Genomic DNA, 57,671 nt, shown 5'->3' on the forward strand with positions numbered 1-57,671 from the left:
CACGTATTACCTTGCTCTGCTCAATAATTATCTCCACCAGTTCTTGTTTCGATAACTGGTTCAAGCTTTCTCGGTCTATATCTTGAGGCAGGTTTCGGTTCATATTTGTGATACTCCCCCTCAAGTGTCCCCCTTGTCAATACTCTGCCACCTGAATCCTTACTAAATGACCTTGATATATGGCTATCTACAGCTAATTTAAATATCATCAATGTATTGACACAGTGCTTACAAAATCGTCAAGACTTTACAGTTAACTTAATCTCATTACCTTCGGGATTACGAAGCATGACGATCGCAGATCAATATCTACCCTGGCAACAGAGTATTGATCAGTGTCAGTTGAAAGTCAATGAATTAATTCCAAATTATCGCCAATGGGATAGAGTACGCAGTCGGGTTACTGAAATCAGAGATTTACTCGTGCGGGGACGAAATATACTAGGTAATCGCTCAATCGATGAAGCTGCCATTTTCCAGGTGAGCGTTAGTAACCCGCTAGACCCTGTGGAATCTCTCATAAAGCTGAAGCAACTAGCACAAAATAGTATCGATGACATTGAGAAACCACTAGGGATCTGGGGTCGGATTATCGAATGGATACTTGCGGTTGCTGTCAACCAGCAAAGCTTGGATTCCATAGCTCAAAAGTTACGTCCATATAGCCGCCGTTATGGTGCGGCGGTAACTCTTGAGGCTATTAGGAGACAAGCCCAGATTATACGTCAAAGAGTTCAACCTGTTGAAAGTGAATCCGCTATCTCCCAAATTACAGATGAGGTGGTTAATGGTATAGTTACGAGTGCGCGTATATGGCTGAAGCAACTACAGACTAAAACAGAAAAAGAGCAAATCCAGCTTGAAGTTCAATTAAATGAACAGATGAGGTTGGCGGCTAATAAACAGCAAAAAATATCTGTTAATCAAGAGCAGCTAGAAACTTATCGTAGTGAATCTGACTTCAAATTTCAAAGAGCGATCGCACTCTTGCAAGAACTTTCATCCTTTCCCCACTTACCGAATGAATTAAGACTTTTAGTGCAACAATACCTCAATAATTCCTCAAATATTCTGACTGAATCCCCACAATTTACAGCAAAAATACGGAACGGGTAAAATCGGCTAGAACAACTTGATAGTTTGATTTCCTTAATCGATCCTTTTGCTACACTTTCGACTATCAAAGACCTGCTGGTAATTCGTATTTATAGCTTGCAGACAACAACTGAAACTTACAAAAGCAAATTTATAGAAATTCAAAGCAAAATCCAGAATATTCTTGAGCATTTACAGCAGCAATTAGAATATATCTCAAATGAGCGAACTTGGTGGCAGTCAATTTGGGAAGCTATTCCTGGTAAATTCAAGCCTGAAATTGATTCTACAGACTTATTTAATCTGGAATCGTTACGCAATATCAAGACTCAGTTTGAATCTTGGCAGCAGCAACTTCAAAATGAAGAAATTTATCTCAATCGATATCAGCACTTTGTCCAAGATTGGATAGAAAAATTAAGACAGCCAACGGAAGGCGATGCCTGCGGCGGGCTACGCCTACGCAATGATTTAAGGCGCATTTATCTAGATAATGCCAATGTCGTTGGTATCACTTGCGTTCAAGCTGCAAATTTCAACTTTTCACAAGAATTCAAATACTTTGATGTCGTCATTATTGATGAAGTTAGTAAATGTACTCCTCCAGAGTTATTAATCCCCGCCTTGAAAGGCAAAAAGTTAGTCATGGTAGGCGACCATCGACAATTACCACCCATGCTTGATACTAAGACTTTAGAGGAAGTTTCTCAAGAGATTGGCAGCACAAATACAGAATTAGAATTATTGCAAGAGTCACTGTTCAAAATTCAGTTTGAAACTGCTAATGATAGCATCAAACGAATGTTAAATATTCAATATCGAATGCACCCCATAATTATGGGGGCAATAAATCAGTTTTATGATGGTAAACTAGAATGTGGTATTTTAGAGCCGGACACAAAACGCGAACATAATTTAGCAGGCGAAATCATCCAACAATCTAAGCATCTTATCTGGGTAAAAACGCCTGAAGGTAATGAGTTTCAAGAGAAACGTACAGGAACTTCATTCTATAATATTCCAGAAATTAATGCCATTGAAATTTTGTGTAAGCAGTTCGAGACTACTTGGGCTTCTAGAGTTACTAATGGTGAACCAAAAAAAGAAATCGCTGTGATTACTTTTTATGGCGCTCAACTCAGAAAAATTGATGAACGCCTGCAATCTGAACTTTTCCCATCGCTGCAAATCACCACTGGTACAGTAGACCGATTTCAAGGTATGGAAAGACCTGTTGTAATTGTGAGTATGGTTCGCAATAATAGTAGAGGAGATGTGGGATTTGCCAAGAAACCAGAACGGGTTAACGTTGCTTTTTCCCGTGCTCAAGAATTACTAATAATTGTGGGTTGTCATTCGCTATTTACTCAACAGCGTGGACAAGCTGGGAGTATGTACTCCAATGTTTCAAACATCGTGCGTCTACATGGAGGTTTTGTTGATGTTTCTCACCTCTTCTACTAAACCTATTGATGACAATCTCAAAAAATTGGTAGACGAAATAGAAGCGCAAAGTCCTAGTTTGTCAGTTTTAGCTGCGCGTCAATTCCGTTATAGTTTGCGTCAAACTCAGGTAGAAGTAAATATAAAAGAACCCCGCCAATTTAACGTACTCGAAGAATTTATTATCCGCGCTGCTATTGAATTTCAACCTCCACCAACAGAGGATGAATTAGCCTCTGTACTTGGGCTTGATTCTGTATTTATTAAAACTACTACTACAACTCTTCGTTCCTTACAAACTCTATCAGCAACATCACCGCTAACAGTTACTCCTGAAGGTCGCTCATTTTATGAAAAAGGGTCTGTACCACAGCCGCCATATCCTATACAAATTAATGCTATCATAGACCCTTTAAGCGACAAGATAACCTTTCAATCTGAATCCTTAAATGAAACACCGATAACTTTGCCTGATTTAGCAGACTTTATAACTATTGATAATACGATTGCTGATATTGCTTCCTTACCCCTTGAGGAAATCCAAAAAAGTCTTCAAGCTTCAGGTTTAGCACTTCATGTTCCAAAAGAGGGAAAAATCGTCACTTCTTTTAAGGTATTAGGTTCGACTCAAAAAATTTGGAGAAAGATATCTCTTTTCATTATCTTCGATGCCCTTGAGGATAAGTTGAGTATCCAAATAAGAAATGGAAAGCAAATTTTAGAGTCAGCATCAAATTGGTTAGAAGTTCTACACGCTAAAGGTAAAATATCCTTGCAATCATTATGCAAATTATCAACTGAAACCATCCATTTGGAACGTGAAGCCATTCTCAAGCAGAAAAATACTGAAATAGAGGCTAGACTCGAAACTATTCGTAAAAAGGCGCTAGAAACTGCCACAAAAGCCAGTGGTGAAGTAGATAAATATAAAGCGCTAGGTGAAGCCGTACAGTTACGAGATGGACAAATTAGCCAAGCTTTTTCAGAAATTTTAAATTTGGCTAAAAGTCAGCTTCTAATTTATTCTCCGTGGGTGAATCAGGCAGTTGTAAATGAAAATTTTATAATTCTATTACAGAAATTAGCGAATCGCGGAGTTTGGATTTTAATTGGACATGGAATTTCGCGGCGAAAAGAAGATGAAGAGAAACCAATTCCACCAGAAGTAGAGAAAAAACTTCGAGCGATAAAAACGCCTGATGGTTTATCATCTGTACAGATTTTTTGGTTGGGAGAATCCCATGTCAAAGAAGTAATAGTTGATAAAGAAATCCATCTTTGCGGATCTCATAACTGGCTATCTTATCGCGGTGATTACCTACCACGAGGCGAGTCAGTTTATAAAGTTACAATTCCCCATCAAGTCCAGGAAGCTTATGAATTTCTCGCTAATCGCTTCCAAAATCACGCTCAAAAAGTATGGCAAAATGCTCTAGCAAACCGCGATTATAAACTGGCTGTAGAGTCTTTGTGTGTGTGGGGTGCGCTAGGTATGGAAGATATTGCACTCCAAAAGATAGAGCAAAATAACTGGCTGGAACTTCTACCTGTATGGTTGAATGTAGCACTTCAAGGGTTAAGGTCGAAGAATATACAACCTGATTCAGCAAGTTTTAAAACAGCACTTTCGTTGCTGAGTCAAGTTTCTCTTGAAAAGGCTTTTATTGAATTATTGCAAGAGGGATGGCATAAAGTCATCGGCGCGATCGCAATTAACAATCCCGAAACTGCTTTAAACTTACTTAGTGATCAAGTATGGGCGCAGTTTATACGTCTCAAGATTGTTCAAGAGAGTGATTCACCCAATGATTTTATTTTGTACCGTACTTAACCTACACTAGGATATTTTTCATACTTCAATAGTAAGAAGTTATCGGAAGACAGCCCAGAAATATGCCGTCTTGATTTTGCAGGGATTGGCAATTAAATGATTCTTAACCTTTGATTGGCTTAAAGATAGACCCAGAGATTCGTCTTGTTCGATACAATTTATAGGTAGAGAGAGGCGAGGAGAACAAGGTGGTCTTATTAAAAGGCTTTGAGATTGAGATGTACACTGGCACGCCTCAAGGTGAAATCGTCGGTCTCTCCGACAAAATTGTTGCGGCTTTAGATGCATTTATGCGAGAACCAGATAGCCGCAACGTTGAATACATAACTCAACCATCCCCTAATTACGAAAATTTGTTGTGTGCCTTGCTGCGTCCCCGGCGGGAGTTGCGAAACTACCTCAATCGTTTGGGCGATTACACCTTAATACCAGGGAGTACTTTATCTTTAGGTGGGGGCGATCGCTTTCTCCGTTCCGATCCAGCAAACCCCTATCATGATTACATTGAGAACACCTACGGGACAAAAGTAGTCACCGCCAGCGTACACATCAATGTAGGCATCAGCGACCCAGAAGTATTAATGCGGGCCTGTCGGGTGATCCGTATGGAAGCACCTCTATTTCTTGCCCTCAGCGCTTCATCTCCCTTCTTGGATGGCAAAACTACTGGCTATCACTCCACCCGTTGGGGCGTCTTCCCACAAACGCCTAGTCATGTCCCCTTATTTGCCAGCCACGCCGATCATATCCAGTGGGTGGAGGATCAACTCGTTGCCGGAACCATGCAAAACGTGCGGCATTTGTGGGCATCAGTGCGACCAAATGGCGATCGCCGTCCTTATGACCTAAATCGCCTAGAATTGCGAATTTGTGATTTAGTCACAGATCCCATTGCCTTGCTAGCCATTACTGCCTTATTAGAAGCGCGTCTATTGCAAATAATCGAAAATCCTAGCATCGATCCGTTAACCCAAAGTACCTTTTCTGCTGAAGAACTCGTCACCCTCACTGCTGACAACGAAGCTGCTGCTGCTGCTGGTAGTCTTGATGCTCAGTTGAGGCATTGGCAAGATGGCAAAAGCATTATAGCGAGAGATTGGATTGCTCAAATGTACCAAGATGTTTGGGCGATCGCCAAGCAACAAGGTTTTAGCTGTTTCCTTTCCCCTTTGCACAAAATCCTCCGCGAAGGCAATGAAGCTCAACAGTGGTTGCAATTACACACAGTCGGTTTTGACAGCAAGCGCGTCATCACTCAGGCTATTATTGCCACCCAAGAGCGCGAAATTGAACTCGAAGACAAATTATGTTCGTCTCTGCTGGGTTAACTCAAAAGGCATTGGGGATTGGGCATTGAGAAAACACTTTGTTTATCCCCTTGTCTCCTCACCTCCCCACTTATTACTTCCCACTTCCCACTCTCGTCTTCATACAAATGGTAGATTTTATTGCAGGTACTACCAGCCCTAAAAGACACAAGTACTTACTTCTTCTACACAAAACTTAATATTTACCGATTGTAGCCAAATATCCACTCAGGCATTGCTCTGGGATAGTTTGTACTTCGTTTTAAAAATCTAATCGATAGATGATGTTTGATTATTATTAACAAAACCTATGAATAGCCTCTACCTTTTGGTAGATTTAACATTGACAATAAATTGTTTTATACAATACGTAAATTGTACGGATAATGCCTCAGGTAGTTTTAGTTAACCCGCAGATACCTCCTAATACAGGTAATATTGCCCGAACTTGTGCAGCTACGGATACAGAGTTGCATTTAGTGGGGCCTTTGGGGTTTGAAATTAGCGATCGCTACCTCAAAAGAGCAGGCTTGGATTACTGGTCTTATGTCAAACTACACTATTACGAATCCCTCGAAGCCTTTAAAACCGTACATCAGGAGCGTGGCGGCAGATGGTTGGGTTATACGGTTGGTGGAAATTGTAATTATGTAAGCTTTCAGTTTCAATCTGATGATTGGCTACTGTTTGGTAGTGAAACCACGGGCTTACCACCAGCAATTCTGTCCGATTGCGATGCTACTCTCTATATTCCCATGAGCCAACCGGGGGTTCGCAGCTTGAATCTGTCAGTGAGTGTAGCAATTGGCTTATTTGAAACCCGTCGTCAGTTAGGCTATTTACAATAGTTGTTTACATTAATGATTATAAGTGTATTTACTTATAACCTGTTCAGAAACCTATTAGACGAATTATTTGTGACTACAAAAATTTTCTTGGTGACAGCAACAATGTGTAAAACAATATACCAAAAATTGGGTTTATTCGCCAAATGTAGTGGAAGATACTTACAAGTATAGTCAGGTTATTATAAGAAATTTGTATATGAAACTTGGGATATTGCCAAATTTGAATGATAGATTTTGATGAATTTAAAACATCCTAAACTAGGAACGAAATTGCTAAAATCCTGTCATGTCTTACATTTGAGCTAATTTGGCTCAATAAGGGACAGAAATCAGCCCAAAAGTAGCTGATAGTTAATACGGTTGTTTTTTAGGGAATAATCAACGTAAAGTCTCGTGTTAAGAAGACGGATGGGGTAGAAATATCTTGAAGATATCTACAGCAGGGGGCATAACTTTTCCAGAAGTCGTCGCAATTTAATTTTTAGCAGCGACTTGGACTTGGCAAATAGTTTGTCCAGTCCCCGCGATTGACGCAAGACAAGCGCGGATAATGGTAAAGAGTCAAATAGTCCTAAGTGGTGTTAGGAGTGGTTCGGACAAGTAAACACAGCAAAATTTAAGTTTTGCTAACAGATATGAACTTGTCTAAATCAGAGAAGCAGGTTAATCTTGCGTAAGCATCTCTGGTGAATGTGATCTCGAACTATCGTTTGTTGTGATCTAAATTATTGACTAGTATCCAACTGAAAATCGAGGTCAGTTAAGCGCTAGTGATCATAGGAGGTCGTCTTTGAAACGAGCATTGAAAAAGAGAGTAAAAGCTGTGTTGAACAATACCCCCAGCAGCGATGATGCCCCGGTAGAACTGCTAAATGTGATGAATCCAAAAGTTAACAGCCGGGTGCGGACAAAAGCGGCGATGATTGGCTTGGCAATCTCTATGGGAGCAACCAGCCTTTTGGTGACTCGACAAAGCGATCAAGCCCAAGCAGCAGTGCCAGTAGGCAGCCAAAAGGCAACTTCAACGATTCCTGCTGTTCCTGACACCGAGGTGAAATTCGCCTCCACTAAGCTGGAGTCCCAAGCAGTCTCATCAGCGAGCGTGCCGGAAAATCCTGTAATCGTGGAACCAACGGCAGTCTCACAAGTGCCTGGGCTTGAAGCTAAATGGCAAGTCGCGGCAAGTGGAATATCTTTGCAAGTTCCTGCATCAAACACGTTTTCTCAAACAAACGCAAGTTATAAAAATTCCACTTACCTGAAGCCCAAAGTGGCACAGGGATTGAACAATACCTTAGTCGGAACTAGTTTTCCAACAGTCAATAATCTGTCTGACTATAGTGTTGATAGTACAAACGCATCACTAACTGCCCAGCCACAAACAGTGGCAACATCTGGCGCAGTCAACAGTGAAATAAATGCACAACTTAAGGCGCAACAAGAGTTCGCACTAAATCGCTTACAAGAAAAATCGAACCGTTTAAGAAAGAGTCTGGCGCAGTTACAGTCTGGAGAGACCAAAAATTTATCACAAGCTGATATAGAATTGGCGCAGCCGACAACTGTGGTTGAGAAGACTGCATTAGCAGCCCAGTCAGACACTTCTAGCGATGCAAGCCAAGCGAACCTGATATCGAGGTTAAAACAGAAGACAAGAGACACTGCATCTGTAGCAGCGGCGCCAATAGTGATTGCCTCCTCGACACATACAGCCTACGAAGTGAAACCTGGAGATACACTAGCAGCGATCGCCAGCAGATACAATACTTCAGTATCAGAACTAGTTAAAGCAAATAACCTCAATAATCCCAATGAGCTGCAAATTAGTCAAAAACTAGTTATTCCTGCTGTTCAAATTCCTGCTGTTCAAGTTGAAGCAACTGTAGCGAGTAAGCCCACTTTTGTAGAGTCTAGCAAAACTCCTCATGTTGCCACCTCCCCTTTGAATATTGGTAGTGCCAACTCATATCTACCTAGTTCACCATCACCAACTATTGCCGATAACAGCAGCGTTGCCGTCCCTACACCGGTAACTGTGCAGATTCAGGCAAATAGTGCGGCGACTGACTTAGAAACTGCCCCCCCCAGTACTAAATCTTATGGCGTCGGTGGTGACATTGCAGTGCCACAAGCTTTTGCCGAAATGCAACAGCCTAAGACACCAGCAAATAGAGTAGCAAGGGTAAATAATAACAATAATGACCGGTTGCGGGGCTTACAAGCGGAAATCCAGAGGTTACAGCAGAAATATCGCGCTCAACAGTCTGGTAACTTAGTTGAGCCAGCAGCAGCGATTGAAGCTAATAATGCTGCGATACTCACTCCTATTTCTACTCCCAATAATTTCACCGCACCTAACCCTGTATCTAGAACGAATAGTGTAGCAATACCAATTCCAGTTCCTACACCGATTCGAGGTAACTATAGCGTTCAGCCAATTAAGCCCCAATTCCGGACTACTGTACGTGCTACCGAAGCAGTCAACCCAGAATTCTTGCCTAATCTAGGTTCTGCTAGTCAGTGGACTCCCTCTGGCACTCAATCTGCCACAAGGGTTGCAACGCCTTCTGAAAGAGTAAATGCCTCTGACTCTTTAGGAAAGATGCGAGGAACCAGAGTTTCTCCACAGATAATGCCGCCTTTAGCAGCAGTGGATCAATATCTACCCAGACCCATTGACGAACTTACACCTCCTCCATCTACTTCAACCTTGGCTTATATCTGGCCGACGAAGGGTACTCTCACTTCTGGCTTTGGTATGCGCTGGGGAAGACCCCACAAGGGAATTGATATTGCTAACTCCACTGGCACGCCAGTTGTTGCCTCAGCTGACGGTACAATAGAGAAAGCTGGCTGGAACAATGGTGGCTACGGCAACCTCGTTGAAATCCATCATCCTGATGGCAGCAGCACTCGCTATGCTCATAACAGCAAGATTCTGGTGCAACCGGGTCAACAGGTACATCAAGGAGAAACAATTGCTTTAATGGGTACTACTGGTCACAGCACTGGCCCACACAGCCACTTTGAAATTCATCCATCAGGCAAGGGTGCTGTTAACCCAATAGCCTTTCTACCACAACGCCTGTAATTCTTAATTGTCTTTAACTAAATCATTGCTTTGTTAGTTGAGGGAGTTTACCTCCCTCTTTTGCTTCCTATTACCTCAACAGGAATAGAATTTGTAACAAAATTGCAAAAGGGGCTAGTATTGAGCAAATTTGTATGCTATATTAGCTAATGACTTGAATAAATCTGGCTCAGTAGCTCAGTTGGTTAGAGCACGGGACTCATAAGCCTGGGGTCGTTGGTTCAACTCCGACCTGAGCCATTTTAAAAACAATAATATAAGGGTTTCAGCTTCTAGTTGTACATTCACAAATTAGATGTCGTCCTTCACAAATTAATGTCGTTTTTTACAGATTAATGTCGCTCTTTCACTAATTGGTATCGTAGCTCATTCGAGATAACCGTTCACAAACTAATGTCGCAATATTAGTGACTTATCGACTTTGTGTGGTGACAGGTCAACATCAGATTTACCAAATAGAAGACCATAAGCTTAAGTTTAACTCAAGCTCTAAAAACTTTTACTCTACCTTGCTTAAATAGAAAACTTTTGTTCTTTATAGTTAAGCAGGACGGAGCTGAACCCTTTCAACCCATACCCATATCTCGTAATATTTATATTTTCACCAGCCCTACGCTGGAAGAATTTATATAACTTGTCCTTTCTTGCTCATCGTTAGGATTACATCTTCAATCCATTTTTGCAGGAAGGATCATTGTAACTTCTAACAAATTCTTTAACCCAATTCGTCACTTTCAACCTGTTCAACCAGGGAAGGATCATTGTAATTGGCTTCTGCATCAGCTACCAAGATTACTAAAGCTATATTTCAACCCGCTCAACACGGGAAGGGTCATTGTAACCGCTGAGTAGGCACGTAGACCTTGGCGTAAAAAGGTTACAAAGAACATGAACTGCGGCGCTATTACTTATTTTATTGTCAAGGTTCAGTATATTTGCTCAATCTGAAGATTAAGATTTATTTTGACGAAAATGGTAAGCAGCGATCGCAATCTTTGGACGGAGGGCGATCGCCTCCAATCTCATTATCAGATGCCGGAATACTGACGACCAAAAGAGTTTGGTTCGCGTTTTTTGCCGACTCACTCAAAGTCTGGGCAAAGTAATACAAATTTTCCTAAAATCGAATTTTGTAGTTCGCCTGTAACACAAATTAAATCTTTATTATTTCGTAACAACCTTGTGCCAGCTTTGTCTAATTCAAAGCAAACTAGGCAAGTATGATTTATAAAAATGTTTAGCTAAAGGGCTTATACAGTAAAACTTTCAGGCTATCTTGCCCCTAGTATCTAGACTATATCTACGCCTTAGAGAAAAAAAGGGAGTTGCTCATTGTTGGCCAGACTGAAAATCAGCGATAGCTCGCTCGACGAATAACTTTCAGATTCCTCGTAAAACCTAAGCGTAATGGTGGCATTAAACCGAGATCCCCGGCTCAATGCCAATTACCTTACCTATCCCATCTTTATTTTCCTGATTGGTTACGTTCTTCCCAATTACTCTTCATGATTAAGGAATTCACGAAGAAAGGCGTGAATGAAATGACCCCAGTTTCGCCGCAAGTCCCCATACTGAGTTTCTGGATCGCGATGCATACTCTCAGCTCTGGCATAAGCCATAAAAATAAAATCTATGGCTGCATCCAGCCTTAACATAAAGCGGGGCAAATTATCAACTTCAGCAGCATTTGGCTGTTTTATCCAAGCCTTTAATGGCAGTACAACCTCTTTATAAAAGGAGTGCCGACTGTTGAACTTTAAAATTACTTTATTGTTGAGGTGCTCAATATCGAGCAGTTCATTTCCAGTCCAAGGAATATCCCTTATCGTAATCGGGTTTTTTGAGACACGTTGCCGAAGCATCTCAACTTCTTTAGGGTTATTTTCTTCTGTTAGCAGAAGATCCTCAATTAGTTCAAGAACTAGACGCTCTTCGTCCGCATTCGTTAAAGTAACACCAGCCAACCCAAGTGGCAGGGTGGTTTGAACAACGCGAGCAATTTCTTCAGCTTCAGTATAGTTGTGCGAGGTGGAGCTTTTTTGCATCTTAACCTCTGCCCAGTCGTCTCTAATATCCTTCCGGGCTTTCCTAACAGGTTTATCAAGCCAAGTTTTGATTTGCTGTCGTAGCTTGTCAACAGGTACAGCACCTTTTTTAACGTTGCGTACCCGGAAATATTCGTCAAGAGTTGCAGGGAATGACACTTCAATCCCAATATACCTATCTAAATCTTCAACACGGGTTGGCAACAAGCGCGGAATGATATCGTAATAAATTTCTCGACCATTACGCAATAGGCTAACACATCCCTGTGATTCCTTAATCTGAGCTATTTTGGTGATGTCACGATTAAACTTATCCCTTTCACCACCATCGCCTTCCTTCCAACGTAAAACTCGTGGGACTATATAAACTTTGATTTCAACTTTTTCACCATTAATACTGATTTCCTCCTTTTCAATCTCAACTCCTGTGAGATCATTCTCAGTTAACTCACCGCTTTTGAGTTCCTTTTCATAATGAGCAAAGATGTGAGGATTGCTGATGAGGAAGAGCGGATCATATGGGTGAATCTCATCACCTTGAAACTTAATCCTCATACCATTATCGATAAACTTCCGATAAGCACGTGCCAGAAACTTCCGCACAGATGAGTACTCGTCTTCTAAAGAGTTCCCATAGCGACCGCCACCAGAAATACGGTCTACTTTGTCCCAGACAACGATAGTATATGACTCAAAGCTGCTGCCATCTTCATACTGAATCCAAGGGACAAGGGATTTTGGCAGTTTTTTGAGCGGACGACAAGGGATTTTGAAGTTGGGGTTATTATCAATTTCTTCAAGATCCCAATAGGCAGAAAAGATATTTTCGCTGCCAATAGGCTTACTATAAACTTCCAATCGTTTGGCTTGAGAGAGTGCAGCCATGTCCATGCCAACACCGAAACGTCCTAATCCGCTTCTGTCATTAAATCTTGAAGACCAACCAAACTTCAAACACTTAGGTAGATAATTACCAGGAATACCAATTCCATTATCAGCAATCACGACACGGCTTATTTTTCTGCTTTTGCCCTGAGTGACTTCATGTAGATTGATTTGGATCAAGGTGGCTCCGGCTTGTTGGCTATTGTCAACAGCTTCACTGATAGCAGTGGGAAGATCCAAACCGTTATCACGAAGGCTGATTAGGGCAGCTCCAGGATCAACGAGATCAGTTAATTCATCGGTAATCGGAAATGTAGATGTCATACTTTTTCTCCTTAAAGAAGTTGCAGGAATGGAATTTAGACTATTTTTGTGTTGTCTTTCCCTGAAAGTTGTTTAACTGTGTTGAGTGGGGTTTCTAGTCAACAAACTCAGTTGTGCACTAACACTTTTCCAACAGTGTTACTTACTGCCTTTGCGTATATCTTTATTTCGTTGCTTTCAGAAAGCATTAACATAAACAAAGCGAGCTAATCGACTATCTTGAAAGTTTTTCAGGCAAAATGGGCAAACCATGTTAGCCCCATTTGGGGAATCAGGGTGAATTCGGTTGTACAGATGTTCTTGCCATGCATGGAAGCCAGCACACTCATAAATAAACGCTTGCACTGGAGTATAGAAGACTTCAAGTTGGAAGTATTTGGCTCTTTTATTAGATGCATGAATGAGCAGACGTGCTTGAACGTTAAAGTCAAAGCGACCAACATACACAGGTTTATTATTGAAAAGAGTATATACGCCAATAACACCTTGCAAAATAAGAACACGGATAGCCCAAGGGGTAAGACGAATAAGACGCGAGACAGCAGGCATTATCCGACTTCCTTCCACGCTATACGAGCGCGTGCTCGTGCGCGAGAGATATTTTTACGAACTGCTTTCACACATAAATCCATACGTGCTGCAATTTCTGTAGCATCCTCACCCTGAACAAGATAAATAAGGAGAGAGCGATCCCTACTATTGAGGCTCGGTTCGTTGACAATCCAATCAAGAATTTCTGTAACTTTAATTTGGCTTGTAGATTTAATATCTGCTGGCTCAACCGATATGGCTTGATTAACACCATCCTGATTTACTAAATTTACAAACCGAACAATTTCATAACGACCATTTAAAAATTTTCTAGCGTCAGAAAGAGCATTACGTGCGATATAAGCTGGTTTAATATTTCGAGTCGGCTTTTTAGCTACAATATCGAGTGCTCGCTCGATTAAATGCTCTTCAAAAGTATTGCGTGCTTTTTTTAGCCGATTGTGAAGAAGAGTTATGGCACTAGCACTCTCCAATGAGAGCCTACTCACACCCAAATGGTTTTGTTTCATTTTTTGTTCCTTGACTCAATATTTGTAAACGGTATGCACCGATCACAAGGAGTTTCAGAGTTTTCAGCCATCAAACCAACTATGTTTGGCATTGCCATGCAGTCAATACCAGACCTTTCCAGTAGACACATGGTTAACTGGTCAGGTTTCTGCCGCTGAACTCTTCTATACATTATTGGGGTGCGAGATCCCAAAATGTCGCAGGTAATGACAGTTTAGTCCTGTGATTGCTCTCACCAAAAGCATCCCTTTTTACTTGGATAACTAGCTATCCAATAGAGTAGGCGAACCCAAGAGCGATTACTCTCACAAAATTGCGATCGCACCAAAAAATAATCAGCAAATGAAGTAAACCTGTAGCAGTTATTCTAGAGAAATCTAGAGTTCTGAAATTTTGGCATATTTGAACTACCCGAAATCATCAGAGAATAATGGCACATCATAAAATTTAAACTTTTGGTCTACTGTAATTATTGTTAAACCTTCTACCAAAGCTTGAGCAATTAACATCCTATCAAAAGGATCTTTATGGTGTAGAGGCAAATCAGCAACCTTTATTCCATGTGCCAATGTCATAGACAAACCCTCAAACCGACTGAAGCACAAAGCCTCCTGCAAATTCCCAGGAACAATTAACTTTCCTAAAGACTGTTTAATTGAAATCTCCCAAGCACTAATCGCACTGACGAAAATTACATTTTCAGGATTAGTAATTACCTCTCGTACCTGATCTGACAATTTAAAATCATTTTCTAAAAACCACAGCAAAATATGAGTATCTAACAAAAAACTCACTACTCATCCCCATAAAATGCTGCAATTACTTCTTCTGGAGTTTCATCAAAATCATCAGCAATCTTAACTTTTCCCTGCCAAAAACCCGCAACTCTTGGCTTTAAGGCATCATTTAAATCAGCTTTAGTAACTGTAGGCTCAGGTTGAGTCAAAGGCAAAACTTTTGCCAAAGGGACACCCTGATGAGTTAGGGTAACTTCAACATGATTTTGGATATCTGACAATAAATCAGCTAAATTATCAGATAAGTCAGCAATATCAAAAGTTTTTGGTGACATTTTGCTTATGCCCTACTGATTACCAGCATTATAACCAATAAAATCTACCCTCACTCATCGGTGAGAGGTTAAGGTAATTGCACATTTCTCAAGAGGGTGCGGCAAAAGGCGATAGATCCAGCTTTGTAACTTGCTTTCGGAGATATTAACCACGCCTAAGTCTTGATTCTCTGGGGCAGCAAAGTATTTAATCGGGTCTTCGGTCTTGCCTTTGTCATAAGCGACGCTGAAATGATAAAGTCCTCGATAAATCATCTTCAGAGAAATGCGGTCAAAAGGTAGGGATAATTCGTCTGCAACTGCATCTGCCAAATCAATCAAGACTGCATAAAATAACCAAGTAGCCCAAACTTGTAACTTGACACCATTAATAGAACCAGTCCATAAATAAGACAGTCCCAATCTATAGTAGGAGTATGATGTCGTTGTGCGTGATCAGAGTTTTGTTTTGGTCGCTTGGGCATGGCGGTAAACCAAACTTTTCATTACCTCGTTTAATAATTGAATTTACCTAACAATGTTGCCCACTTTTTGATGCCAGTTTTCTGTCGTTACAATACTTTTTAATGCCCTATTTAAGCTGTCAGAAGCTTAGATAATAATGATAATCAAATAGAGGGGAAGGAGGCGAGTGACGCTCGCCTCCTTCCCCTCCCCTGCACACGATTATCATTTTCATTAAAATAATTTTGAGTATTTTAGCTGATTGACAAAATGTACTCTACTTTAACCTCTCACGGATGGACTAGCGCAGTATATAGTTGTCTTGACTTAACTTGCATAAACTTGCATAATAATTAAGTTAATACAATTTATAGAACTAATTAGTAAGCTTTTCAAGCTTACCTACTAAGGGTTCTGGGGTTATAGCGCAGTTGGTAGCGCACCTCAATGGCATTGAGGGGGTCAGCGGTTCGAATCCGCTTAGCTCCATTATTAAAATCTACTTACTTAAAACCTGTTGCTGCGACAACAAGCACTAGTTGTCCAAAAAGGTCACTTTATGCTTGTTGTTCTCAAAGGACAACTAATGCTTGTCAATTGTCGCACAACGAAGAGGGAGAGGAAGGCAAGGAAAAGCATAGAAGAAATGATTGCTCGATGGCTCGAAGCAAATTTAGTTAGTATTTGCCTAATTGGCATTGTATCTCTTGCAATGCTGTACGGACTTCTCTGTATCTTAAGTATCCTGGTGGCGATCGCCAAGCCAAAAGGTAATTTGTCTGACAGCAATGAGGACACTTTTGACTCAACTTTTGATGGTGATGCGGGCAAACTTTAATTACATCCAGCGACCAAAGTAAATGCTCGAAAACTAATTGACTAGTTGTGCATCGTTCTTCATAACAAGTTGGGCACCAAGCCCTAATAGAACGAAGCAAATTACTAGACGGGAGTAGTTCAGACCAAGTTAGCAATGTCAAAAACTGAAGATCATTGCGTAGAGTCACGATTTGAAGAGCTTGACGCAAGTCAATTAATGCTTGTTGTCGCATCAAGGTTAGTTGAACAGCGTCCGCTTCTGGCTGGTTGATTTCGGTACGGAGATAATTTGTTTAAATTTAGGTTAATAAAAAGTTATTTATCCTTAACCACTGTTTTATAATGCCCCTTAACTACAGTATCCAGATCAAGTTACCGCATATTAAGGGAAAAATTTGATGAACCAGGGGCAACGTACTTTTAAATCAAGGAGATATTTGACTGAATTAGTTCAGACTTATATTGTTAAAGCTTTACATGCTAGAAGACAGTGGCGCATACAACTAATACGAAATTGGTTGTACAAGTATTCTTCGTTGGGTGTTGCGTCCCTATTCTTAGTCGGAGTTAGCTTGAGTGTAGTAATGGCTGCCTGCTCTCCACGTAGTATCAATCATACTGGTAATACTGGCGCAGTTTCACAGAATGATGTAACACTAACGTTTGTTTCTTACTCAGTTACTAGTGCAGCATACCAGCAGATCATTCCCAAATTTATCGAACAGTGGAAGAAAGAACATAACCAAAATGTCACTTTCAATCAAAGCTATGATGGATCGGGTTCCCAGACTCTTGCTGTGATTGACGGTAAAGAAGCTGATGTGGTACACCTGTCACTTGCTCTTGATATTAATAAACTTGTTCAGGCAGGTTTTATTCAACCGGGGTGGGAAAAAGAAGCGCCTAATGATGCAATTGTTACCAAATCTCTAGACGCGATCGCTATTCGTGAAGGTAATCCCAAAAATATCAAAACTTGGGCAGATTTGGCACGAGATGGCGTAAATGTGGTTACACCTGATCCTAGAACTTCTGGCGGTGCTCGCTGGAACTTCCTTAGTCTCTGGGGTTCTGTAACAGAAACTGGCAAAAATGAAAATCAAGCAATAGACTTTACTTCCAAAGTCTATAACAATGCACCTTTGTTACCTAAAACGGCTCGAAATGCCACTGAACTATTCTTCAACGATAATCAAGGTGATGTTCTGCTCAACTACGAAAACGAGATGATTTTGCTAGCAAAAAATGGTAAAAAAATCTCATATATTGTACCTGATATTAATATCTCCATCGACAATCCTGTTGCTGTTGTAGACAAAAATGTTGATAAACATGGTACTCGTCCGATTGCCGAAGCATTTATCAAATTTCTTTACACCCCAGAGTCGCAACGAGAGTTTACTAAATTAGGATTTCGTCCCGTTGACCTGACTGTTACAAAAGAAACGGAAGGCAAATTTCCTAAAATTAAAACGATATTCAAAGCTGAAGATTTAGGAGGATGGGACGAAATTCAGAAAAAATTCTTTGATGAAGGTGCAATCTTTGACAAAATTCGAGCGAAAAAGTCTTAGAATTTCTGCTATTTAATCATCTTCTCTAAAGCGATTTGCAAATCTTTTGTCAAATCGCTCACAGCTTGTCTAGACGCTTGGCGATCGCCCTGACAATTTCTGAAGCGTTCTGTAACTGAAATTGGCTCCCCCACAGTGATTTGTGCCTGTCGCAAACCTAACCGAGGTCGCCCCGGAAGTGTTGTATCCTGAATTCTAGAAAGCATATCGAATACAAGCAAAGCTGTTTCTGCAAACCGTTCCGCCGTTGGTTGTTCCTGAATATAAGTAGCTGTGACTGCAACAAAACTTTCCACTATCCGCATGTGTCGCATTCGCAAGTCGGCTTCTTCTGCAATCCAGTCTGCCAAACCGCGTTTGAAGGGTGCTAAAGCATTGATATCTGGCAAATCGTCTCGGTAAATGTAACTCCAGCCAGCCTCTTCCAAACGGCGACAGCGGTCAATAAAATTACCTTGCGCTTGAACTTCAAAATATTGCTCGGCAACTTGTAAAGCCTTATCCAGTAGGCGATGGAGTCGGGCAATTAATACCTGATTAGCACTAGCAGATTCATCAGTTGAAATGGTTTTGGGGATATCTTGATGATAGAAGCGACGATAAAATTCTTCCATCTCGGTAATCAGATATTCAGTTAACCTACAGAGGCGTTGATAGTAAATCTCTTCGCTATTGCCCGAATCAATTTCCAAAACTTTCAAGCCACTATCAGCTTCTAACTTACTCAATAGCCAATCTATCTTAGACCAAGGTGGCTCAACGTAGCGATACTGGATAGCGATTGGTACAACGATCACAGTCTCAGAACGGTTAGCTTTTTCTAAGTCTTCTACACACCAGAACCCCATTTGAGCAACACCAGGTTCTAAGGGGCTAACAATGCCACTATGACCATTAGTACCGCCTTCCGGCGCTACTGCGATCGGTAGTGCGCCATTAGCAAACAACTCCCGTGCATTTTGGATGGCTTGCCGATCTAGTCGCCTACCACGACGAACCGGCACACCCCCCAGCAGAGAGAACAGCCAACCTAGCCACTTTCCAGCCCAAACTGTCATACCTCGGTCATAAAGAAAATAGCTGTGAACCAGGGATTTTAGGGTAATATCTTTTTGACGGGCAACTTGTGGCACAATCCGAGAAAGCAAATACAGCATACAGAGTGGATCTTCCACCTCTGGGTGGCGAAATGCCAACAAAAAGCGAATGTTTCCAGCCTGAAATTGTTGATATAGTTCAGCTAATACTTCAACATTCTTGGCTTCAATCTTGACAATCCCAGCCGGGAGCCAAGGGCGAGTACGAAACCGTAGTGCGATCGGCAGTAACCACCGAACAATCTGGAGTACTAAAGGATTCAATCGTTGGGGAATAAATTTTAGTGGTGGTTGGGTAGACTGAATCGATCTAGGCAAGTTGCTCTCCAGATTGTATTTCTAGCGATTGTACAACGTGAGGTCTTGGTTTTGCGTAAACCCTGAGCCTTTTGTGGTCAAGCTTTTTAATCACTACGTTTCGCTCTGTTGGTTTTTCAGCACTCCTTAACTTTTCAACGATAGATCCTAAGTATCGAATCAAAAATTAGTTTGGATGTTTAGGAAAATTTCGGAGTAAATAGCCAAATACAGCTAAATTCAACACAAACACTAATGTTTTGATCGGAGATATTCCCCGAATTAATTCATAAATCTCTAGTGGAATACTGATACCGACAAGTCCCAATACTAAGACATGTGCCCAACCCTTTTCGTACCATAAACCAACGGCTTCAATAGCAGTAACGATAGCATAGATTCCGGTTCCGATGCCGCTAAATCCTAGAGTTCTAGGATTTAAGTTAACAACTTTCTTTAAAAGCCAATTAATAATTATCGATTTACCTTCTAAAACATAATTTTCTGAAAAGGCCTCTAAAGTTTGATAATTTTTTAATGTCAATAATAAAGCGATCGAAGTAACCATAAGCAGCAAGGCGGCAAATGTTTTGTAGATAACAATTGCCACTAACCCCAATGGACGCTTTTCCAAACAACCCCCTAAGTATAGATAAGTCAAATTTTGAACGAGCAAAATTACCTGAGTGCTGTCAAATCAGAGTTTACCTCCTTATCCAGAGATTCCTCTAACTCAGTACGGCTTTGAATTGGTGCAATGGATGCAATCTCATTTAATCAAACATTTCCAATGGAGGTTAGCGGACTCGAACCGCTGACATCCTGCTTGCAAAGCAGGCGCTCTACCAACTGAGCTAAACCCCCATAAACTTAAAATAGTAGATAACTTTGATTACCGTTGTTATTGTAACTTATATTGTTCTATTACCAAAGGGATGAAGCCAGAAAATATCCAAGTTGTCGCAGCACTGTATAAATTTGTTAAGCTGGCAGATTTTGCCAAGAAACGAGATTCTCTGCTGTCTTACTGCCAAGCGCAAGGTGTCAAGGGGACGATTTTGCTGGCACTTGAAGGGATTAACGGTACAATTGCCGGTTCGCGTCAGGCGATTGACTCAGTTCTCTGGTTTCTGCGTTCTGACCCCCGTCTAGCAGACTTAGAATCCAAAGAGTCCTATACCGAAACCCCACCCTTTGAGCGGATGAAGGTGCGGTTGAAGCAAGAAATTGTCACTTTGGGGTTGCCAGAAATTGACCCTAGTGAGCAAGTTGGCATCTATGTCAACCCTCAAGAATGGAATGATTTAATTTCCGATTCAGAAGTAACCGTGATTGACACCCGCAATGATTATGAGGTGAATATCGGTACTTTCCAAGGGGCAGAAAATCCCCAAACTGAATCATTCCGCGAATTTCCCGATTATGTGCGTCACCATCTCGACCCAACTAAACACAAAAAGGTTGCTCTCTTTTGTACAGGTGGCATTCGCTGTGAAAAAGCCTCATCCTTCATGCTTGCCCAAGGTTTTGCAGAAGTCTATCATCTCAAGGGCGGCATTCTTAAATATTTGCAAGAAGTTCCAGCACAAGAAAGTTTATGGGAAGGAGAATGTTTTGTCTTTGATGAGCGGGTAGCCGTTAGTCATGGATTAGAAGAAGGAAGTTGTGAGCGGTGCTTCAGTTGTGGGCGTCCGATTTCTGAGGAAGAGAAAGCGTCTCCCAAATATGAGCAAGGTATCTCTTGTCCCTACTGTTTCGATAGCCTCACCGAAGAGAAAAGAGCGCGTCAGCAGGAAAAATGGCGCCACTACCAAACCCAAGTTGGTAACAAAAATCAGGATGTGAGTTGAAGAAGAATTTATAATTCAGAAGCTTCAAAACTGAATCATTCCGCGAATTTCCCGATTATGTGCGTCACCATCTCGACCCAACTAAACACAAAAAGGTTGCTCTCTTTTGTACAGGTGGCATTCGCTGTGAAAAAGCCTCATCCTTCATGCTTGCCCAAGGTTTTGCAGAAGTCTATCATCTCAAGGGCGGCATTCTTAAATATTTGCAAGAAGTTCCAGCACAAGAAAGTTTATGGGAAGGAGAATGTTTTGTCTTTGATGAGCGGGTAGCCGTTAGTCATGGATTAGAAGAAGGAAGTTGTGAGCGGTGCTTCAGTTGTGGGCGTCCGATTTCTGAGGAAGAGAAAGCGTCTCCCAAATATGAGCAAGGTATCTCTTGTCCCTACTGTTTCGATAGCCTCACCGAAGAGAAAAGAGCGCGTCAGCAGGAAAAATGGCGCCACTACCAAACCCAAGTTGGTAACAAAAATCAGGATGTGAGTTGAAGAAGAATTTATAATTCAGAAGCTTCAGTCAAGGATAGTTCGGAATTTAAGGGCAAAATTACTGCAAATTTAGTACCAACTCCAACTTCACTTGTGACACTGATTTGACCCCTGTGAGCATCAACGCACCTTTTAACGATTACTAACCCCAACCCAGTACCCTGAATTGATTTTACATTTGAGGCTCGGTAGAATGATTCAAAAAGTCGAGCTTGGTCTGGTTCGGGAATACCCATACCTCGATCTTGAATGTAAAAAATTGCTACTTTCTCAATTGGGTTGCATATTAAATCAAATTGAATCTTGCCACCTTTGGGAGAATATTTAACCGCATTTGAGAGAAGATTTGCAAATAAGTAATGTAAAAGTCCTTCATCCATGACAGCGGACGTATTCTCACTATGACAGGTAAAAACAATTTCACACACACTGCTTTTAACAATCAAAAAATCTTCGATTAACTCTCGACAAAATTGCTCTAGGTTAAGAGGAGCAGGGTTGAATATGAGTTTTTCTGCTTCCGCTCGACCCATAAACAGCACTTCTTCCATGAGTTGTTCCATAGATTGCACAGCGCCTTGAATTCGTTTTAAATAGATGCCTCTTTTTGTATCTGTCAAATTTGCTCCTTGCATTTCCATGAGTTCTACTGCGGTTTGAACAACAGTCAGGGGATTACGGAACTCATGAGATACAGTAGAGATAAATAGGGACTTGAGATGGTTAAGTTCTTGCTCCTTCTCTAATGCTTGCTCTAGCAATTTTGTTTCGCGTCCCTCGCTAAGATCCCAGAAAACAACTACTACACCATTTATGTGGTCAGATCCTCGCTTTAATGGTGAAGCACTATCGCCAATTGGAACTATTTTGCCGTTTTTTGTAATTAGAGATGTGAATTCCCCTAAATAAACAACCTGTTGCTCCTGCAGCACTTTTGTAACTGGGTTTTCTAATGTTGTCTCTGTCACTTCATCGACAATATGAAAAATCCTCGCTGCCTCATTTCCTAAAGCATCTTTTTGCTGCCAGCCAGTCAGCACCTCAGCCGCAGGATTCATAAATGTTACTTTTCCCTGCTCATTTGCGGCAATTACAGCATCACTCATTGAGTTTAAAAGGGTTGCTAACTGATCTCGATTTTCCCGGAGTTCACGTTCTAACTGGTGTTTTAAAAGACCGATCTCGATCGCGATTTTTAAATCTTTTGTAGTAAATGGTTTAACTATGTATCCGAAAGGTTGGGTAATTTTGGCTCTTTCTAAAGTATGATCGTCGCCATAAGCGGTTAAATAAATTACAGGTACATCTAACTGCTCGCGAATCTGAGTGGCGGTAGCAATACCGTCCATATCACCTTTAAGAATAATATCCATTAATACTAGTTCTGGTTGAGTTTCTGATGCCTTGGCAATGGCAACTTTTCCAGATGAAGCTGTACCCGTAACAATGTATCCTAGTTGACTGAGTTGACTAGCAATAGTTCTAGCCACAATCACTTCATCTTCAACGACTAAAATCTTAGCTTGATCCATTTTATATTTATGAATACAAAGTTAACTGCGTAAATTTTATTTTGAATACTGTTCCATAATTGCGTTCTAGAGTAATATCGCCTTCTAGTTGTTCTGTAACTAAGTCATGTACTAACGACAGACCCAAAGAATCAGTATTTCTCCAATCTAAATTATCTGGTAAACCAATCCCATTATCTCGGATAGTCATTTCGATACTATTGCCAGCATTGTGTAAAGCAATACTGATTGTGCCTACTTGTTGATTGGGAAAAGCGTGTTTGAGGGCATTAGAGATTAATTCGTTAATCACCAATCCACAGGCAATAGCTTGATCGACATTCAAGCTTACTGAATCTATATCAGTTTCTAGGGAAATTTTACCAGGGCATATTTGATAGGAAATTAGCAAGCTGGCTGCTAAATTACTGATATAGTCAGCGACATCAATTTGTCCTATATTAGCGGAAGTATATAAATTTTTGTGAATTAGAGATATTGACTCAATTCGATTTTGACTTTCTCGAAGAACTTTGATGATTTCCGGGTCTTTGAGTGTTTGAGACTGGAGTTGTAGTAAACTGGAGACAATTTGCAAATTATTTTTAACTCGATGATGAACTTCTTTTAAAAGAACTTCTTTTTCAGCTAAGGTAGTTTTTAACTTGACTTGAGCTTTTTGTCTTTGAACAAGTTCAGTTTGAGCTTGTGCTAAGATGCTGGATTGTTGAATTGCGATCGCTAACTGGACTGTCACTTGATCGAGCAAATCTAATTGATTTTCTTCCCATTCACGAAAACCAGAGCATTGGTGAGCAATCAGTAAACCCCAAATGTGAGAGCCAGGGTTTTGAGAGCTTACTTCTAGTAAAATGGGCACAACTAAATTTGCTTTCACCTCAAATTGTTCTAACAGACGAATATGGCAATCAGTGAGTCCAGCTTCATAAATATTAGCGATCGCTCGTTTGCCTCCCTGATAATATTCCAATCCTGCGCCTGTTTGAAAACACGTATCATCAATCTGTATACCCAAAGAAACCGTCCATCCAGGTTCCACTGATTCCGCCATAATTGTGCCGATCATCTCTGAGTCAAACTGATAAACCACTACTCGATCAACTCCAAGTAAATCTCGCACTTCTCGAACTGTTGCATTCAGAATATCTTGGAGATTTAAAGATTGACGAATCCGTTGAGCAACAGTTCGCATCAATTGCTCCCGCTCGGCTTGGGCTTTTAGAGCTAATTCAGTTTGCTTACGTTCTGTGATATCTTGCCCAATAGCAATAATTTGACCATTTGAAAGGTAAACACTAGTCCAAGATGTATCCAGTAAACGACCATTGCGTACCTGAGTTTTAAAGTCAGCCCAATTGCGTTTGGCAGACTGAATAAAATTAATTACATACTGTCGATATTCAGGATTAGGATATAGCGCTTCCAAGACATCACGAGTTTGGAAATCTGGAAATTTCCAACCGAGAATATTTTCCCATTCTTGATTCACCCATTGGAGTTCACCATTGGTATTGATCAGGGCAATGATCAATGGTATGCTCTCAAAAATTATCCGCAAAAACTCATTTTGTTCTTGGAGTTTTGTTTCGGCATTTTTGCGATCATTAATATCATTAAAAACTGTTAAAATTGCTGATTCATTGTTAAAAACTAAATATTGTAAAGAAGCGATCGCCCAAAAACGAGTTCCATCTGCTTTTTTTAATTGCAGTTCATAATTATGAATAAAACCTTGCTGATTAAAAACTGTTACCAGTGCTTTTAAATCTGTCAAATCATGATATAAATCTACATTTTTTTTGCGATTAACTAAATACTCTGGAGAAAACTGAAATGTTTGAAGCAACTCTGTATTAGCGTATAAAATCAACCCATCAGACACACGCGAAATAATGAATGGAACAGGAATGGCTTCAGAAATAACTCGAAATCTAGCTTCACTTTGTTGAAGAGTTTTTTCTATTTGTTTGTGTTCTGTAATGTCTCGTATATGAACTAAGCGAGCCTTATAACTGCCATAGTCTATTGTCTGTGTGAAAATTTCAACATCAATAATCTGTCCGTCTTTTCGCTGATGTCGCCATCGCCCAGTAAAATCTAAGTTAGAGTGCTTTCTTTTTAAAGAATCAAGGAAGATAGGCACATCTTCTGAAGGGCGAATGTCAGTTATTCGCATTTGCAAGAACTCTTCTCGTGAGTAGCCGTAGTGAACAACAGCCGCTTCATTTACATCTAAAAATTGCAGGTTATTCTGGTTATATACCCACATTGGGTTAGGATTTTTAGAGAAAAGTAAATTAAAACACCTTTGGCTTTCATTTTCAGGAAATAGCATTAGTGGTTATGTGATAAAAGTTTTTATTATCTACTAATTTTAATGAGTTTAAATCTAAAATAACCAAGACGCGATAAATTCAAGACGCGATTTATCGCGTCTCTACATTAGGGTTTTGGATTGATCTGAACTGTGTTGAACTATAGAGGTGAATTAAAATCATCCGAAAAATGACTTTATTGCTAGAGTTTCCGCAGGTTCAGTTCACGATTAAGTCCCCATTCCCCAACTCAACTTAAAGCCAAGTCCTCTGGTGTATTACAGTTAAACAGCATTTCGGGTTCTGCGAAGGGCAAAACTTCTACAGGATATTGCCGAAGCCACTGCTGAAACGATCGCTCCCCTTGGTTGATAAACTCTAGAAGTTGTGGCAAACAGCGACGGCGATAGAAACCACACAGAGGTTCCCAGCCTTTTGGATGACAAGCTAAAGCTGCGATCGCATTATCCCCTACACTATCAAGTCTACTTGCCCAATCTTGCAACACCTCAACCCGCAACCTCGGCAAATCGCAAGCTAGCAACAGCACCCAATCTGTCTGTACTTGGGCTAATCCTTGAGCAAACCCAACTAGAGGCCCGTGGGCTAGAGATTCTCCAGATAAAGGTACTTCCCGAATAAACTCACAACCAGGCAAAAATAATTCTTGATAGCGTTCTGGCCAGGGAGTTACTACATAAACAGTGTCAGCGCAGCTTTGAGCAATCCCACAAACTCGCTGCAACAATGGTACTCCTTGAATGGGGATCAAGGCTTTATCGTGACCCATGCGAGAACTCTTGCCGCCGGCTAACACAATCGCGGTTAATTTGCTACATGAGTTAATAGTCATTCGTCAAAAAAATAGAGGGTAAAAAGCGAGTCAAACTAAATTAACCCCTGACGCTGAAAGTAGAATAAATTTATCTTCTACTTAAACCCCATCATGCCTATCCAAGAACTCGAACAACAACTCCTTCAGCTTTCCCCCAACGATAAACTTTACATCATCCAACTCCTTGCCCAAAGCCTGACCACACACAACAACACCCACCCAGATCAACCAAGCAAACTCTCAGAGTTTTTCCGTCAATCCCCCCTGGCTGAACTCACCGAAGAACTTGACCTTAGTCGAGATCGCACCCTTCCCCGCGATGCCTTCACCCCATGACCTACCTCCTTGATACCTGCGTGATTTCCGAACTTGTTGCCAAACAACCACATCAACAAGTTTTAGATTGGCTAGATGCCCAAGTGGCAGAAACACTTTACCTTAGCGTCATTACAATTGGCGAAATAGCTAAAGGTATCAGCAAAATTACTGCATCTAAGCGCAAAGAATCTCTAACAACTTGGCTGAATGAAACCCTACCCAATCGCTTTCAACAAAGAATCTTAAGTATAGATGTCTCAACAATGGTGTTGTGGGGAAATTTAGTCGGGCAACTAGAACTTTGGGGGCGACCTCTACCTCTGATGGATTCTCTTATTGCAGCGATAGCAATTCATAACTCTTTATCACTTGTCACCCGTAACGAAAAAGATTTTGCTGGGACAGGGCTTGTAATGGTTAATCCTTGGTCTGTTTAGGTATCATCACTATACGGGGTCAAATGAGCAACCGCGCAGAAAGTTACGATCAGGACTGAATGACCTGCTGGTAACATTCTAGTTGGGAGAAATAAAACTATTTCACGCCCTCACCTGACTTTTCTGGACTTGCTGCAATAAATGCTCTACACTTTCTGCTGGTGCAAGGCACTTCAAACCTTGGCAAACTAACCCAACGCTTCCCTCTGGTAAATCAGCTGTGATGGCAAACACAGCCGCAGGTAAATACTTGGGGATCAAAGCGTTTATTTGCTCAGTTGTGCTGCGAATCAAGGTAGAATTACGATACCAATCCAAAGCTGTAAACAAGCTGGGACAAGCTTGGGGAGCGCGATGCATTACACTCCTAAAAGCTTTCAAACCAAGTTCAGCTAAATCCAAATAATCTAGATTATCGGTGAGTAGGGCCAGACGCACAAGGTTAGCGATCGCAATTCCATTAGCTGATGGTGTGGCATTATCAGCATAACTACGCTCTCTAACAATTAAATCTTGACTAGAATCGCTTGATGTGTTATAGTAACCACCTAATTTTACACTCCAGAGAAATTCGTTAAATTCATCTTGGATAGCGATCGCATTTTCTAACCATTGTTCATGCTCAGGGTTGGAAGCTTGTAAATCCAAGAGAGCTTTAACAAACAAAGCATAATCTTCAGACTGCGCTAAAACGGTTGGTTCTCCTTGATAGTTGAGTCTCTGGAAACGCCCATCGACAAACTGATTTTCCAAAATAAAATTCGCTGCTCGTGCTGCTAATTCCAGGTACAAAGGTTGTTGGAAAACCCCAGCAGCCCTAGCCAGCCCGGAAATCATCAAGCTATTCCAGGCGACAATCATTTTCGTATCTGTCACCGAGGGAATGCGACCTGGCCAGTTAGTAGTTTTTGCTTCCTGGTTGTTCCGAGCAGCAGGAAAAGTTTCTAGTGACTCAGAATTAACGCCATAACGAGCGGTAAACAGTTTACTCAGTGGCGTTTCCAGCGTTGCATTCAGTTGACCTGAATGGTGTCTTTGCAAAACATTACGTCCTTCAAAGTTGCCGTTAGGCGTCACCGTAAACTGTTGTTGTAATTGGGTTAATTCTTCAGGCGTTAACAGTTGTTGTAATTCGCTGTAACTCCAGACGTAAAAGGCTCCTTCTTCTGGTTCTACCGCCGTGGATTCAGTGAAGCTATCGGCATCTTGAGCAGCATAGAAGTAACCTTCAGGCGCAGTCATTTCTCGCTTCAGCCATTGTACAGTCCCAGCAACCGCCCTCTCAAAAGCTGGCTCTTGTACTCCTGCACTCCATAAAGAAGCCAGATACTCGACAATCTGTCCATTGTCGTAGAGCATCTTTTCAAAGTGGGGTACTGTCCAAGTCGGGTCAACAGTATAGCGATGAAAACCACCGGCTACATGGTCATAAATGCCGCCCAGCGCTAAGTCTAGTCCCCGTTGGGTACAAATTTGCTTGCCATCATAGCGAGATTCAAAATTAAATCGAGTTCCCCGCAGTGCTAATTCTGTGTAGGGAATCATCGGAAAACTATTGCCAGATTGACTAGGAGTAATTACGCCTGTACTGGTTTCCAAACCTTGGCGGAGTAATTCCTGGTCTTCAAGCTCAGTTGTTGTACCATCTTGCAACACCGCAGACGTAAGCAGAGACTCAATAATTAAGGCTTTACGTTGTTGTAAGTCCGCTTTTTCTGTATCGTAATAACGGCGAAGCGTTTGCAACACCTGCAAAAATCCCGGACGACCATAGCGCGGGTCTACAGGGAAATAAGTCCCAGCGTAAAACGGCACTAAATCTTCTGGGGAAAGAAAAATATTTAAAGGCCAACCCCCTTGACCGCTCATCATCTGCAAAGCTTGCATATAGATGCTATCGAGGTCAGGTCTTTCTTCCCTGTCTACTTTGATGGGAAGATAATTGGTATTCATGTAGTCAGCGATCGCAATATCAGAAAAAGCTTCGCCTTCCATGACAGTACACCAATGGCAACTAGAATAGCCAATGGAAAGAAAAATCGGTTTATTTTGCGCCCTTGCAGTTGCAAGTGCTTCATCACACCAAGGCCACCAATCAATTGGGTTTTCGGCGTGTTTGCGGAGATAGAGGCTCTTAGCTTCAGCAAGGCGATTAGTCATGATCAAATGCGAGTAGTTGCCTTCTTTGCTCAGTCTACCCTGTTCTCAGGAGTGTTAGCCTAGACAGCTATGTACATTAGGTTAAGAAACTCAATGAGTGAATTATCCCTTTGTTTTTAATCTCGCCTAAGTAAGTTGGTATAAAAAATGCAGTGAACGTAGGGGCGCAAGGCCTTGCGCCCCTACAAATCTACAAATAATTTGGGATAATTTATTTTTTGTCAGTCCCTAATAATTGGGTTTATTTACGCCTACTTACTTACACCACTGCAACTTATGAAACATTCTTATTGAAAAGATCGCAATAGCAAGCTAACAATATTTGGTGGCGTTTCTTGCATAGGTGCTGCTGTCTTTGTTTGCATTAAAGTATTTGGGCTAAGTCCTGCTATCAGATGGAGCAAGAAGGTGATGATGGCGGCTTGTATAAGTTTTTCCAGCATGGCACGTCTCTCTCTGAGTGGATAGCATTTCAACTACGACTGGTTATTCTAAATACACCTAGTACTCCCGATTTACCGAATCTAACAAAAATAACTTGATAAATGCCGAAGTAAATCCTAAAAAAATGTTTAAAATGTTACTGAGAGTTAACAGAATTCCCTAAGCAAGTCGGATTTCGGTTATCGGTCTAATCAATACATGACATCGCCAAGGTTGTGCAGCAAAGTCCGAGATATAAGATTGGCGACAATTGAAGTTTTTTGATTTATTCTTCCCTAAATCGGGATATTCTCTTAGACAGCTTTTGTCGCTAAAAAGTGCCCTTGGAGTATAAATCTATTGCAAAAGCATATTTTGCTCCTTTGTTGAATCAGACAGAATAGCCAAGATTTACTTATATCTACCTGGGAATAGTAGAGATCAGCCCCAGTTTCGTGCTGTCACCGATAAAATGTATTTAAAGTAGCCACAAACACGCTTCCATGATTCCTATCGTTATTGAACAATCGGGTCGAGGTGAACGCGCCTTTGACATCTACTCACGGCTGTTACGTGAGCGCATCATCTTTTTGGGACAACAAGTTGATAACAATATTGCCAACTTGATTGTTGCCCAACTGCTGTATTTGGATGCTGAAGACCCGGAGAAAGACATTTATATGTACATCAATTCTCCCGGTGGTTCGGTGACGGCTGGTATGGGCATTTTTGACACTATGAAACATATTCGCCCTGATGTCTGTACAATTTGTACCGGATTGGCGGCGAGTATGGGTGCTTTTCTCCTCAGCGCTGGTGCTAAGGGTAAGCGGATGAGTCTACCCCATTCTCGGATTATGATTCATCAACCTTTAGGTGGCGCTCAAGGACAGGCGACTGATATTGAAATTCAGGCGCGGGAAATTCTGTACCACAAGCGGCGGCTAAACGACTATTTAGCTGAACATACAGGTCAACCAATTGAGCGCATTGTTGAAGATACTGAACGTGACTTTTTCATGTCACCAGAGGAAGCCAGGGACTACGGTTTGATTGACCAAGTGATTGACCGTCACGCCGCCGGTAGTCGCCCAGCAGTTGCTGTTCTTAATTAATAGTCACGATTGGTAAATGCTGATTTACCACTTTTAATTTCCTTAAACCCTAAAAATAACCCCTCTTCATAACTGAAGAGGGGTTATTTGACTTAAAAAACTTGATTTAGAAGTTCAAAACTCGATTTAGAAGTTCAAAACTTGATTTAGAAGTTCAAAATTTGATTTAGAAGTTCAAAACTCGATTTAGAAGTTGGAAACTCGATTTAGAAGTTCAAAACTTGATTTAGAAGTTGGAAATCAAAATCCTGCTCTTGGGTCTGGCTGAGATTAGACCTCTTGCAAAAGTCCCTAACACCCCACCCCCAACCCCTCCCCGATGCTTTGGGGCTACGGTGTACACACAAGTCGAATTACCCCCCTTAATCCCCCCTTATAAAGGGGGGAGACCGGAGATATAGTTCCAGTTCCCTCCCCAATACATACGGGGAGGGTTAGGGTGGGGTAAAACCTTGGTTAATCAGCTATTTCAGACTTGTGTGTACACCGTAGCCGATGCTTTGGGGAGGGGAGCGTTTGCGTGAGCAAATGCGGGGTGGGGTTCTTTATTTTTGATTTATACAAGAGGTGTATTAATTTTGACAGTCACAACTTTATCTAATGGTTGAGATTCAAGGTATTGAAGGAAGTCTAATAATTCTACTTGTGTCAGTAAAGTACGCGATCGCTTCCCATAATTTTTTATGAGATGTTCCCGTCCCTGGTCTATTGTCCACCCTAGTCACTGCATTTCAACATCTGTTTGAGCAATTACTTCAGAAAAATTCACAGGTTCCATAGCTCCGTTACTGTTTCAAGAGCCTACGTTATTAGTCATTAGTCCTTACAAATGACTAATGACTAATGACAAATCAAAATCCCGCTATTGGGTCTGGCTGAGATTGCAGGTATTTGAGAAATCCGTGTAATTCTTCTTCAGTCAGCAAAGTCCGCCCGCGCTTACCGTAGGTTTCAATCAGATGCTCCCGTCCCTGTTCTGGTGTCCACCCTAAACGCTGAAGTTCGACATCTGTTTTAGCAATTACATCTGATAAATCCACTGGTTCAGCTTTTTTCTTTCTCTTTCCTGTCACTGACGGGGTAGCGACATTTTCTTGAGGGCTGTAACTCCGAGGTGTAAATGGTGTGACATTGTTGGCAGAAATTGCCGGAAAGGTTTGATTTTCTGGCTGGTTATCAAAATTTATTTCCAAGTTCTCAACTGGAGGATCAAATTCTAGCTCCCGGTTGGCAGTCACAGAAAAGTTTTGACCTAAATCTTGGCTATAGGTATCGCTTTTACTTGCGCTTTGTGTCTCGCTTGGTACGGGCGCAACATTGCTGTACCCGTACTGTTCGTTACTGCTTGTTACTACTTCTGGTTTGAGGTTCCGTTCTTTGGAAGGCGGTATAGATATTTCTTTATCGCTGACTGCTGACCACTGACTACTAACAAAATCCTCATTTTTTGCAGAGGAATAAGCAGCAGGCTCACTCAATCCACCTTTAGTATTCAAAGAAGGATTTAGCTGTGCCGGGGAAACTGGATTTGAGGTCAACGCCACTGATTCTGGTGGCGCGTTTGTAATACCCAAAAGTATCAGCGCCCTGGTTCTGGCTTGGTCTTCTGCTGCTTCTACTGTTTCTGCTGCTGCCATACCCGTAGCACGGGTTACGCCTTCAATTTGCACGCTTGCCCGAACAATATATTTTCCTTGAAAAATTTGCACTAATTCAGAAATCAAACTGCCTTTGGGATACAAGCTCTGGAATTGAGCCAACATAATACTGCTACCAATCTAAATATTTTTAATAACGGGGTTGATACTGCCTGTATGTTCAAGCGAGATCAACTGCCCTTACTTTAATTTACATCCACTCGATACCCAGGATGCCTGCCAAGATTGCATTTAATTCATTTTTAATTGCTTACTATGTGTCATCAGTTTTTTGGCAGGCGATGAGTAGGTATAATTCTCTGCTCTGAGCCGTCAAGGTGATATTCTTGCTTTGCCTGGTGTCCCAATTGTAGCAGTAGCTCTTTTTTGACGAAATTTTTGGTCAGTGCTAACTTATCTGGGTAGTCTTGCTTGCAATGCTATACTGATTACCCAACTCGATATTTAGAACTATTTTCTGGAAGTGCGCTCTAAATCTACAATAATGGAGATAAGGTTCGCCCTCACTGCTTATTAAGCTGCTTACCTAATTGTTACCGATTCTACATGTGGGAAAATTGGGTTCATCGGCAGTTCCTCCTAGTTAACAATCAGAGTCTAATGGCGTAAAATTACCTTCTCTCTAAACAATCAAACACCTGTAGTTTCCACGCCACTTGCTCCACTTGGGGAGACCCCAAGACCGCAGTGGCTCCCCTGCAAAGCGCTTTTGGGCAGTATGGATTCTCTAAACCCAACTTCTCAAAAACCCGTCGCGTAATTAACTAGCGGGGCTAAATGTTAATCAGGCGTGCAATCTTAAGTTTGGTTAGGTGAAGAGACTTGAACGCAGGCGAACTCTGAGAACATCGTGCAGTGAGAAGTTCGTAGACGCCCAGAGTTGTCTTCTGTGGGTAGGCTTCCTTTGCAAAGGAACTGTGGGGTAGTTTCCCGCTCTTGCTGGGTCTGGCTTCCTTTCCTGAGAACTTAGGAAGCCTTGCTTCAGGGCAATTAGTTTCCAGCTTGTTTCTGTAAGCCGTGAGGGTATACAGGAAAGAACCAGATTGAAGAAGAGTTCAGAATTCAGAATTCAGAATCAAGATAGTGGGGAATTCAGACCCGCCACTACAAAAGTTGAACACAAAACAAGAAAATTTTTGTGGGGGACTTAAACTCCTTGATTTAGACGTTTGCGGACTCGCTACTGCTGCGTTATCCGTTAGTAACACAGAATGAAATTCTGAATTCTGGCGACTGACGCCTGAATTCTGTTTTGTTAAACAAAAATGATGTTTTGACCAAAGGTCGGTTCACTGCATGGAATTTTCAATCGCTACACTCCTTGCCAATTTCACCGATGATAAATTGGTAGCTCGGAAGGTTTTAGAAAAGAAACTTGGCTGTGAAGATGAAAAAAGTTTACAAAAACTTCACATTGCCTTAGATGTTCTCGAAAAAATCGGTATTTTAGTGAAGGAACGGGGCAAGTATCGGCGTGTCTCAGAAGAGGGAATAATCGAGGCAAAACTCCGTTGTTCTAGTAAAGGCTTTTGCTTTGCTATTCAAGATGTGGAAGGCGCTGAGGATATTTACATCCGCGAAAGTCATCTGAGTAATGCTTGGAATGGCGATCGCGTTTTGGTAAGAGTTCTTAAAGAAGGCAGTCGCCGTCGCTCTCCTGAAGGAGAGGTGAAGCTAATTCTAGAACGTTCTAACCACACTTTACTGGCACGAATTAAGCAGGTGGAAGCTGGTTTCCGGGCTGTGCCTTTAGATGATCGATTGCTGTTTGAACTCAAGATCCAGCCTAACGGGGCAAAGTTGGAAGAAGCGATCGATCATCTGGTTCATGTGGAAGTTTTGCGTTACCCGTTGGCACAATATCCTCCCCTTGGTCGAGTGGTGCAAATCCTCGGTAGTGATGCCGAAGCTGCTGCTGATATAGATTTAGTTACGTGCAAACACGACCTTTCCCGGACTTTTCCAGATAATGTGCTAGATGCAGCCGCCAAGTTGCCCAAAAAACTGCTAAAAGCAGACCTGAAAAATCGGCTGGATTTACGTAATTTATTTACCTTCACCATTGAAGGGGTAAATGGCGATACTAAAGTTATAGAAAACGCTTTTAGTTTAGAAAAAAACTTAGCCGGAAATTGGCTTTTGGGCGTTCATATCACCGATGTTTCTCACTATGTCCAACCTGACGAAGCCCTAGATAGAGAAGCACTCAAACGGGGCAAATCAGTATATCTGGGAGAATTAGTGCTGCCAATCTTGCCCCCAACTGTGGCAGAACGCTGTTCTTTAGTACCTGGGAGCGATCGCTTAACCATCTCTTTTTTAATTACCATTGATCCCCAATCGGGAGAAGTGCTGGAATGGGAAATTCAACCCAGCGTCATCAATGTCGAGACTGCACTGACTACTGAACTTGCCCAAGGAATGCTCACAGGTGAAGCTGAAGATAAATCATCACAGGTTTCCCAAATCCTGCAAGACCTCCAAGCTTTGCAAACAGCTGTGAAACAGGTACGCTTGACTCGTGGTAGCCTCCAGTTGAATCTGCCACCTAGCCAAAACGCCTATTATGATGAGGGGATTCTCGGCGCTGTGGTGGTGAATGATTTACCAGTGCGATCGCTACTTACGGAGTTGGTACTGTTAGTTAATCAACTGTTCGCAACTCACTTAAATGCTCTTGGTGTTCCCGCTATCTGGCGAGTTCAAGGTACTCCTGATGTTGAAGATGTCCAGGAAATGCTGAAATTGGCAGTCAATTTAGGCGTTGACCTCACATTAGATCCAGAAGTTGATATCCAACCCTTAGATTACCAACATTTGACTACAGCTTTTGCTGAATCTCCCTCTGAGCAAGTTCTTACTTACTTATTACAAGATACACTTAAGCCGTCTGCATACAGTACCACCAAAGGATCTCACTTTGGTCTGGCACTACCGCAATATGTCCACTTTAGTGCTCCCTTGCGGCGTTTCCCAGATTTGCTCATGCAGAGAGTGTATTACGCCCTACTCGAAAACGGACGCGATCGCCGCAATACCCGTGTCAGAGAGCGCGTTAACCTACGCCACTCCTCTAGCCACGAGGAAATTAACTGGAACGTTTTACCCCCAGAATTGCAACAAGAATTGCAAAGCGATTTGACTAGGGTAATTGTCCAAATTAACGACCGCGAAAAAGAAGTCCAAGAAGCTGAAGCCGATTTAGCCGGACTGCAAAAAGCCCAACTGATGAAGCAACGCATCGGTCAGGTATTTCAAGGCGTGATTACCGGGGTTCAATCCTACGGTTTCTTTGTGGAAATTGAAGTGCCCGCGGCTGAGGTGGAGTCTAACAGTAATCCTGGTGTGCCTTTGCGGGTAGAGGGATTAGTACACGTCAGTTCTCTCAAAGATGATTGGTATGAATATCGCGCCAGACAACAGGCACTGTTTGGTCGCAAAAATCGCGCTTCTTATAGACTAGGCGATCGCGTCGCCGTCCAAGTTAAAAGTGTCGATTACTACCGTCAGCAAATTGATTTGGTAACAGTCGGCAGCGATGGCGTTGCCAAAGGTTTAACTAATGATTCCCATGAGGAACTTTCAGACCTCTACTTACCAAATGATCTGGAGCCTGATGACCTAGACCCTTACTCGGAGGATGAGTAAAATCCACTAAAGCTTACGTGTCAAATAACACTAAACCTTTAATTTTAGGCGTATCGGGCGCATCTGGTCTGATTTACGCTGTTCGCGCGATCAAATTTTTGCTAGAAGCGGAGTATAGCATTGAATTAGTTGCCTCTAAATCAACTTACATGGTTTGGCAGTCAGAACAGGAAATTCGGATGCCATCAGAACCAACCGGGCAAGAACAATTCTGGCGAGAGCAAGCTGGTGTTGCACTTTCGGGTAAACTACGCTGTCATCCTTGGAGTGATGTCGGAGCCGGAATTGCCAGCGGTTCCTTTGCCACTCTGGGGATGATGATCATTCCATGCAGCATGAGTACAGTTGCAAAGCTAGCAGTTGGCTTGAGTTCCGATTTACTAGAACGGGCAGCGGATGTCCAACTCAAAGAAGGGCGAAAGCTCGTCATTGTCCCGCGTGAAACCCCTTTTAGCCTCATCCACCTACGTAACTTAACCTCTTTAGCAGAAGTTGGAGTGAGAATTGTCCCCGCTATTCCTGCCTGGTATCACAATCCCCAAACCATCGAGGATTTAGTTGATTTTGTAGTTGCCCGTGCTTTAGATCAACTAGATATTGACTGTATTCCAATTCAGCGGTGGCAAGGTCGTCGCTAACGCCCTGAGTGGATTTATTGTAAATTTCACAATAGTCCTAAAAAGGTAATGATAGAGATGGCTGATAGTGTCAGTAGTCAGTGAACAGTAATTAGCGAACAATAATCAGACTGATAACTGACAACTGACAACTGACCACTGATAACTGACAACTGACAAAATTGCTATGGCTGTAATTCGCTTAATTCTATTGGTGGCAGTACTGGGAGGACTAACGCTGTTATTAGTCCAAAATTTCTCACCTGCCCTATCGCTAGTATTTTTGGGCGTGCGAACTCAACCATTACCACTAGCGATATGGATTTTGTTCAGTACTGCCACTGGTGCTTTCACATCGATATTGATTGCTACCTTGTTTAACTTATCCAATTATTTTGTGGGAGGACAACGCCAAACTTCTAACAGAGCAACCGCCAATTCAACTCGTGCGAAGGCAACCCAGAGAGAAGAACCGACATCTCGTCCTGCGAGTCCTCCACCACCAGCTAGTAAAAGAGAAGAGTCTAGCAGTGAGGTATTTGATGATTGGGAGACAAATAGCAGTAGAGATGATGATTGGAACTTTGATGAACAGTCAGAGTCAGCACCTACTTCTAATTCTCAAGCTCAACAGCCTAGAGATTCAACAACTTACGAACGTCAATCAGCAGCCAAAAGCAGTTCTCAGTCTGGTTCAGTTTACTCCTACAGCTACCGCGAACCAAAAAATACGGCTGCGGGAAAAACTGAATCAATTTACGATGCTGATTACCGGGTAATTATCCCCCCTTATCAGCCACCGACTACCAATCAAGCCGATGATAATGATTGGGAATTTTTTGAGGATGATGATGATTTTGAGGATGATGGTAAACGCCCCCGTAAGTGAGATGTAGCTGGCTACGTCTCTACTTGATGCCACATCGCTCTCTAGACTCTTGCTTGACCTTACCAGTCATGGCAGCTTCCTGCAAAGTCATGAAAGCATTAAAATCTTCCAATTCATACCGAGTAGTCAACAGTTGTCGTAGTTGATTTTCAGCTTCCACTGTCAAATAGCCAGTTACTAAAACTTTTTGTACAACATCACGAATTCGAGTCATAGTTGACGCCTCATTCATCCTATATTTATTCATTCAGGCTTATCGGGGTAAAATATGCAGTAGTCTTTGTGTCGAAACTTCAATTTCTTTGCAAGCTTTTTTTGGGCGATCGCGGTAAATCAGTCATTATTTACACCTTTATTAGAAACATTTAATTGAGCGGGCCTTGTTATAACTGAACTTTTAGAATAACGACCCTGTGCTGTTAGAAACACAGTATTGTATATACTTAAAATTAACCATCAGAGTAAAAAACCTGATTATTTAGATAGACAGATATTGCTTGGATAAAGTTTCAAACAAGCTACTTTAATTTTTTGGTTAAGCATAGCAATTACTATGCAGCAATTACCTAGTTACTTCAGGAAAATTACTACATTCCTAAGAAATTCATCGTTTATTACTTATGGTAATTTACCAGAATAATCCTTAATCTATTGCCTAAGTTACTTTAAATACATTAATAACGGTAATTCTGGCATTTAATTCCTCTTAAATAGAAGATGAATTTGCAGATTTTAAAAATAATTGGAAGTTAGGAAAGTTATAAGTAAATTTGATAAATGCAACGGGAAAAGCCTTGAATCCGTTGAAAAGAAATTTCTCAGAGGTTTATTTTGTAGTCGTCTTCCTGCGGAAAAAAGTCCTAGTAGTAATCTTGTTAGAGTATATCTTTCTAATGGATTATATAAATACATAGAATAAATGCTGAGTAAGCAAACCAGATTACTCAATGAAGGTTAAAAACTGGAGCCGCCCAAGCAAGATGCGTTAGCGTATCCCTGCTCTTAAGCAAGCTACACGTAGCATTCTCCAGGAAAGCTTACTGTACTCCTTCCCTACAGGATGCTGCACGAACGTGGAAGCAAGCTACGCGTAGCGTCTTGCTCCAGAAGATATCGCTTTTTTACATTTCAGTAAAACAATAAAAGCTTTCAGATAAATTCAAGTTGATATCTCATTTCTTCAGGCTCAAGAACTTCCCAGATTAAAATTAAACTCCTCAATATTTCCCCAATTGAGCGCCGATTTTGAGCGTAGTAAGTAATTCCTGAGTACATAATCAAGCCACCTTGATGAAGTATCACAAAGTCATCATCATGGGTGAAAATTACCCGATTCTGAAACATTGCAAAATAAAGCTGTTCTCCATCTAATGCAGCTATCAGTCCTGTTTCTGATGTAGTCGTCACATCAATCCCACGACGACGTAAGCCTTCTGCTATAGCATTACTGACATTCTCATCTAGGTGGAATCGAATTTTTTGTGTCATTTCGATTCTTTAGTTTCTCTTGCAAAATCGAAGGAGTTTGAGCCTGTACTTCTCTAACAAAGGCTTCTCCTTCTGCAATTTCTTGCCTGATCTCATCTTGATGATCGTGGTAATAAGCTAGAGCAGCATAGACATCAGCTAAAGTGATACTGGGATAATGATAAACGATTTCGTCAGGGGAAAGCCCCATCCGTTCGTGCCAAATAACAATATCTTGCACTCTAATTCGGTGTCCAGCAATGCGCGGTTTACTCCCATCTGGAGTAATTTCAATGTGTTCTGAAATTACTGGTATCTTAGACATTTTATCCAACAAACACTCCTATAAGAACAAATTATATTTTAATTATCGCCTGATTAGCGATCGCCAATCAAATAATTTTATCCAGTTGCGCGATAGGTGCAAAACTCCGTATTTTTAAATCCTAGATTGAGTTGTTGAGTTTATAATTTAAAACTGTAACTCAGCACTCAAAACTTATAATTGGAGCAAAGCAACTGGTGAGCAGCTTATTACAAGGAGTCAACTTATACTTAATTGGTATAATGGGCGTTGGTAAGACGACAGTAGGGCGCTTACTAGCAAAGGAACTGGGTTATGGGTTTGTAGATACCGATGATGTCATTGCCCAAGCAACAGGTAAATCTATCAATCAGTTATTTGCCCAAGAAGGTGAAGCCAGGTTTCGCCAGTTAGAAAGCGACGTACTTTCACAAGTTTGTGCTTTTACAAAGTTGACTATAGCAACTGGCGGAGGCATTGTATTGCGGCGAGAAAATTGGGGTTACTTGCACCACGGTTTGATAGTGTGGCTAGATACGCCAGTGGAGATAATTTACAGCCGTTTAGCTGAGGATACCACAAGACCACTGCTGCAAGATGCCGATCCTAAAGGTAAGTTGCGATCGCTCCTCGAACAACGAACACCACTTTATTCTCAAGCCGATTTGCACATCACCGAGCGAGAGGGAGATACGCCTGAAGACGTTGCCAAGCGAGTACTTGAGGGAATTCCTAGCATCCTGAAAAAACCTGTTTCTCATTAATGGGGAATATTGATCTAACTGTGTCTGCAAAAGATATTTTTCATGAATCAGTTAAAAAAGCTTTGCAAAAAGAACAATGGATAATTACGAGCTATCCATTAAAATTTAAATTTGGGTAAGTCAATTTCCAAATTGATTTAGGTGTAGAGAAAATAATTGCTGCAGAAAAAGGAAATGAAAAAATAGCAATTGAAATCAAAAGCTTTTTAAACCCCTCGGCAATAACAGATTTTTACTCCGCTTTGGGACAATTCCTGAGTTACCGTCTAGCATTAGCAGGATACGTACAAAACGTTTTTTCAACTGGAGTTTACTAAAACTGCGATCAAAGAGTATCAGGTGCTATTAATTGTTTACAATCCAGTAGATGAGGTGATTGTACAGTGGATAAACTAACAAAATATCAAGAGGATGTTAAAAGATTGTTGACGAACTATGCCAGTGATGATGTCTCGGATAATGATGTCGAAGTTCAACTCATTTTAGACACAGAACGCAATCATTATCAATGGATGAATGTCGGTTGGCAAGGATTTAATCGTATTTATCGATGCGTGATGCATTTTGATATTAAAGATGGCAAAATCTGGCTGCAACAGAATTTAACCGATCGCAATCCAGCAGAGGAATTAGTGATGATGGGAGTACCACGAGAGGATATTGTCTTGGGTTTGCAAGCTCCTTACAAACGTCAGTATACAGATTATGGCGTAGCGTAATGCGATCGCTCCTCGAACAACGAACATCACTTTACTCTCAAGCCGATTTGCACATCACCGAGTGAGAGGGAGATACACCTGAAAGCTTTGCCTAGCGAGTACTTGAAGCAATTCCTAACGTTCTCAAAACACAAGTTTCTCATTAGGAAGACTCTAATTACCAAATTTTGGCCATCCGTAGGATAAACCCTGGTAATTCTGGATTGCCAGTAACTGTTTCGGGATTTTCCAAAATCTCAACTTCTCGATTCGGACGGTAAATATAGACTTTTCGATTCTGCCGATCGATTAACCAGCCTAGTGATGCACCGTTATCGATGTACTCCTGCATTTTGTCTTGTAATTTTATCAGGCGATGTCTACGACGGGCTACGCCTACGCTGGAAGAACGTAACTCAATCACAAAGCTGGGACAAATTGGTGCAAATGAAGCTTTTTGTGCATCTGTTAAAGTATTCCAGCGCTCCAGTTCAATCCAAGAAGCATCAGGAGAACGCATTGCTCCATTGGGTAGTGTAAAACCTGTACTGGAGTCAAAGCCTATCCCAGTGCCATCTTGTTCAGTCCAATTCCCAAGCTGTGCAGCAATGTTAAAGTTACGGTTGCCCGTATCTGAAAAAGCTGGTGGCATGATGATGACTTCCCCATTGGCAGTGCGCTCAATTCGCAAATCTCCATTAGCTTGACAAAATTCATAGAACTGCTCATTTGTCATCTGCACAAGTGAGGGAAAGTTTACCGTTAAGGGTGTGCTTTCAGTTTGGATTAGCAGCGTTGTCATTTTCATTCCCTAGCTTCAGCCGAATGATTTCAATTCTAGAGGCTTGAAGGAGCGATCGCCTAATACCTGTTATGTTTGCAACGTGAGGTTTAAGTCAATGATAAAGGTATTGAACCAGCGAACTGGTTGCCAACAGTTTTACTAAAATGGTACTGTGATTCCACACAGAAACAAAGAAATTCTCATCCTTCTTGCCAATAGGGTTCAGTACAAATATTCCCATAGGGCATAAGAGTATTGTGGTAGAAAGCCCGATGAGCCTGACCAAAGGAACCAATAGTTCCTCGGAGGTTGGCATTTTGCAAGTTAGCACCAACTACGGAACCTTCAGCAACTTTAGCACCCTCTAGATTGGCACCACTCAAGTTAGCTCCATCTAAGAAGGCGTAACTCAGATTAGCGCCCTCCAGATTGGCACCACTTAGGTTAACACTCAACAATTTAGCACCAGTCAAGTTAGCTCCAGCCAAGTTGATTCCGCTCAAATTAGGATCATCCAAGCAAATATCAACAAACTCTTTTTCTCCAGCAGCAATGCGTTTGAGCAATTCTTCAATACTTATATTGGGGGTGAAGAATATGTTGCTGAATTCAGTATCTCCAGTATCAAAACGTCGGCTCAGTTCTCTTCTTTCTTCCGCTCTTCTTGTGTCTTCGTCCATCAGTTAGAAATTGTATTCATTCAATTCCAGTACAAATATACTCGACTTTGGCAGCAGAGATTGTGAGGAGTTACAAAGTCTTCTACACTGACTGAAATAGGTTTTAACTCTCTCTGTTAGGCTCCTCATGACGGTCAACGATTCTGAATACATCAGGCAAGCTGAAGCCACTCGTGTGCGTGTACTAAGCGAAGCACTACCTTATATTCAACAATTCGCCGGTCGCACTGTTGTTGTCAAATATGGTGGCGCAGCGATGAAAGATAGCACACTCAAAGACAAAGTTATCCGCGACATTGTATTCTTATCCTGCGTGGGCTTGCGTCCGATTGTAGTCCACGGCGGTGGCCCAGAAATTAACAGTTGGTTAGATAAGCTGGGCATCGAACCACAATTTAAGAATGGTCTGCGAGTCACTGATGCCGCCACAATGGATGTGGTGGAAATGGTTTTAGTTGGTCGAGTTAACAAAGAAATTGTCTCCCTGATTAACCAAGCTGGTGGATTGGCTGTAGGACTTTGCGGTAAAGACGGTAATCTATTTACAGCCCGTTCCCAAGGTCAAGAAGGCATTGGCTTTGTGGGGGAAGTCAGCAATGTGAATATCAAGATTTTGGAAACCCTCGCTAGCAATGGCTATATTCCGGTAGTGTCCAGCGTCGCCGCAGACGAGACAGGGCAAGCTTATAACATTAACGCTGATACTGTAGCTGGAGAAATCGCTGCTGCACTAGGAGCAGAAAAGTTAATTTTACTGACCGACACCAGTGGAATTTTAAAAGATTACAAAGACCAATCTACTTTGATTCCAAAAGTAGATATCCGCGAAGCCCGCGAGTTGATTGCTAATGGTGTAGTCAGCGGTGGGATGATTCCTAAAGTGAATTGCTGTGTGCGATCGCTTGCTCAAGGAGTCCGTGCAGCACATATTATCGATGGTCGCATTCCTCATGCGCTGTTACTCGAAATCTTTACTGATGTTGGGATTGGGACGATGATTCTCGGTTCGCAGTTTACATTTTAGAGGCAGGGGAGGCAGGGGAGGCAGGGGAAAATGATTTGTAATTGTAATTTCGTGTAAATTAAAATTCGTTTTTTACTCGTGGATGAGTCTTTGATACTCGTGAGCGAGTCTTTGATACTCGTGGACGAGTCTTTAATACTCGTGAGCGAGTCTCTGATACTCGTGGACGAGTCTTTAATACTCGTGAGCGAGTCTCTGATACTCGTGGACGAGTCTTTAATACTCGTGGACGAGTCTTTAATACTCGTGAGCGAGTCTTTGATACTCGTGGACGAGTCTTTGATACTCGTGGACGAGTCTTTGATATTCGTGGATGAGTCTTTAATACTCACCTCCCCTGCTCCCCCTGCTCCCCCTGCCTCCCCTGCCCCTCTGCCTTCTTACCGGGGATAGGTAATAATAACTCGCGATCGCCCACTGCTAAATGGTGTATGACGCCATGAATTATTTATAATCACCGGATTAACTACGGTTGAGTCTCGAATTGTCGGATTAATCAAAGTTGGATTAATCAGCGTGGAATTTCTCACGTTCTGCCTTACTTGGGGATAGTAAGAATCGGGCTGCCTTACCTGGGGATAGTAAGAATCGGGGAAATTAGTGCGTTGTGGCATTAGTCCCGTTGTTGGGTCTACAGGCATAGGCGTGGGAATCGGACTACCATAAATAAAGGAACCCACAGAAGGCGATGATTGCCTGACTCCATAACCACCATCAATCACGATCACAGACTGGGCACAAGCTGGAGCAATGCTTACACCCATCACTGCTAAAGTCATACCTGCTAAGAGCCAATTCAGTTGCGAATGCTTGATTTTCAACATAATTTTGCTCACCTGCATTTGATACCGGAATTTTTAATCAGAAAATAGTTGCAGCTACTTAGTTAAAATTTTAGAAGTTTATTCACTTTTAGATTGCCAGCTTTTGAAAAGATTCCAAAAAGATTGCTGGCATTGGCAAAATGAAAATAGTGCTAATTTTTGTATAAGACGTGAGTACAGAAAGTTTAGAAATTGCTAAAACCCGCTACCAGACTGGGAAAGTTGCCTTTGAGAATGGGCAATACCGCGAAGCCGTAGAAAATTTAGAAAAGGCTAGCGCTCTGTTAGCTCGTAATTCTCGCCTTGGGGGCGAAGTAGAAATTTATCTGGTGACAGCTTATGAAGCAGCTGGACGCACGGATGATGCGATCGCTCTTTGCGAAAGACTCAAACGCCATGCCCATTTTGAAATTAGCAAACAAGCGCGGCGGATGCTTTATATCTTAAAAGCACCAAAGCTGAAAAGACCCAGCGAATGGATGACCGAAATCCCTGATTTGGGCGCATTAGCCGATAATGAACTTAAAATTTCTGTACCTGCTAAGTCAACTAAATCTTCTGGGGAGCAAAAGCCTAAACCTGCCGAGCCAGAATTTGTTGACCTCAGTCAGGTCAATACCAGAGATAATCGCTTTATCTGGGTGGCGCTAATTGCCATTGGTTTAACCATCTCGTACTTGGTTTGGTTGAATTTTTCAGGAACTCCTGGCTGATAACAATTTTGGATTGGGGACTAGGGATTGGGAAGATTTGAATGAAGATTCAGACTCAAACTAAATCTTACTCATATTTTCTTACCCAGTCCCAGAGCGATCAAAATGGTATTCCAGGAATCTCAAACAATACTAACAAGTCAAGATTGGTTAAAAAGTTTGACTTTTGGGGAGATTTATAGTTATGAATTCTTCAATTTTCAGAAAGATTTTCTTGTGGTTAATCAGACCATTTAGTTTCGTGTTGGCAAATATGAAATTTCTCTCACCACTGAATGGTCGAAATCGAATGAACCGGGTCTTTCCCATGCGAAATCCTATTCTGTGGCTAGTGCTGTTAACATCTCTGCTACTGACTGGCTGTGTAAAGTACGATGTGGGACTTAACTTTGACAACTCAAATAGTGGCGAACTAGTACAGCATATTAAGTTGGGAGAACGGCTAACCAGTTTTAGTGGCGATTCGGTGTACGAATGGTTAAAGAGCATAGAACGTCGCGCCCGTCAACTTGAAGGTAAAGCACAGCGAGTTTCCCAAGAAGAAATCATCGTCACAATCCCTTTTAGCAGTGGTAGGGAATTGCAAGAGAAGTTCAACGAATTCTTTAACTCCCGTGCAAATCAACCCTCTGAGTCTGTAGAGAGCCAATCTAACTCAGAACTGCCGAAAATTGAATCAAACGTCCTCTTGGAGCAGAATAATTTTTTACTTTTAGTCCGAAATCGGTTGATTTATGATTTAGATTTGCGATCGCTCTCTCTAATCGCCAGCAAAGGTAATGTTCTAGCTAATGCTGGTTCAATTCTTGATTTGGAATTTAGCTTGAAGACTCCTTGGGGAGCCAAAAATATTCAACTAACTGAAACTGCAATTGAGCCAGAAAAAAATGGCAATCAATTAGTGTGGAAACTCCAGCCTGGTGAGCTAAACCACATAGAAGCTGTTTTCTGGCTTCCTAGTCCCCTTGGTATCGGTGGGTTGTTAATTATCCTGTTTGTTTCGGGAGGATTGTACTTGAGATACAATTTCATGCCAGATCCCAGAATTCAGTTTCCTGCCAAAGCAGCAGCAATCCAGGAACAGTAGACTATTCATTTGTTGAATATTGTTAGCGAAGCCGATGGAGAATGCATCGGCTTTTTTACCTTTTCCCCATTTTGTAAAAATGAGTTATAGCGAATTAGCCAAAGAAATTGTTCGTGTATCCTACTTGAAAGGCGAGTTTCGGTTACGTTCTGGTCAGATATCTGACCATTACTTTGATAAATATCAGTTTGAATCTAATCCTTTGTTACTGAAGCAGTTAGCTAAAGAAATGGTAAAAAAGATTCCATCAGGAACGGAAATTCTAGCAGGACTGGAATTAGGGGGAGTTCCTTTAGCAACAGCAATTTCATTAGAAGTTGAATTACCAGTTGTCTTTGTTCGGAAGACAAAAAAAGAATATGGTACTGAGAAGATAGCAGAAGGAATTAATATCCAAGGGAAAAAATTGTGTATCATTGAAGACGTGATTACAACAGGTGGTCAGGTTGTAAAAAGTACCGAAGCGCTGCGTAATCAGGGAGCGATCGTGGACTTCGTACTCTGCGTAATCTGGCGCGGAAGAACAGAAGACAACAGCCTCGAAAAAGCTGGTATTCAAAAACTTCCTCTATTTGATATGGAGGAGCTTTCGGTGTGGATGGAACTGTCTTGAAGCCCACAGTCAAAATATCTTGGACAATAACCCTAAAAATACTTAGGTTTGAGATAAGACTTGTGTAATTTAAGCTTAAACATTACTATTGCTATGTTCTCGTTGTTCGCTGCCATACCAACGTTCAGCAAGTCCATTGAGTTGATGAAGGATTTCAATGAGTTCCTGACCGCGTTCTGTAAGACCGTAAGTGACTTGAGGTGGAACAGTTGGTTCATACTGGCGATAAATAATCTCTGCGGCCTCCAGCATCCTCAGTCTTTCTGTCAGCACTTTGGTTGAAATGCCTTCTACTTGGCGCTTCAATGCACCAAAGCGAGTAGGTCCACTATTACACAACACCCACAGTATATACATTGTCCAGGGTCCTGATAATAAGGACATCAAAATACTTATTGGGCAAGCATGAGGATTTGTAGAAGCAGACATCGATAAGTTAGCCAAAATTATCTAGTAGTTACTTTATAGTAACTACTTTACTTTAGTAACTAGTTACTTTTAGTATCTAATGTAATGCTTTGAAATAAAGATTCAAAAAAAGTAAAAGCAGTAAATCCTAGTTAATCAGGAGATATTTGGTGGTAAATATTCTACATATTGATTCCAGCCCCCGTGGTGAACGATCGCACTCCAGAGAATTATCCAAGGAATTCGTCAGTGCTTGGAGGGCAGCGCATCCTGAAGATGCGATCGCTTATCGAGATTTAGGGCATTACCCAGTTCCTCACGTTGATGAAGCTTGGATTGCGGCGGCATTTTCACCACCAGAAACCCATACCCCAGAATTAACTGAGGCAATCAGGATTTCTGACGAACTGGTTGATGAGTTTTTGGCAGCCGATCGCTACGTCTTTGGAGTGCCAATGTACAACTTCAATATACCTTCCACTTTTAAGGCTTACATCGACCAAATTGTTCGTATTAACCGGACTGTTGCTTTAGATGCTCAAGGTTTTAGAGGGTTAGTCGAGGGTAAAAAGGCGGTTATCATCACAGCTCGCGGTGGTGACTTTAGCGCGACATCTCCTTTCGTTGCCTACGACTTCCAAGAACCCTACCTGCGGGCAATTTTCGGCTTTATTGGGATTACAGACATTCAATTTATTAACGCTAATAGCCTGAATGAAGGTGATGCCCGTACCCAATCTTTATCAGAAGCAAGGGCAGCAATTCAAGATGCGATCGCCCAGTGGTAATGTGATGCGGGCATTGGGCATTGGGCATTGGGCATGGAGAAGAGACAAGGTAGACAAGGAAGAGGGGGGAGACTTGGGAGAGACTTGTTCAAGAATTCCCCCCTGCTCCCCTGCTCCCCTGCTCCCCTGCTCCCTTGCCTCTTCTTCAGGGTGACAACCGCTCAATTTTCCAACTGCTGTTATCTAAACGGCTATAGAGTAAGCGATCGTGCAGACGGCTAGGGCGTCCTTGCCAAAACTCAATTTCTGTAGGGATAACTCGTAAGCCTCCCCAATGAGGCGGTCGAAAAATCTCCTGATTTTTATATTTGCTTTGAAACTCCTGCAAGCGTCGCTCTAAGACTTCTCGGCTTTCTATCACCTCGCTTTGATTAGATACCCACGCACCCAGGCGACTGTTGGCAGGACGACTGTGAAAATACTGGTCAGACTCAGTTTCGGAAACTTTCTCCACATACCCCGAAATTCGGACTTGACGTTCCAGTTCTGCCCACCAAAAGACTAAAGCCGCCTGGGGGTTTTCTGCTAATTCTTGTCCTTTGTGACTGTTGTAGTTGGTAAAGAAGGTAAAGCCTCGTTCATCAAAATTCTTAAGCAGCACCATTCTGGCTGAAGGCTTACCGTCTGGTGTGGCTGTGGCAATGGTCATGGCATTGGGTTCAGGGAGTTGTGCTGAGAGTGCCTGATCGAACCATTTTTTAAATTGGATAAAAGGATTGAGGTCTATTTCGAGTTCGCTCAAACCTTCCAAAGTGTAGTCTTTGCGAAGGTCAGCTACGGTTTTGTCCATTGTGATTTGTTTCCTTGCTATCAGATACGCTTATATATATCTTTCTCAAAAATATCTATGATGATGATTGGATGACGATCAGCGCCATCAAGAATTTTACAAACTCTCTCAAAGAATATCTAAAATAGGTTGCATAAAATGCGCCGTTCGGCCTCCCTCCAACGTCTCTTAATTTATGGTCTGAGCGGTCCCATTATCGCTCTTAATATTTGGCTACTATCCCTGCTTTTTCGCTACTTCCAGCATCCCATTACCGTCTTGAGCATTGCGGCAATTTTGGCTTTTCTCCTAAATTACCCAGTTAAGTTCTTTGAACGTGCTCAGATCACCCGCACTCAGGCAGTGATTATAGTTTTACTGGCAACATTAACGCTGCTTGGGATTCTGGGCATCACCCTAGTGCCGTTGATTATTGACCAAACAATCCAACTGTTAAATAAGATTCCTGATTGGTTAGGCGCTAGTCAAGCAAACCTAGAGCAGTTTGAGATGCTGGCAAAGCAACGACGTTTGCCAATCGATCTGAGGGTTGTGAGCAGTCAAATCAATGCCAACATTCAGAATGTGGTGCAACAGCTAGCTTCTGGTGCAGTAGGATTTGCTGGAACACTGCTTTCGGGATTACTTGACTTAGTGTTAGTCATTGTGCTTGCATTTTATATGCTTTTATATGGCGATCGCGTCTGGTATGGTTTGATCAATCTTTTGCCCTCTAACATTGGAGAACCCCTCACCACATCCTTGCGCTTAAACTTTCAGAACTTCTTCCTCAGTCAGTTGTTACTAGGATTGTTCATGGTGCTAACCCTGACACCAATTTTCTTAGTGATAAAGGTGCCTTTTGCCCTGTTGTTTGCCATATTAATTGGGATCTCAGAACTCATTCCCTTTATCGGGGCGTCTCTGGGTATTGGTCTGGTGACGATTTTAGTGCTGTTGCAAAATTGGTGGTTGGCAGTTCAAGTTGCGATCGCGGCAATTCTCATGCAACAGCTTAAAGATAACTTGTTAGCTCCCAGGTTACTCGGCAATTTTATCGGACTGAATCCCATCTGGATTTTTGTGTCTATTTTGATGGGATTTGAGATTGCTGGCTTGTTAGGGACAATTGTTGCTGTTCCGATTGCTGGTACTATTAAGGGCACTTTCGATGCTATTAAGAGCGGCAAGCCAAGTGATTTTGTCTCAACTGTCACTATTGCTCGTGATTCACCTCCTGATAAAGGTGGCAGAGGGGCAGGGGGCACAGGAAGTTAAACCAATTCGCAATACTTCGGCTACGCTCAGTACAAGTTCGCAATTCGCAATGACGCTCTCTACGAGACGCTAAAAGCGTAGCTTGTTTCTCTGTTAGAGTACGCGGACTCGCTATCTTCTACAAAGAGAGCAATTACGTTTTGTAACAGGGATTTTAATTAGGTATTCAATTCGTGCTGCCATTCTTAGGCAGGGGAATTAAACTGAACATACTTTGTTAAAACTTGAACGTTCACCTTCAGAAGCTCAACTTCCACCTTCAGAAGCTCAACTTCCACCTTCAGAAGCTCAACTTCCACCTTCAGAAGCTCAACTTCCACCTTCAGAAGCTCAACGTTCACCCTCAGAAGCTCAACTTCCGCCTTCAGAAGCTCAACGTTCACCCTCAGAAGCTCAACTTCCACCTTCAGAAGCTCAACTTCCACCTTCAGAAGCTCAACGTTCACCCTCAGAAGCTCAACTTTGAGCCATTGAGGCTGAACTTTCAAATTCTAACTCCCAATGCCCAATACTTCGGCTACGCCCTTTGGCTACGCTCAGGACAAGCTCAGTACAAGTGCCCAATACTTCGACTTCGCTCAGTACAAGTGCCCAATGCCCAAAGTGAAAAGTTGCACAATCTAATCTCACAATTCACAATGGTGATTGATTACAAATTTCAGAGGATACTGCCAGCAGGCAATTTCTGAACAAAAGAAGCGCAAGCGAATGTATAGAGTATACGCTTTGCGAATAGTCAATTAGTTTAGTCTTGAATTTACAGTCTTTTAATTCTCATTAATTAACTTAGAACCTGTTGATGGAAGCTTCCGAGCTGTTAGAAACAATCACATTTTTGATTTACCAAGCCGAGCAGGGGGAAATTGATCCTTGGGATGTCCAAGTAATTGAGGTGATTGACCGCTATTTAGAACTGATGGCACCAGGGGCAATAACAAGAGGCTATGAAGCGGACTTGTCTCAATCTGGACAGGCATTTTTATCGGCATCAATGTTGGTATTATTCAAAGCCAATACCTTAATGCAATTGTCAACAGTTGGAGATGCACAAGATGGTTTAGAAGATGATGCTCTATTGGAAGGTGAAGACGGTGTATCACATCAGGGTCATCGTCTACCCTTAGAACGGCAATTACGTCGTCGTCCAGCGGCGATGCCGCCACCAAAGCGCCGAGTGACTCTGCAAGAGTTAATTGAGCAATTGCAGATTATGGCTAACCAACTGAAACTGGTAGAAAAAGTCAGCAAACCTACCCGTCCCAGGCGTCAACCTAGTGTCCAAAGTATGCGGGAGGCGCTGGAGTTAGCTCACCAGGAAAATCTGACAGAAGTCGCTGGGGAACTGGAGCAGGTATTGAAATTGTCGACAAGAGAGCTAAGTTTAGAACAAAATTGGTTGAATTTAGAACAACTTGTAGAATTGTGGACTAAGACAAAACTTATCAACCAAAATGGGTCTGGACATGAGTCTAAACACAGTAACCTTGTTAGCGTTTTCTGGGCACTACTATTACTCTCGGCTCAATCGAAAGTAGAGCTATTTCAAGAGGACTTTTATCATGAAATTAAAATTCGCTTAATTAGAGATTCAGCTAATATCGGCAAACCTTTTGAGCATCCGATGAACTAAGTCGACAGTTTCGTAAATTCGTGGTCAATTGAAGGTTTTAGTTTAAACGCAGAGGGGAGGCAGCGCGTTGCAGGGGTTCCCACGGCAGTCGCTCATAGGGGAACCCCCTTCTCTACGAGACGCTCCGCGTTCGCGTAGCGTTCCGTTGGCGCAGCCTCTCGTAGAGAAGGAAAGGCGCTAGCCTGTCCCTTTGGGAGAAGACCGCGCTGCCTCCCGTTGTAGCGACTGCCGTCGCGCAAAGTATAGCGCAGAGGAGCGCAAAGTTTCTTTGAGTCCATTCGCTACTAACTTAGGCAACGCTGTACTAAGAAAGTCAAAAATAGTCGTAGTCCTACAGATAATTTCTCTAAAAAAGGCAAAGGGTAGAAGGAAGATAAATATATTTATATTTGCCCTTTCTGGAAAAGTGACGCTCTTGTATCGCTAACAGAGCGCCGGGAACGGACGATTCGACTTTTCGCTCTGCCAGAGGTAAAACAATTTAAATCTAGAGTGCGGGTATCAAGATTTCAGGCTTCCTTGTGAGAAAAATAGGAATTTATTTATGGGGTTTTCCTCCTGGCTTTTAGCATAGCTGCTTCCTACCTTGTTATAGATTTTTGATTCAGCCCCAAAATCCGAGTAAATTGAAAAGATAAGCGATCGCTTGTCATCTAGGTATATCGATGGTTGTAATAACCACTAAATTCCTGTTATCCCTATTCTGGGGGATGACTTAGAGCAGAAATAAAAACTGATGATTAAGTATCACTCGATGAAAGTAAACTGGCTTGTGGTTAAGGAATAAATTTTTATGAAAGCGATGATTCTCGCGGCTGGCAAGGGTACTCGCGTGCGTCCGATTACCTATACAATTCCCAAACCAATGATTCCCATCCTGCAAAAGCCAGTGATGGAGTTCTTGCTGGAACTGTTACGCCAACATGGATTTGACCAAATTATGGTCAACGTTAGTCATTTGGCTGAGGAAATAGAAAACTATTTCCGTGATGGTCAGCGATTTGGGGTGCAGATTGCCTATTCATTTGAAGGGAAAATAGATGACGACGGGAAACTGGAGGGGGAAGCAATAGGTTCAGCTGGAGGGATGCGCCGCATCCAAGACTTCTCACCGTTTTTTGATGATACCTTTGTGGTTTTATGTGGTGATGCTTTAATTGACCTGGATTTAACTGCGGCTGTTAAATGGCATAAATCCAAAGGAGCGATCGCTACCATTATCACTAAATCTGTCCCCAAGGAAGAAGTTTCTAGCTATGGTGTGGTTGTGACTGACGAAGATGGTCGTGTCAAAGCTTTCCAAGAAAAACCTTCAACTGAAGAAGCCCTCAGCACCAACATCAACACAGGTATTTACATCTTTGAGCCAGAGGTTTTTAACTACATTCCCTCTGATGTCGAATATGACATTGGTAGCCAATTGTTTCCCAAATTGGTAGAAATAAAAGCCCCCTTTTACGCCATTCCTATGGACTTTGAATGGGTAGATATTGGTAAAGTCCCAGACTATTGGCGGGCGATTCGTGGTGTGCTGCTGGGTGAAATCAAAAATGTGCAAATTCCTGGTCATGAAGTCGCCCCTGGCATCTACACTGGCTTAAATGTTGCCGTAAATTGGGACAAAGTGGATATTACAGGCCCCGTTTACATTGGTGGGATGACGAGAATCGAAGACGGAGCTAAAATTGTCGGCCCAGCGATGATTGGCCCCAATTGTTGGATATGTAGTGGCGCAACAGTAGAAAACAGCGTGATTTTTGAATGGTCGCGCCTGGGGCCAGGAGTCCGGTTAGTCGATAAGCTGGTGTTTGGGCGTTATTGCGTAGATAAAACTGGCGCTGCGATCGATGTTCAAGCGGCTGCTTTAGACTGGCTGATTACCGATGCCCGTCAGACACTACCATCACATACCCCTCTTGAGCGACAAGCTATAGAGGAATTGCTGGGGACAAATGTAAGTTAGGGACTGGGGAATGGGGAATGGGTAATGGGGAATGGGAAAAAGTTTTCCAATGCCTAATCAATGCCCAATGCCCAATTCCCAATCCTAACTATTTAAATAAGTGTATCTTCTAAGACTCTGCTCGTAAGTTTGCAATAATCGCTGAGATTCTGCTAGGGTGATACGCTTTTCTTCTAATGCTTTCTCGCAGCGCTGGCGAATGTTTTCCACCATATCTTCGGAGTCATATTGGACGTAGCTTACCACTTCGCTCATGGTGTCACCTTTGACAACGTGTTCAATCTGGTAGCCTTTGGGCGTTAATTGGATGTGAACGGCGTTGGTGTCGCCAAACAAGTTGTGCAAATTGCCCATGATTTCCTGGTAAGCTCCATTCAAGAACATTCCCAAATAATAGGGTTCTCCCGGCTTGTAGGTGTGCAACTCTAAGACTGATTTGACATCACGTAGGTCTATAAAGCGGTCGATTTTACCATCGCTGTCGCAAGTGAGGTCTGCTAAAATTCCTCGCCGCGTTGGTTCTTCAGCCAAACGATGGATTGGCATGATCGGGAATAGCTGGTCAATCGCCCAGCAATCTGGTGCTGATTGGAACACTGACATATTGACGTAATAGATGGAAGCCATAATTTTTTCTAGGTCTTCCAGTTCATCGGGTACGTATTCTTGTTGTCTAGTGATGTTAAGAATTTTTTGACAACAAGCCCAGTAGAGCCGTTCAGCTTTGGCTCGTTCTCTAAGGCGTAAAATTCCTAAGTTAAACCGACTGATGGCTTCTTCTTTGAATTGTGCAGCGTCGTGGTATAACTCTTGGTAATTTTCTTGGTTGATGGATTGAAAGCTTTCCCAAAGATAATTAATAATTGGGGATTCTCCCTCTTGTGGAGGTTCTGGTGGATTGAGGGGGACATCACTGGTACTGAGAACGTCAAAAATCAGCACCGACTGATGGGAAGCGATCGCTCGTCCACTTTCACTAATCAGTGTTGGTACGGTAATATCCCGTTCAGCACAGGTATCTTTTAACTCTGCCACGATGTCGTTGGCATAGTTCTGCATGTTGTAATTTTTTGATGCATAGAAGTTGGTTTGGGAGCCATCATAATCTACGCCCAAGCCGCCACCAACATCAAGGTATTTCATATCTGCTCCCAGCATTGCCAATTCCACATAAATGCGGCTGGCTTCTTGGATGGCATCTTTAATCACATTAATGGCAGAGATTTGTGAGCCGATGTGGAAGTGCATCAACTGCAAAGAATCGAGCAGGTTAGCTTCCCGTAACTTGTCAACAGCCTCGATTACTTCAGGCATTGTCAAACCAAATTTAGCGCGATCGCCGCTAGAGGTTCCCCAACGTCCCATGCCTTGGGTACTGAGTTTAGCACGAACCCCTAATATCGGCTTAATACCTAACTGGCGATTGGCATCGATCACCAAATCAACTTCTTCAATCTGTTCTAAGACGATGATTGGTGTTTGCCCTAATCTTTGGGCTAACATTGCCGTTTCGATGTATTCTCGGTCTTTGTAGCCGTTGCAAACTAACAAAGCTCCTGGTGTATCCAACACAGCTAGAGCAATCATTAATTCTGGCTTGGAACCGGCTTCTAAACCAAATTGATGGGGTTTGCCAAATTTCACTAAATCCTCAATCAAATGCCGTTCTTGATTGCATTTGACGGGAAACACGCCACGGTAGACACCAGGGTAATTATAGCGAGCGATCGCTTTGGCAAAACAAGCGTTCAACCGCTCAATCCGGTCTTCCAAAATATCGGAAAAGCGAATCAACATGGGAAGTCCCAAGTTGCGCTGCTTCATGGCGTTGACCAATTCAAACAAGTCAAGAGATCCCCCGCGATCGCCCTTGGGTGCTACGGTAACGTGACCAGCAGCGCTAATGGAAAAATAAGGTTGTCCCCATCCTTCAATACGGTACAAGGCTTCGCTATCCTCAATTTTCCAGGAGCGAGGTAAATCTCCTGTGGTAGGACTAGGTGGTAACAGCTTTTTGTGCTTATGATTTTTCACTTCTTTTTGTCCATTGGACGGTACTGGTACCACCTCGTCAGATGTAGCAGTTGGCTCAACACCCATTTCTTCTTAACCTCTGTTTTTCACCCACGAATTAACAATTTAGCGCATTCATTTGGGAACGTATATGCACCCAAAGATAATTTCTGAGATAAACTCTGATTGGTCAAGAGTCGTATGTCATTAGTCATTGGTCATTGGTCATTAGTGCAAAACCTTAGACTCAAGACAGAGGACGAAGAACAAATGACAACTGACTAATAAAAACTTTATTAAGCTTTGGGAGATAGCAATGGAACGCACATTTTTAGCAATTAAGCCTGATGGAGTACAGCGGGGATTAGTGGGGGAAATTATCCGTCGCTTTGAAACTAAAGGTTTTACCCTAGTTGGTTTAAAGTTCCTGAAAGTCAGTCGGGAATTGGCTGAACAACACTATGATGTTCACCGGGAACGTCCCTTTTTTAGTGGTCTAGTCGAATTTATCACTTCTAGCCCAGTGATAGCGATGGTATGGGAAGGTGATGGTGTCGTTGCATCTGCCAGAAAGATTATTGGTGCGACGAACCCTTTAACAGCAGAGCCGGGGACGATTCGGGGCGATTTTGGTCTGAATATTGGTCGCAACTTAATCCACGGTTCTGATGCTCAAGAAACCGCGCAACGGGAAATAGCTCTATGGTTTAAGGATGAGGAATTAGTCAGTTGGCAACCACACTTAACGCCTTGGTTACACGAGTAATGGGGAGTTAGGAGTTAGGAGTAGAGACGCGATTAATCGCGTCTGTACAGGAGTTAGGAGTTAAAAATTTCTCACTCTTCACTCCTAACTCCTCACTTATTTAGAGACTTCGCTTTTTTCCGGTTCTACTTGGGGTAATTCAGTACTAACGCGCTTGGAAAATCCCCAGCCTAAAATCAGGAAGATGGCAGCTATCATGATCCATTCTGGTGGAACTAAACTATCGTTGACCACTTTCAACAACAAACGTAAGCCCACCAAGGCCACAGTTACATAGCCTGCGTCTTCTAGGTTTTCATATTCGTCTAGCCAACGGATAAACAATCCCGCCATGAATCGTAGCGTAATAATACCAATTGTTGCACCTGTTAGCACTAGCCATTTTTCTTGAGAAACTGCGATCGCAGTTGTCACGCTATCCAAAGAAAATGCCAAATCTGTAAATGCAATCACAGGTATCGCTTGCAACAATGAATTAAAACGCGGCCCGTGATGGTGATCGTCCTTGGATTCTTCTGAGGTAAAGTGTTGGAATACCAGCCACAGCAGATAAGCAGCGCCCAATAATTCAAATTGCCAGAATTGTTGTACCCAAGTAGCAGTGAGAATCAAGGTGATTCGCAGCACATAAGCAACGACTAAACCAAAGTTCAAAGCTTTACGCTCAAGTTCTTTGTCTTCCAGCCCCCTAGCGATCGCAGCGAGAGCGATCGCATTGTCGGCAGATAACAGCGCCTCTAAAAGCACCAGGATCAGCAGAACTATCAGGGCTTCAAGGCTGAAATGAAAGTCGAGGTAATCAAAAATTCGGTCTAGCATTCCGGGTTTCTCAAACAGAAAAAATTAAAATTTGACAAGAACAGAGATTTGCATATTAAAAAGCGCAATAAATTGCTACTCTAATTCAGCTTAACGTGGTTGTGATGCATTTTGAAGGGGGTTGAATGTGTGCGCTCGTCGTGCGAGTGGGGTAATTTGCGTATAAGTCAATACACCAAAAGTTTTAACATCTTGCTTAGTGCGATCGCAATGGGCTGCTGTCTGTTCGCATCTAGAATTAGCTTATGAGAAAAAAAATATGGTAATAATTTATGAATATTTCCTTAACGACCGAGCTTGAGCAGTAATATAGCGTTTTGCAACCACATAAGGTATACCCCTCCCCGATGCTTTGAGGCTACGGTGTACACACAAGTCTGAAATAGCTGATTAACCAAGGTTTTACCCCACCCTAACCCTCCCCTTATAAAGGGGAGGGAACTAGATTTTCCGGTTTCCCCCCTTAACAAGGGGGGATTAAGGGGGGTAATTCGACTTATTGCATTAAAATCTGACGGATTAAAATACTCATTACCTCGCCTGGGTTGGCGGTTGGTAGTAGCGGACTCCAATCGCCGATGCTGGCGTAGCCAATCACTTGCAGATAGTGAATTGTGCTAGTAACTGCTTTTGGAGAACCTATTAATAGATGTTTAATCGGTTCTCTTTTGGGTAATTGATTTTCAGAAGATTGATTAAGGATGGGTGTATTTAAGTTTTCGCCCTCTAAGTACTGTTGTAATTCTGATTGGGCGAACTTCTG

The 57,671-nt window shown here is 42.1% G+C and carries 52 protein-coding genes, 3 tRNA genes and 4 pseudogenes (1 of these 59 running past the window's edge); 32 read left to right on the top strand and 27 right to left on the bottom strand.

Going from position 1 to position 57,671, the window contains the following annotated elements; genetic code table 11:
- Nucleotides 1-288 precede the first annotated feature (288 nt).
- The 8 genes from V7L12_RS25615 (at nt 289) to V7L12_RS25650 (ending at nt 10,721) form a co-directional block, all read left to right on the top strand.
- Complete coding sequence (locus tag V7L12_RS25615; RefSeq protein ID WP_335088653.1) at nt 289-1,116, top strand: hypothetical protein; 828 nt, start codon at nt 289-291, stop codon at nt 1,114-1,116.
- A 24-nt stretch (nt 1,117-1,140) separates the two neighbouring features.
- Nucleotides 1,141-2,559, top strand: a complete 1,419-nt coding sequence (locus V7L12_RS25620; RefSeq protein WP_335088655.1) for a DEAD/DEAH box helicase — start codon at nt 1,141-1,143, stop codon at nt 2,557-2,559.
- The gene (locus V7L12_RS25625; RefSeq protein WP_335088656.1) at nt 2,498-4,369 is read left to right on the top strand and encodes a hypothetical protein; all 1,872 of its coding nucleotides are present in this window, start codon (nt 2,498-2,500) and stop codon (nt 4,367-4,369) included. Before V7L12_RS25620 ends, V7L12_RS25625 begins: the two co-directional genes overlap by 62 nt.
- A gap of 188 nt (nt 4,370-4,557) precedes the next feature.
- Nucleotides 4,558-5,697: a glutamate--cysteine ligase gene (gene gshA, locus V7L12_RS25630; protein ID WP_335088657.1), complete on the top strand. Its 1,140-nt coding sequence runs from the start codon at nt 4,558-4,560 to the stop codon at nt 5,695-5,697.
- 365 nt (nt 5,698-6,062) lie between these two features.
- Nucleotides 6,063-6,524, top strand: a complete 462-nt coding sequence (locus V7L12_RS25635; RefSeq protein ID WP_335088659.1) for a tRNA (cytidine(34)-2'-O)-methyltransferase — start codon at nt 6,063-6,065, stop codon at nt 6,522-6,524.
- Nucleotides 6,525-7,314: 790 nt separating this feature from the next.
- The gene (locus V7L12_RS25640; RefSeq protein WP_335088660.1) at nt 7,315-9,615 is read left to right on the top strand and encodes a peptidoglycan DD-metalloendopeptidase family protein; all 2,301 of its coding nucleotides are present in this window, start codon (nt 7,315-7,317) and stop codon (nt 9,613-9,615) included.
- 166 nt (nt 9,616-9,781) lie between these two features.
- Nucleotides 9,782-9,855: transfer RNA gene (locus V7L12_RS25645), tRNA-Met, on the top strand.
- Nucleotides 9,856-10,550: 695 nt separating this feature from the next.
- Nucleotides 10,551-10,721 carry a hypothetical protein gene (locus tag V7L12_RS25650; protein WP_335088662.1) on the top strand — a complete coding sequence of 57 codons (171 nt, stop codon included), beginning with the start codon at nt 10,551-10,553 and terminating at the stop codon, nt 10,719-10,721.
- A gap of 390 nt (nt 10,722-11,111) precedes the next feature.
- Here V7L12_RS25650 and V7L12_RS25655 read toward each other — a convergent pair whose 3' ends face one another.
- The 6 genes and pseudogenes from V7L12_RS25655 to V7L12_RS25680 form a co-directional block, all read right to left on the bottom strand.
- Nucleotides 11,112-12,869, bottom strand: a complete 1,758-nt coding sequence (locus V7L12_RS25655) for an ATP-binding protein (RefSeq protein WP_335088664.1) — start codon at nt 12,867-12,869, stop codon at nt 11,112-11,114.
- 177 nt (nt 12,870-13,046) lie between these two features.
- Entirely contained in the window at nt 13,047-13,418 is a 372-nt protein-coding gene (locus tag V7L12_RS25660) for a hypothetical protein (RefSeq protein WP_335088666.1), read from the bottom strand.
- The gene (locus V7L12_RS25665; protein WP_335088668.1) at nt 13,418-13,930 is read right to left on the bottom strand and encodes a hypothetical protein; all 513 of its coding nucleotides are present in this window, start codon (nt 13,928-13,930) and stop codon (nt 13,418-13,420) included. The genes V7L12_RS25660 and V7L12_RS25665 overlap by 1 nt, the downstream gene beginning before the upstream one ends.
- Nucleotides 13,931-14,338: 408 nt before the next feature.
- Nucleotides 14,339-14,725 (bottom strand): type II toxin-antitoxin system VapC family toxin, encoded by a 387-nt coding sequence (locus V7L12_RS25670; protein ID WP_335088669.1) that lies wholly within the window; start codon nt 14,723-14,725, stop codon nt 14,339-14,341.
- Nucleotides 14,725-15,003, bottom strand: coding sequence for a hypothetical protein (locus V7L12_RS25675; protein ID WP_334815144.1), 279 nt, complete (start codon nt 15,001-15,003; stop codon nt 14,725-14,727). The genes V7L12_RS25670 and V7L12_RS25675 overlap by 1 nt, the downstream gene beginning before the upstream one ends.
- Nucleotides 15,004-15,106: 103 nt before the next feature.
- Nucleotides 15,107-15,405: pseudogene (locus V7L12_RS25680) on the bottom strand (IS4 family transposase); the annotation flags it as partial.
- A gap of 458 nt (nt 15,406-15,863) precedes the next feature.
- On the opposite strand from V7L12_RS25680, the gene V7L12_RS25685 reads away from it, so the two are divergent.
- Both V7L12_RS25685 and V7L12_RS25690 read left to right on the top strand, forming a co-directional pair.
- Nucleotides 15,864-15,936, top strand: a tRNA-Ala gene (locus V7L12_RS25685).
- 157 nt (nt 15,937-16,093) lie between these two features.
- Nucleotides 16,094-16,285 (top strand): hypothetical protein, encoded by a 192-nt coding sequence (locus tag V7L12_RS25690; protein ID WP_335088671.1) that lies wholly within the window; start codon nt 16,094-16,096, stop codon nt 16,283-16,285.
- 28 nt (nt 16,286-16,313) lie between these two features.
- On the opposite strand, the pseudogene V7L12_RS33365 reads toward V7L12_RS25690, so the two are convergent.
- Nucleotides 16,314-16,499: pseudogene (locus V7L12_RS33365) on the bottom strand (TniQ family protein); the annotation flags it as partial.
- A 351-nt stretch (nt 16,500-16,850) separates the two neighbouring features.
- On the opposite strand from V7L12_RS33365, the gene V7L12_RS25695 reads away from it, so the two are divergent.
- Nucleotides 16,851-17,840 carry a sulfate ABC transporter substrate-binding protein gene (locus V7L12_RS25695; RefSeq protein ID WP_335088673.1) on the top strand — a complete coding sequence of 330 codons (990 nt, stop codon included), beginning with the start codon at nt 16,851-16,853 and terminating at the stop codon, nt 17,838-17,840.
- Between the two features lie 8 nt (nt 17,841-17,848).
- Here V7L12_RS25695 and V7L12_RS25700 read toward each other — a convergent pair whose 3' ends face one another.
- The 3 genes from V7L12_RS25700 to V7L12_RS25710 all read right to left on the bottom strand — a co-directional run bounded on the left by V7L12_RS25700 (nt 17,849) and on the right by V7L12_RS25710 (nt 20,098).
- A complete protein-coding gene (locus V7L12_RS25700) occupies nt 17,849-19,255 on the bottom strand; it encodes a lysophospholipid acyltransferase family protein (protein ID WP_335088675.1) in 1,407 nt (468 codons plus the stop codon).
- A 166-nt stretch (nt 19,256-19,421) separates the two neighbouring features.
- Nucleotides 19,422-19,868 (bottom strand): DUF2127 domain-containing protein, encoded by a 447-nt coding sequence (locus tag V7L12_RS25705; RefSeq protein WP_335088677.1) that lies wholly within the window; start codon nt 19,866-19,868, stop codon nt 19,422-19,424.
- Nucleotides 19,869-20,025: 157 nt separating this feature from the next.
- Nucleotides 20,026-20,098 (bottom strand) — tRNA-Ala (locus V7L12_RS25710).
- A gap of 71 nt (nt 20,099-20,169) precedes the next feature.
- On the opposite strand from V7L12_RS25710, the gene trhO reads away from it, so the two are divergent.
- Nucleotides 20,170-21,084 carry an oxygen-dependent tRNA uridine(34) hydroxylase TrhO gene (trhO, locus tag V7L12_RS25715; RefSeq protein ID WP_335088678.1) on the top strand — a complete coding sequence of 305 codons (915 nt, stop codon included), beginning with the start codon at nt 20,170-20,172 and terminating at the stop codon, nt 21,082-21,084.
- Nucleotides 21,085-21,110: 26 nt separating this feature from the next.
- Nucleotides 21,111-21,569 (top strand): annotated as a pseudogene (locus V7L12_RS25720) (rhodanese-like domain-containing protein); the annotation flags it as partial.
- Between the two features lie 8 nt (nt 21,570-21,577).
- On the opposite strand, the gene V7L12_RS25725 reads toward V7L12_RS25720, so the two are convergent.
- The 3 genes from V7L12_RS25725 to V7L12_RS25735 form a co-directional block, all read right to left on the bottom strand.
- Nucleotides 21,578-23,101, bottom strand: a complete 1,524-nt coding sequence (locus V7L12_RS25725; RefSeq protein ID WP_335088680.1) for a hybrid sensor histidine kinase/response regulator — start codon at nt 23,099-23,101, stop codon at nt 21,578-21,580.
- Between the two features lie 7 nt (nt 23,102-23,108).
- Entirely contained in the window at nt 23,109-25,436 is a 2,328-nt protein-coding gene (locus tag V7L12_RS25730; RefSeq protein WP_335088682.1) for a PAS domain S-box protein, read from the bottom strand.
- Between the two features lie 230 nt (nt 25,437-25,666).
- Nucleotides 25,667-26,269, bottom strand: a complete 603-nt coding sequence (locus V7L12_RS25735) for a molybdenum cofactor guanylyltransferase (protein ID WP_335088684.1) — start codon at nt 26,267-26,269, stop codon at nt 25,667-25,669.
- A 93-nt stretch (nt 26,270-26,362) separates the two neighbouring features.
- On the opposite strand from V7L12_RS25735, the gene V7L12_RS25740 reads away from it, so the two are divergent.
- Together V7L12_RS25740 and V7L12_RS25745 are read left to right on the top strand one after the other, a co-directional pair.
- Nucleotides 26,363-26,587, top strand: a complete 225-nt coding sequence (locus tag V7L12_RS25740; RefSeq protein ID WP_099099269.1) for a hypothetical protein — start codon at nt 26,363-26,365, stop codon at nt 26,585-26,587.
- A complete protein-coding gene (locus V7L12_RS25745) occupies nt 26,584-27,006 on the top strand; it encodes a type II toxin-antitoxin system VapC family toxin (protein WP_335088686.1) in 423 nt (140 codons plus the stop codon). The genes V7L12_RS25740 and V7L12_RS25745 overlap by 4 nt, the downstream gene beginning before the upstream one ends.
- Before the next feature lie 102 nt (nt 27,007-27,108).
- Here the strand turns inward: V7L12_RS25745 and V7L12_RS25750 are convergent, their stop codons facing one another.
- Both V7L12_RS25750 and V7L12_RS25755 read right to left on the bottom strand, forming a co-directional pair.
- Nucleotides 27,109-29,166 carry a thioredoxin domain-containing protein gene (locus V7L12_RS25750; protein ID WP_335088688.1) on the bottom strand — a complete coding sequence of 686 codons (2,058 nt, stop codon included), beginning with the start codon at nt 29,164-29,166 and terminating at the stop codon, nt 27,109-27,111.
- A 287-nt stretch (nt 29,167-29,453) separates the two neighbouring features.
- On the bottom strand, nt 29,454-29,609 hold the full coding sequence (locus V7L12_RS25755; protein ID WP_292873559.1) for a hypothetical protein: 156 nt from the start codon (nt 29,607-29,609) through the stop codon (nt 29,454-29,456).
- A 483-nt stretch (nt 29,610-30,092) separates the two neighbouring features.
- Here V7L12_RS25755 and clpP point away from each other — a divergent pair, with 483 nt between their 5' ends.
- Nucleotides 30,093-30,704, top strand: coding sequence for an ATP-dependent Clp endopeptidase proteolytic subunit ClpP (gene clpP / locus V7L12_RS25760; RefSeq protein WP_335088689.1), 612 nt, complete (start codon nt 30,093-30,095; stop codon nt 30,702-30,704).
- Nucleotides 30,705-31,555: 851 nt separating this feature from the next.
- Here clpP and V7L12_RS25770 read toward each other — a convergent pair.
- A complete protein-coding gene (locus V7L12_RS25770) occupies nt 31,556-32,467 on the bottom strand; it encodes a hypothetical protein (RefSeq protein WP_335088691.1) in 912 nt (303 codons plus the stop codon).
- A 1,191-nt stretch (nt 32,468-33,658) separates the two neighbouring features.
- Here V7L12_RS25770 and V7L12_RS25775 point away from each other — a divergent pair.
- The 3 genes from V7L12_RS25775 (at nt 33,659) to V7L12_RS25785 (ending at nt 37,516) form a co-directional block, all read left to right on the top strand.
- Nucleotides 33,659-36,010 (top strand): ribonuclease R family protein, encoded by a 2,352-nt coding sequence (locus tag V7L12_RS25775; protein ID WP_335088693.1) that lies wholly within the window; start codon nt 33,659-33,661, stop codon nt 36,008-36,010.
- Nucleotides 36,011-36,027: 17 nt separating this feature from the next.
- Nucleotides 36,028-36,648 carry a flavin prenyltransferase UbiX gene (locus tag V7L12_RS25780; RefSeq protein ID WP_322677657.1) on the top strand — a complete coding sequence of 207 codons (621 nt, stop codon included), beginning with the start codon at nt 36,028-36,030 and terminating at the stop codon, nt 36,646-36,648.
- Between the two features lie 166 nt (nt 36,649-36,814).
- Nucleotides 36,815-37,516, top strand: coding sequence for a LapA family protein (locus tag V7L12_RS25785; protein ID WP_335088696.1), 702 nt, complete (start codon nt 36,815-36,817; stop codon nt 37,514-37,516).
- A 19-nt stretch (nt 37,517-37,535) separates the two neighbouring features.
- On the opposite strand, the gene V7L12_RS25790 is transcribed toward V7L12_RS25785, so the two are convergent.
- From V7L12_RS25790 to V7L12_RS25800, 3 genes are all read right to left on the bottom strand, one after another.
- Complete coding sequence (locus V7L12_RS25790) at nt 37,536-37,730, bottom strand: hypothetical protein (protein WP_334815173.1); 195 nt, start codon at nt 37,728-37,730, stop codon at nt 37,536-37,538.
- 935 nt (nt 37,731-38,665) lie between these two features.
- On the bottom strand, nt 38,666-39,004 hold the full coding sequence (locus V7L12_RS25795; RefSeq protein WP_335088698.1) for a DUF5615 family PIN-like protein: 339 nt from the start codon (nt 39,002-39,004) through the stop codon (nt 38,666-38,668).
- On the bottom strand, nt 38,973-39,308 hold the full coding sequence (locus V7L12_RS25800; protein WP_335088700.1) for a DUF433 domain-containing protein: 336 nt from the start codon (nt 39,306-39,308) through the stop codon (nt 38,973-38,975). Before V7L12_RS25800 ends, V7L12_RS25795 begins: the two co-directional genes overlap by 32 nt.
- A 197-nt stretch (nt 39,309-39,505) precedes the next feature.
- On the opposite strand from V7L12_RS25800, the gene V7L12_RS25805 reads away from it, so the two are divergent.
- The 3 genes and pseudogenes from V7L12_RS25805 (at nt 39,506) to V7L12_RS25815 (ending at nt 40,770) form a co-directional block, all read left to right on the top strand.
- On the top strand, nt 39,506-40,051 hold the full coding sequence (locus V7L12_RS25805) for a shikimate kinase (protein WP_335088702.1): 546 nt from the start codon (nt 39,506-39,508) through the stop codon (nt 40,049-40,051).
- Between the two features lie 20 nt (nt 40,052-40,071).
- Nucleotides 40,072-40,447 (top strand): annotated as a pseudogene (locus V7L12_RS25810) (XisH family protein).
- Nucleotides 40,435-40,770 (top strand): XisI protein, encoded by a 336-nt coding sequence (locus V7L12_RS25815; RefSeq protein WP_335088704.1) that lies wholly within the window; start codon nt 40,435-40,437, stop codon nt 40,768-40,770. Before V7L12_RS25810 ends, V7L12_RS25815 begins: the two are co-directional and overlap by 13 nt.
- A gap of 157 nt (nt 40,771-40,927) precedes the next feature.
- Here the strand turns inward: V7L12_RS25815 and V7L12_RS25820 are convergent, their stop codons facing one another.
- Together V7L12_RS25820 and V7L12_RS25825 are read right to left on the bottom strand one after the other, a co-directional pair.
- Nucleotides 40,928-41,551 carry a Uma2 family endonuclease gene (locus V7L12_RS25820; RefSeq protein ID WP_335088706.1) on the bottom strand — a complete coding sequence of 208 codons (624 nt, stop codon included), beginning with the start codon at nt 41,549-41,551 and terminating at the stop codon, nt 40,928-40,930.
- A gap of 182 nt (nt 41,552-41,733) precedes the next feature.
- Nucleotides 41,734-42,213, bottom strand: a complete 480-nt coding sequence (locus tag V7L12_RS25825; protein ID WP_335088708.1) for a pentapeptide repeat-containing protein — start codon at nt 42,211-42,213, stop codon at nt 41,734-41,736.
- 127 nt (nt 42,214-42,340) lie between these two features.
- Here V7L12_RS25825 and argB point away from each other — a divergent pair, with 127 nt between their 5' ends.
- Nucleotides 42,341-43,237 (top strand): acetylglutamate kinase, encoded by an 897-nt coding sequence (gene argB, locus V7L12_RS25830; RefSeq protein WP_335088710.1) that lies wholly within the window; start codon nt 42,341-42,343, stop codon nt 43,235-43,237.
- 380 nt (nt 43,238-43,617) lie between these two features.
- Here the strand turns inward: argB and V7L12_RS25835 are convergent, their stop codons facing one another.
- The gene (locus V7L12_RS25835) at nt 43,618-44,061 is read right to left on the bottom strand and encodes a hypothetical protein (RefSeq protein WP_335088711.1); all 444 of its coding nucleotides are present in this window, start codon (nt 44,059-44,061) and stop codon (nt 43,618-43,620) included.
- A 170-nt stretch (nt 44,062-44,231) separates the two neighbouring features.
- On the opposite strand from V7L12_RS25835, the gene V7L12_RS25840 reads away from it, so the two are divergent.
- The 3 genes from V7L12_RS25840 (at nt 44,232) to pyrE (ending at nt 46,474) form a co-directional block, all read left to right on the top strand.
- Nucleotides 44,232-44,774, top strand: a complete 543-nt coding sequence (locus tag V7L12_RS25840) for a tetratricopeptide repeat protein (protein WP_335088712.1) — start codon at nt 44,232-44,234, stop codon at nt 44,772-44,774.
- Nucleotides 44,775-44,958: 184 nt separating this feature from the next.
- Entirely contained in the window at nt 44,959-45,861 is a 903-nt protein-coding gene (locus tag V7L12_RS25845) for a DUF3153 domain-containing protein (protein WP_335088714.1), read from the top strand.
- A 34-nt stretch (nt 45,862-45,895) separates the two neighbouring features.
- Nucleotides 45,896-46,474 (top strand): orotate phosphoribosyltransferase, encoded by a 579-nt coding sequence (pyrE, locus tag V7L12_RS25850; protein ID WP_335088716.1) that lies wholly within the window; start codon nt 45,896-45,898, stop codon nt 46,472-46,474.
- 75 nt (nt 46,475-46,549) lie between these two features.
- Here pyrE and V7L12_RS25855 read toward each other — a convergent pair whose 3' ends face one another.
- Nucleotides 46,550-46,903: a winged helix-turn-helix transcriptional regulator gene (locus tag V7L12_RS25855; protein WP_335088718.1), complete on the bottom strand. Its 354-nt coding sequence runs from the start codon at nt 46,901-46,903 to the stop codon at nt 46,550-46,552.
- A gap of 149 nt (nt 46,904-47,052) precedes the next feature.
- Between V7L12_RS25855 and V7L12_RS25860 the strand changes: the two genes are divergently transcribed.
- Nucleotides 47,053-47,670 carry an FMN-dependent NADH-azoreductase gene (locus tag V7L12_RS25860; protein ID WP_335088720.1) on the top strand — a complete coding sequence of 206 codons (618 nt, stop codon included), beginning with the start codon at nt 47,053-47,055 and terminating at the stop codon, nt 47,668-47,670.
- 145 nt (nt 47,671-47,815) lie between these two features.
- On the opposite strand, the gene pdxH is transcribed toward V7L12_RS25860, so the two are convergent.
- On the bottom strand, nt 47,816-48,460 hold the full coding sequence (gene pdxH, locus V7L12_RS25865) for a pyridoxamine 5'-phosphate oxidase (RefSeq protein WP_335088722.1): 645 nt from the start codon (nt 48,458-48,460) through the stop codon (nt 47,816-47,818).
- Between the two features lie 138 nt (nt 48,461-48,598).
- Here pdxH and V7L12_RS25870 point away from each other — a divergent pair, with 138 nt between their 5' ends.
- The 4 genes from V7L12_RS25870 (at nt 48,599) to V7L12_RS25885 (ending at nt 53,310) form a co-directional block, all read left to right on the top strand.
- Nucleotides 48,599-49,717, top strand: coding sequence for an AI-2E family transporter (locus V7L12_RS25870; RefSeq protein WP_335088724.1), 1,119 nt, complete (start codon nt 48,599-48,601; stop codon nt 49,715-49,717).
- Nucleotides 49,718-49,931: 214 nt separating this feature from the next.
- On the top strand, nt 49,932-50,183 hold the full coding sequence (locus V7L12_RS25875) for a hypothetical protein (protein WP_335088726.1): 252 nt from the start codon (nt 49,932-49,934) through the stop codon (nt 50,181-50,183).
- A gap of 333 nt (nt 50,184-50,516) precedes the next feature.
- Nucleotides 50,517-51,347: a ScpA family protein gene (locus V7L12_RS25880; RefSeq protein WP_335088728.1), complete on the top strand. Its 831-nt coding sequence runs from the start codon at nt 50,517-50,519 to the stop codon at nt 51,345-51,347.
- A gap of 793 nt (nt 51,348-52,140) precedes the next feature.
- The gene (locus V7L12_RS25885) at nt 52,141-53,310 is read left to right on the top strand and encodes an NDP-sugar synthase (RefSeq protein ID WP_335088730.1); all 1,170 of its coding nucleotides are present in this window, start codon (nt 52,141-52,143) and stop codon (nt 53,308-53,310) included.
- An 84-nt stretch (nt 53,311-53,394) separates the two neighbouring features.
- On the opposite strand, the gene speA is transcribed toward V7L12_RS25885, so the two are convergent.
- Entirely contained in the window at nt 53,395-55,410 is a 2,016-nt protein-coding gene (gene speA, locus V7L12_RS25890) for a biosynthetic arginine decarboxylase (protein WP_335088732.1), read from the bottom strand.
- Between the two features lie 229 nt (nt 55,411-55,639).
- Between speA and ndk the strand changes: the two genes are divergently transcribed.
- Nucleotides 55,640-56,089: a nucleoside-diphosphate kinase gene (ndk, locus tag V7L12_RS25895; protein WP_334815214.1), complete on the top strand. Its 450-nt coding sequence runs from the start codon at nt 55,640-55,642 to the stop codon at nt 56,087-56,089.
- Between the two features lie 96 nt (nt 56,090-56,185).
- On the opposite strand, the gene V7L12_RS25900 is transcribed toward ndk, so the two are convergent.
- Together V7L12_RS25900 and V7L12_RS25905 are read right to left on the bottom strand one after the other, a co-directional pair.
- Nucleotides 56,186-56,908: a TerC family protein gene (locus tag V7L12_RS25900; protein WP_335088734.1), complete on the bottom strand. Its 723-nt coding sequence runs from the start codon at nt 56,906-56,908 to the stop codon at nt 56,186-56,188.
- 496 nt (nt 56,909-57,404) lie between these two features.
- A protein-coding gene (locus V7L12_RS25905; RefSeq protein WP_335088736.1) for a hypothetical protein crosses the window boundary here: on the bottom strand, nt 57,405-57,671 show its 3' portion. 33 nt of this gene lie beyond the right edge of the window; only the last 267 of its 300 coding nucleotides appear in the window; its start codon lies beyond the right edge, outside the window; its stop codon occupies nt 57,405-57,407.

This window comes from Nostoc sp., from assembly GCF_036918245.1.
GTDB lineage: Bacteria > Cyanobacteriota > Cyanobacteriia > Cyanobacteriales > Nostocaceae > Nostoc.

Excerpts from the sequence above, each read along its gene's own strand:
- V7L12_RS25885 (WP_335088730.1), top strand. The coding sequence starts at position 52,141 with ATGAAAGCGATGATTCTCGCGGCTGGCAAGGGTACTCGCGTGCGTCCG.
- V7L12_RS25665 (WP_335088668.1), bottom strand. The coding sequence starts at position 13,930 with ATGAAACAAAACCATTTGGGTGTGAGTAGGCTCTCATTGGAGAGTGCT.
- V7L12_RS25740 (WP_099099269.1), top strand. The coding sequence starts at position 26,363 with ATGCCTATCCAAGAACTCGAACAACAACTCCTTCAGCTTTCCCCCAAC.
- V7L12_RS25795 (WP_335088698.1), bottom strand. The coding sequence starts at position 39,004 with ATGACACAAAAAATTCGATTCCACCTAGATGAGAATGTCAGTAATGCT.
- V7L12_RS25690 (WP_335088671.1), top strand. The coding sequence starts at position 16,094 with ATGATTGCTCGATGGCTCGAAGCAAATTTAGTTAGTATTTGCCTAATT.
- V7L12_RS25725 (WP_335088680.1), bottom strand. The coding sequence starts at position 23,101 with ATGGATCAAGCTAAGATTTTAGTCGTTGAAGATGAAGTGATTGTGGCT.
- V7L12_RS25755 (WP_292873559.1), bottom strand. The coding sequence starts at position 29,609 with ATGCTGGAAAAACTTATACAAGCCGCCATCATCACCTTCTTGCTCCAT.
- V7L12_RS25835 (WP_335088711.1), bottom strand. The coding sequence starts at position 44,061 with ATGTTGAAAATCAAGCATTCGCAACTGAATTGGCTCTTAGCAGGTATG.
- V7L12_RS25790 (WP_334815173.1), bottom strand. The coding sequence starts at position 37,730 with ATGACTCGAATTCGTGATGTTGTACAAAAAGTTTTAGTAACTGGCTAT.
- V7L12_RS25820 (WP_335088706.1), bottom strand. The coding sequence starts at position 41,551 with ATGACAACGCTGCTAATCCAAACTGAAAGCACACCCTTAACGGTAAAC.
- V7L12_RS25615 (WP_335088653.1), top strand. The coding sequence starts at position 289 with ATGACGATCGCAGATCAATATCTACCCTGGCAACAGAGTATTGATCAG.
- V7L12_RS25855 (WP_335088718.1), bottom strand. The coding sequence starts at position 46,903 with ATGTCTGCTTCTACAAATCCTCATGCTTGCCCAATAAGTATTTTGATG.
- argB (WP_335088710.1), top strand. The coding sequence starts at position 42,341 with ATGACGGTCAACGATTCTGAATACATCAGGCAAGCTGAAGCCACTCGT.
- V7L12_RS25735 (WP_335088684.1), bottom strand. The coding sequence starts at position 26,269 with ATGACTATTAACTCATGTAGCAAATTAACCGCGATTGTGTTAGCCGGC.
- V7L12_RS25695 (WP_335088673.1), top strand. The coding sequence starts at position 16,851 with ATGGCTGCCTGCTCTCCACGTAGTATCAATCATACTGGTAATACTGGC.
- V7L12_RS25730 (WP_335088682.1), bottom strand. The coding sequence starts at position 25,436 with ATGCTATTTCCTGAAAATGAAAGCCAAAGGTGTTTTAATTTACTTTTC.
- V7L12_RS25660 (WP_335088666.1), bottom strand. The coding sequence starts at position 13,418 with ATGCCTGCTGTCTCGCGTCTTATTCGTCTTACCCCTTGGGCTATCCGT.
- speA (WP_335088732.1), bottom strand. The coding sequence starts at position 55,410 with ATGGGTGTTGAGCCAACTGCTACATCTGACGAGGTGGTACCAGTACCG.
- V7L12_RS25870 (WP_335088724.1), top strand. The coding sequence starts at position 48,599 with ATGCGCCGTTCGGCCTCCCTCCAACGTCTCTTAATTTATGGTCTGAGC.
- trhO (WP_335088678.1), top strand. The coding sequence starts at position 20,170 with ATGAAGCCAGAAAATATCCAAGTTGTCGCAGCACTGTATAAATTTGTT.
- V7L12_RS25825 (WP_335088708.1), bottom strand. The coding sequence starts at position 42,213 with ATGGACGAAGACACAAGAAGAGCGGAAGAAAGAAGAGAACTGAGCCGA.
- V7L12_RS25745 (WP_335088686.1), top strand. The coding sequence starts at position 26,584 with ATGACCTACCTCCTTGATACCTGCGTGATTTCCGAACTTGTTGCCAAA.
- V7L12_RS25900 (WP_335088734.1), bottom strand. The coding sequence starts at position 56,908 with ATGCTAGACCGAATTTTTGATTACCTCGACTTTCATTTCAGCCTTGAA.
- V7L12_RS25655 (WP_335088664.1), bottom strand. The coding sequence starts at position 12,869 with ATGACATCTACATTTCCGATTACCGATGAATTAACTGATCTCGTTGAT.
- V7L12_RS25750 (WP_335088688.1), bottom strand. The coding sequence starts at position 29,166 with ATGACTAATCGCCTTGCTGAAGCTAAGAGCCTCTATCTCCGCAAACAC.
- clpP (WP_335088689.1), top strand. The coding sequence starts at position 30,093 with ATGATTCCTATCGTTATTGAACAATCGGGTCGAGGTGAACGCGCCTTT.
- V7L12_RS25625 (WP_335088656.1), top strand. The coding sequence starts at position 2,498 with ATGTTTCAAACATCGTGCGTCTACATGGAGGTTTTGTTGATGTTTCTC.
- V7L12_RS25635 (WP_335088659.1), top strand. The coding sequence starts at position 6,063 with ATGCCTCAGGTAGTTTTAGTTAACCCGCAGATACCTCCTAATACAGGT.
- pdxH (WP_335088722.1), bottom strand. The coding sequence starts at position 48,460 with ATGGACAAAACCGTAGCTGACCTTCGCAAAGACTACACTTTGGAAGGT.
- V7L12_RS25785 (WP_335088696.1), top strand. The coding sequence starts at position 36,815 with ATGGCTGTAATTCGCTTAATTCTATTGGTGGCAGTACTGGGAGGACTA.
- V7L12_RS25845 (WP_335088714.1), top strand. The coding sequence starts at position 44,959 with ATGAATTCTTCAATTTTCAGAAAGATTTTCTTGTGGTTAATCAGACCA.
- V7L12_RS25675 (WP_334815144.1), bottom strand. The coding sequence starts at position 15,003 with ATGTCACCAAAAACTTTTGATATTGCTGACTTATCTGATAATTTAGCT.
- V7L12_RS25880 (WP_335088728.1), top strand. The coding sequence starts at position 50,517 with ATGGAAGCTTCCGAGCTGTTAGAAACAATCACATTTTTGATTTACCAA.
- V7L12_RS25775 (WP_335088693.1), top strand. The coding sequence starts at position 33,659 with ATGGAATTTTCAATCGCTACACTCCTTGCCAATTTCACCGATGATAAA.
- V7L12_RS25800 (WP_335088700.1), bottom strand. The coding sequence starts at position 39,308 with ATGTCTAAGATACCAGTAATTTCAGAACACATTGAAATTACTCCAGAT.
- pyrE (WP_335088716.1), top strand. The coding sequence starts at position 45,896 with ATGGAGAATGCATCGGCTTTTTTACCTTTTCCCCATTTTGTAAAAATG.
- V7L12_RS25770 (WP_335088691.1), bottom strand. The coding sequence starts at position 32,467 with ATGTTGGCTCAATTCCAGAGCTTGTATCCCAAAGGCAGTTTGATTTCT.
- ndk (WP_334815214.1), top strand. The coding sequence starts at position 55,640 with ATGGAACGCACATTTTTAGCAATTAAGCCTGATGGAGTACAGCGGGGA.